Annotated in this window: 26 protein-coding genes and 2 riboswitches (2 of these 28 running past the window's edge); of the genes, 10 read left to right on the top strand and 16 right to left on the bottom strand. The window is 63.2% G+C overall.

The window, feature by feature from the left end; genetic code table 11:
• The 3 genes in view from PSH96_RS12485 to PSH96_RS12475 are tightly spaced (at most 23 nt apart) and all read right to left on the bottom strand, a layout consistent with a single transcriptional unit that may run on beyond the window.
• Nucleotides 1–188: the 5' end (the start) of an FAD-binding oxidoreductase gene (locus PSH96_RS12485; protein ID WP_305459511.1), read on the bottom strand. Its footprint begins 1,105 nt before the window's first position; the window shows 188 of its 1,293 coding nt (coding positions 1–188); it begins with the start codon at nucleotides 186–188; its stop codon lies off the left edge, out of view.
• Nucleotides 185–1,273 (bottom strand): polyamine ABC transporter substrate-binding protein, encoded by a 1,089-nt coding sequence (locus tag PSH96_RS12480; protein WP_305459510.1) that lies wholly within the window; start codon nucleotides 1,271–1,273, stop codon nucleotides 185–187. The genes PSH96_RS12485 and PSH96_RS12480 overlap by 4 nt, the downstream gene beginning before the upstream one ends.
• A 23-nt stretch (nucleotides 1,274–1,296) precedes the next feature.
• Nucleotides 1,297–2,655, bottom strand: a complete 1,359-nt coding sequence (locus tag PSH96_RS12475) for a glutamine synthetase family protein (RefSeq protein WP_056859454.1) — start codon at nucleotides 2,653–2,655, stop codon at nucleotides 1,297–1,299.
• Between the two features lie 138 nt (nucleotides 2,656–2,793).
• On the opposite strand from PSH96_RS12475, the gene PSH96_RS12470 reads away from it, so the two are divergent.
• Both PSH96_RS12470 and PSH96_RS12465 read left to right on the top strand, forming a co-directional pair.
• Nucleotides 2,794–3,690, top strand: a complete 897-nt coding sequence (locus tag PSH96_RS12470; RefSeq protein WP_305459509.1) for a helix-turn-helix domain-containing protein — start codon at nucleotides 2,794–2,796, stop codon at nucleotides 3,688–3,690.
• 368 nt (nucleotides 3,691–4,058) lie between these two features.
• A complete protein-coding gene (locus tag PSH96_RS12465; RefSeq protein ID WP_305459508.1) occupies nucleotides 4,059–6,206 on the top strand; it encodes a TonB-dependent siderophore receptor in 2,148 nt (715 codons plus the stop codon).
• Here the strand turns inward: PSH96_RS12465 and PSH96_RS12460 are convergent.
• Nucleotides 6,196–7,326 (bottom strand): MFS transporter, encoded by a 1,131-nt coding sequence (locus PSH96_RS12460; protein WP_305459507.1) that lies wholly within the window; start codon nucleotides 7,324–7,326, stop codon nucleotides 6,196–6,198. The two genes, PSH96_RS12465 and PSH96_RS12460, sit on opposite strands and share 11 nt — an antisense overlap.
• Before the next feature lie 99 nt (nucleotides 7,327–7,425).
• Between PSH96_RS12460 and PSH96_RS12455 the strand changes: the two genes are divergently transcribed.
• Nucleotides 7,426–8,196 (top strand): helix-turn-helix domain-containing protein, encoded by a 771-nt coding sequence (locus PSH96_RS12455; RefSeq protein ID WP_305459506.1) that lies wholly within the window; start codon nucleotides 7,426–7,428, stop codon nucleotides 8,194–8,196.
• 19 nt (nucleotides 8,197–8,215) lie between these two features.
• Here the strand turns inward: PSH96_RS12455 and PSH96_RS12450 are convergent, their stop codons facing one another.
• Nucleotides 8,216–8,686 carry an Lrp/AsnC family transcriptional regulator gene (locus PSH96_RS12450; RefSeq protein WP_305459505.1) on the bottom strand — a complete coding sequence of 157 codons (471 nt, stop codon included), beginning with the start codon at nucleotides 8,684–8,686 and terminating at the stop codon, nucleotides 8,216–8,218.
• Between the two features lie 123 nt (nucleotides 8,687–8,809).
• Between PSH96_RS12450 and PSH96_RS12445 the strand changes: the two genes are divergently transcribed.
• Both PSH96_RS12445 and PSH96_RS12440 read left to right on the top strand, forming a co-directional pair.
• Nucleotides 8,810–10,054 (top strand): methionine gamma-lyase, encoded by a 1,245-nt coding sequence (locus tag PSH96_RS12445; RefSeq protein ID WP_305459504.1) that lies wholly within the window; start codon nucleotides 8,810–8,812, stop codon nucleotides 10,052–10,054.
• A 232-nt stretch (nucleotides 10,055–10,286) separates the two neighbouring features.
• Nucleotides 10,287–10,961: a helix-turn-helix transcriptional regulator gene (locus PSH96_RS12440; RefSeq protein ID WP_305459503.1), complete on the top strand. Its 675-nt coding sequence runs from the start codon at nucleotides 10,287–10,289 to the stop codon at nucleotides 10,959–10,961.
• 987 nt (nucleotides 10,962–11,948) lie between these two features.
• On the opposite strand, the gene PSH96_RS12435 is transcribed toward PSH96_RS12440, so the two are convergent.
• The 8 genes from PSH96_RS12435 to cobW all read right to left on the bottom strand — a co-directional run bounded on the left by PSH96_RS12435 (nucleotide 11,949) and on the right by cobW (nucleotide 46,148).
• Nucleotides 11,949–13,907, bottom strand: a complete 1,959-nt coding sequence (locus tag PSH96_RS12435) for a MacB family efflux pump subunit (protein ID WP_305459502.1) — start codon at nucleotides 13,905–13,907, stop codon at nucleotides 11,949–11,951.
• 3 nt (nucleotides 13,908–13,910) lie between these two features.
• Complete coding sequence (gene macA, locus PSH96_RS12430) at nucleotides 13,911–15,062, bottom strand: macrolide transporter subunit MacA (RefSeq protein ID WP_305459501.1); 1,152 nt, start codon at nucleotides 15,060–15,062, stop codon at nucleotides 13,911–13,913.
• Nucleotides 15,063–15,133: 71 nt separating this feature from the next.
• The gene (locus tag PSH96_RS12425) at nucleotides 15,134–26,497 is read right to left on the bottom strand and encodes a non-ribosomal peptide synthetase (RefSeq protein ID WP_305459500.1); all 11,364 of its coding nucleotides are present in this window, start codon (nucleotides 26,495–26,497) and stop codon (nucleotides 15,134–15,136) included.
• Nucleotides 26,494–39,399, bottom strand: a complete 12,906-nt coding sequence (locus tag PSH96_RS12420; protein WP_305459499.1) for a non-ribosomal peptide synthetase — start codon at nucleotides 39,397–39,399, stop codon at nucleotides 26,494–26,496. Before PSH96_RS12420 ends, PSH96_RS12425 begins: the two co-directional genes overlap by 4 nt.
• 216 nt (nucleotides 39,400–39,615) lie before the next feature.
• Nucleotides 39,616–40,218: a VWA domain-containing protein gene (locus tag PSH96_RS12415; RefSeq protein WP_305460054.1), complete on the bottom strand. Its 603-nt coding sequence runs from the start codon at nucleotides 40,216–40,218 to the stop codon at nucleotides 39,616–39,618.
• A gap of 53 nt (nucleotides 40,219–40,271) precedes the next feature.
• Entirely contained in the window at nucleotides 40,272–41,270 is a 999-nt protein-coding gene (locus tag PSH96_RS12410; protein WP_305459498.1) for an ATP-binding protein, read from the bottom strand.
• 45 nt (nucleotides 41,271–41,315) lie between these two features.
• Nucleotides 41,316–45,077 (bottom strand): cobaltochelatase subunit CobN, encoded by a 3,762-nt coding sequence (cobN, locus tag PSH96_RS12405; RefSeq protein WP_305459497.1) that lies wholly within the window; start codon nucleotides 45,075–45,077, stop codon nucleotides 41,316–41,318.
• Between the two features lie 3 nt (nucleotides 45,078–45,080).
• Complete coding sequence (gene cobW / locus PSH96_RS12400; RefSeq protein WP_244972707.1) at nucleotides 45,081–46,148, bottom strand: cobalamin biosynthesis protein CobW; 1,068 nt, start codon at nucleotides 46,146–46,148, stop codon at nucleotides 45,081–45,083.
• Nucleotides 46,149–46,239: 91 nt separating this feature from the next.
• Nucleotides 46,240–46,440, bottom strand: a riboswitch (cobalamin riboswitch).
• Nucleotides 46,441–46,482: 42 nt separating this feature from the next.
• Nucleotides 46,483–46,701: riboswitch (cobalamin riboswitch) on the top strand.
• A gap of 96 nt (nucleotides 46,702–46,797) precedes the next feature.
• On the opposite strand from cobW, the gene PSH96_RS12395 reads away from it, so the two are divergent.
• The 4 genes from PSH96_RS12395 (at nucleotide 46,798) to cobM (ending at nucleotide 48,904) form a co-directional block, all read left to right on the top strand.
• On the top strand, nucleotides 46,798–46,986 hold the full coding sequence (locus PSH96_RS12395; protein ID WP_056859468.1) for a CbtB-domain containing protein: 189 nt from the start codon (nucleotides 46,798–46,800) through the stop codon (nucleotides 46,984–46,986).
• Nucleotides 46,987–46,997: 11 nt separating this feature from the next.
• The gene (locus PSH96_RS12390; RefSeq protein WP_065911425.1) at nucleotides 46,998–47,699 is read left to right on the top strand and encodes a CbtA family protein; all 702 of its coding nucleotides are present in this window, start codon (nucleotides 46,998–47,000) and stop codon (nucleotides 47,697–47,699) included.
• Nucleotides 47,696–48,088: a cobalamin biosynthesis protein gene (locus PSH96_RS12385; protein ID WP_305459496.1), complete on the top strand. Its 393-nt coding sequence runs from the start codon at nucleotides 47,696–47,698 to the stop codon at nucleotides 48,086–48,088. Before PSH96_RS12390 ends, PSH96_RS12385 begins: the two co-directional genes overlap by 4 nt.
• Before the next feature lie 69 nt (nucleotides 48,089–48,157).
• A complete protein-coding gene (gene cobM / locus PSH96_RS12380; protein WP_305459495.1) occupies nucleotides 48,158–48,904 on the top strand; it encodes a precorrin-4 C(11)-methyltransferase in 747 nt (248 codons plus the stop codon).
• Between the two features lie 211 nt (nucleotides 48,905–49,115).
• On the opposite strand, the gene nfuA is transcribed toward cobM, so the two are convergent.
• Complete coding sequence (gene nfuA, locus PSH96_RS12375) at nucleotides 49,116–49,700, bottom strand: Fe-S biogenesis protein NfuA (protein ID WP_017136914.1); 585 nt, start codon at nucleotides 49,698–49,700, stop codon at nucleotides 49,116–49,118.
• A 94-nt stretch (nucleotides 49,701–49,794) separates the two neighbouring features.
• Nucleotides 49,795–52,086 carry a fatty acid cis/trans isomerase gene (locus PSH96_RS12370; protein ID WP_305459494.1) on the bottom strand — a complete coding sequence of 764 codons (2,292 nt, stop codon included), beginning with the start codon at nucleotides 52,084–52,086 and terminating at the stop codon, nucleotides 49,795–49,797.
• A gap of 165 nt (nucleotides 52,087–52,251) precedes the next feature.
• On the opposite strand from PSH96_RS12370, the gene metH reads away from it, so the two are divergent.
• Nucleotides 52,252–55,962, top strand: a complete 3,711-nt coding sequence (gene metH, locus PSH96_RS12365; protein ID WP_305459493.1) for a methionine synthase — start codon at nucleotides 52,252–52,254, stop codon at nucleotides 55,960–55,962.
• 27 nt (nucleotides 55,963–55,989) lie between these two features.
• Here the strand turns inward: metH and PSH96_RS12360 are convergent, their stop codons facing one another.
• Nucleotides 55,990–57,671, bottom strand: partial view of an NEL-type E3 ubiquitin ligase domain-containing protein gene (locus PSH96_RS12360; RefSeq protein WP_305459492.1) — the end only. The gene runs 5,551 nt beyond the window's last position; 1,682 of the gene's 7,233 nt are visible here — the last part of the coding sequence; the start codon falls outside the window, past its right edge; its stop codon occupies nucleotides 55,990–55,992.

The raw sequence follows: 57,671 nt of genomic DNA, 5'->3' as shown, positions 1-57,671 counted from the left end.
CGCCGGGCCTCCAGCAGGATCACCGAGAGCCCACGCTGGGCCAGTTCAATCGCGGTGTTGACGCCGGTAAACCCGCCGCCGATCACGCACACATCAGCGCTCAGATCGGCGCCCAGTGACGGGCGCTCCGGCATGGCGTTGGCCGAAGCCCGGTAGTAGGACCGGGCGTGGTCATTGGACTGGATCATTTGTTGGTCTTCACTTTGCTCCAGGCGCGGGTCATCAGGCGCATGGTCGCCGGGCTAGGCGTGGTGGAAATATAGAGTTTGTCGAGCACTTCCTGGGGCGGGTACACCTCAGGGTTGTTCACCAGCTCCGGCGCCATAAAGGGCTTGGCCGCCGGGTTGGCGTTGGCATAACCGACCGCGGCACTGACCTTGGCGATCACCTCTGGGTCGAGCAAATAATTGATAAAAGCGTGGGCCTCTTTCGGGTTGCCGGCGTCGGCAGGAATTGCCAGCAAGTCGAACCACAGGTTGGAGCCTTCCTTGGGAATCGAGTAGGCGATATTCACGCCGTTCCTGGCTTCCTTGGCGCGGTTGGCGGCTTGAAATACGTCGCCTGAATAGCCGAAGGCCACGCAGATATCACCGTTGGCCAGGTCAGAGATGTACTTGGAAGAATGGAAGTAGGTGATGTACGGGCGCAACGTCAGCAGCTTGGCTTCGGCCTGTTTGTAATCCTCGGGGTTTTCGCTGCGCGGGTCTTTGCCCATGTAGTTGAGGATCGCCGGGAACAGCTCATCCGCCGAATCCAGGAAGGCTACGCCGCACTGGTTGAGCTTCTTGATGTTCTCCGGTTCAAACAGCACCGCCCATGAGTCGATGTGGTCGATGCCCAGCACTTGCTTGACCTTGTCGACGTTGTAGCCGATGCCATTGGTGCCCCACAGGTACGGCACCGAGTGCGCGTTGCCGGGGTCGTTTTTCTCCAGCAGTTTGAGCAGTTTGGGGTCGAGGTTCTTGAAGTTGGGCAGCTGCGAGCGGTCGAGTTTCAAGAACGCGCCGGCTTTTACCTGGCGCGCCAGGAAGTGGTTGGACGGCACCACCACGTCATAGCCGGTGCGCCCGGCGAGTAACTTGCCTTCCAGGGTTTCGTTGGAGTCGAACACGTCATAGATCACCTTGATCCCGGTCTTGGCCTGGAAATCGGCCAAGGTGGTCTCGCCTATGTAGTCGGTCCAGTTATAGACGCTGACGGTCTGGGCGGCCTGGCCGGTGCTGCTGAACGCCGCGACAAGAGCCAGCGGGAGAAGCTTTTTCACAAGACGCATATCGACACCCCTTTATTGGTTTTTTAGACGCTCAACAGCAGGAACTCACGCTCCCAGGAACTGATCACCCGCTTGAAATTCTCGTGCTCGGCGCGTTTGACCGCCACATAGCCACGCACGAACTTGTCGCCCAGGTACTGCTTGACCGTGTCGCAGTCCTCCATGCGCGCCAGGGCATCTTCGAGGGTGAACGGCAGGCGCAGGTTGCGGCGTTCGTAGGCACGGCCTTCCACCGGCGCGCTCGGCTCAATCTGTTCGATCATGCCCAGATAGCCGCACAGCAAGCTCGCGGCAATCGCCAGGTAGGGGTTGGCATCCGCGCCCGGCAGGCGGTTTTCCACGCGCATCGCGTCGGGGCTGGAGGTCGGTACACGCAGGCCGACGGTGCGGTTTTCTTCGCCCCACTCCACGTTGACCGGCGCCGAGGTGTCCGGCAGAAAGCGGCGGAACGAGTTCACGTTGGGCGCAAACATCGGCAGCAGCTTGGGGATGTACTTTTGCAAGCCGCCGATGTGATGCAAGAACAGCTGGCTCATCTTGCCGTCGGCGTCGACGAACACCGGCTTACCAGTGGCAATATCCACCACGCTCTGGTGCAGGTGCATGGCGCTGCCCGGCTCGTCGGCCACCGGTTTGGCCATAAAGGTCGCGGCCACATTGTGCTTGAGCGCAGCTTCACGCAGGGTGCGTTTGAACACGGTGATCTGGTCGGCCAGGTCGAGGGCGTCGCCATGGCGGAAGTTGATTTCCATCTGCGCCGGGCCGTCTTCGTGGATCAGTGTGTCGAGGTCCAGACCCTGCAGTTCACACCAGTCATAGACGTCTTCGAACAGCGGGTCGAATTCGTTGGCGGCGTCGATGGAAAACGACTGGCGCCCGGTTTCTGCACGGCCCGAACGGCCCACCGGGGTTTTCAGCGGCAGGTCCGGGTCTTCGCAGCGCTGGGTCAGGTAAAACTCCATTTCCGGCGCGACAATCGGCTGCCAGCCTTTGTCGGTGTACAGCTGCAAGACTTTTTTCAGCACGTTGCGCGGCGACAACTCGATGGGGTTGCCCTGCTTGTCGAAGGTGTCGTGGATCACGATGGCAGTGGGCTCGATCGCCCACGGCACCACGTAAGTGGCGTTGGACACCGGGCGGCAGATCATGTCGATGTCGGCAGGGTCGAGCAGGTCGTAATAGATATCGTCGTCGACAAAGTCCCCGGTCACCGTTTGCAGCAACACACTTTCCGGCAGGCGCATGCCTCGCTCATGCAGGAACTTGTTGGTGGGCGCAATCTTGCCGCGTGCGATGCCAGTCAAGTCACTGATCACGCATTCGACTTCGGTAATCTTGTGTTCTTTCAGCCAGGCGGACAGCTGATCGAAGGGGGCGTTCATAAGGACCTCGTCATGGGTTGGATGCTGCGCCGACTTGTACTCCCGGCGCATTGAGGTCTATCTTGGGCCAGCCTTCAAACGGCATCTATCCACTTTGCACGAACCACAACGCACCAATAGAGTGCGCCCAGGTCACTCATGACACAGGCAACAGCTTTGCGCGTACAGGCCTTCACCACCGGTGATGTGGCCGCTCAATGCAGTGCGACACCCGGTTGGGTGCAGCAGTACCAGCAGATGTCCCCGGGGCATTTTGCCGGGCAGATCCGCTACCTCGACCTGCACGGTGTCGAGGTCTACGAAGAGTGCATGAACACGCGCGTCGAACAGCATTTCAACGCGCCACCGGGCTCGCTGGCGTTCTGTTTCGATGGCAGCGACAACGCGCTATACATGCTCAATGGCGAAAGCCGCAACACCTGGATCACCCCGGAAAACTACCGCGAAGTGGCGGTGGTATTCGGCCCGCAGTTTGTGCAGCGCCATGGCCTGGATGTGGCGAAACTCGAGGGGTTGTTCATGGCGCCGCTGACCTGCCAGCAGAACGCGCTGTTCAGCCGTTGGCTCAGTGGCACGCTGACGCGGCTGTCCGCGCTGACTGACCCTATCAGCCGTGATGCCCTCACCCAGCAACTGCTCGATGACTGCCTGTTTATTCTCGACAACGCCTGTGTGTGCCTGGACCGCAGCTCGTTGCAGCGGCGCAGCGACGAGCGCCGGCTGATGGCGCGTATCGGCGAATGGGCGGCAGACGCACCGGATGAAACCGTCAACCTGCTGGAACTGGCACAGATTGCCGGTGTGCCGTTACGCCAATTGCAGCAGGGATTCAAGACCTACACCGGGATGAGCCCGGCGCAGTGGTTGCGCTTGCGCCGGTTGAACGGGGCGCGCCGTGAGTTGTTGAGCTCGACTCGGGCCACGGTGGCTGAGGTGGCGATGAACTGGTCGTTCTGGCATTTGGGGCGGTTTTCGCAGAGTTATCGGGCGTTGTTTCGGGAGTTGCCCAGTGAGACGCTCAGGCGCTTGGGTTGACGTGTGTTTTTGGTACTGACCTGGGGGGCCGCCGAATTCGTCAGCGAAAAGGATGTAAGGACCGGAGCAACAGCAACAGCAGAGCCATACTCGGTCAAAGGTGGGAGCTGGCTTGTCGAATCGTCGCACCGCTGCAATGGCATCAACCGGTTGTTCCTGATGTACCGAGGTGTCTGCATCGCAGGCAAGCCAGCTCCCACAGAAAAGCGGATCTCGGGTGTATGCGGATCCGCTGTGGCTCATGATTCAACCACTCAGGTCGGCTTTACACAAAACAACCCAACACAACCCTTCTCAATAGCTTGTAAATCCCGGCACATCCCCCTAGCTTATGCGCCCCCCGCCCCGCGCATTAAGGCCCTACACCCATGGTTGTGCGTTTTCGTCCCGTCGTTACCTCACGTTTCGCCCTCGGCCTGTTACTCAGCGGCAGCCTCGGCAACAGCATGGCCGCCGACATCGAACTACCGGCGGTAAACGTCCAGGGCCAGGACGAATCCGGCTATCGCACCAACAGCGCCTCGGTCGGCGGCTTCAACGAAGCGCCGTTGCTGGACACTCCGGCATCAATCACCGTGATCAACGCCGAACTGATCAAAGACCAGCAAGCGCGCCTGCTCAGCGAAGTGCTGCGCAACGACGCCTCGGTTGGCGACAGTTATGCGCCCATCGGTTACTACGAAAACTTCGTGGTGCGCGGCTTCTCGCTGAACGCAGCGAGCAGCTACAAGATCAACGGCCGCACCATCACCGGCGAGCAAAACGTCGCCCTCGAAAACAAGCAGCAGGTCGAAGTGCTCAAGGGCCTGGCCGGTTTGCAAAGCGGCATTTCCGAACCCAGCGGCGTGATCAACTACGTGACCAAGCGTCCGGAGGATGTGCGTTCGGTCACCGTGTCCACTGACGACCGTGGCAGCGGTTATGTCGCCACCGATGTGGGTGGCTGGTTTGGCAGCGAGCAACAGTTCGGCCTGCGCGCCAACGTTGCCCACGAAGACCTCAACTCGTATGTCGAGCACGCCAACGGCCAGCGCGACTTTGTGTCCCTGGCCTTCGACTGGAACATCAGCCCCGACGCGGTGCTGCAACTGGACGCGGAATACCAGAACAAGCAACAGCGCTCCGTGCCGGGTTATCAACTGCTGGGCGGCACTGAAGTGCCCCATGACGCGTCACCGAAGAAGTTGCTGGGCCACCAGAGTGGTTCCCATCAGGTGGGCATCGATTCGCTGAACCTCAATGGCAAGTTCGAATACCGCTTCAGTGACCAGTGGAAAGGCAGCCTCAGTGCCGCCCACAGCAAAGTGGTGATTGATGATTACAGCGCGTTTGCCTGGGGAGGCGCCACGACCGGCGTAGGCAACTACTTCACGCCGGACGGCAACTACGACATTTACGATTACCGCAGCCCGGACGACACGCGCCGTGATGATGAAGTGCAAGCTGCAATGACCGGGCTGTTCGACACTGGCGGGCTGGGCCATGAACTGACTTTCGGCACCAGCGCGTTTCGCCGGGTGATCGACAAGCGCAAGTCCGTCAACGAGTGGATCGGCAGCGGCAACATCAACCAGGACGCACCGACCTTCGAGCCTACCGACAAGCCGCTGAACCCCAGCCATCGCAACCTCGACAGCCGCCAGTACGGCCTGTTCGTCACCGACCGCATCCGCTTCAACGAGCAATGGCAAACCATCATTGGCGGGCGCGAAGTGCGTCTGGATGAAAAAGCGTTCGATGAAGCAACCGGCAACGAAAATCGCCACACCCAGCAATATGTGTTCCTGCCCCAGGCCTCATTGGTCTACAAACCGGTGGAAAACATTTCGCTGTACACTAGTTACAGCAAAGGCCTGTCCCTGGGCGGCACGGCGCCGTGGTTCGCGAGTAACGCCGGTGACACCCTGGCCCCAACCGTGTCCCGGCAAATCGAAGCCGGCGTGAAATACGACTGGCGCCGCATCAGCTTCGCCGCCGCCGTGTTCCAGACCCGCCAGGCCTACCAGTATTCCAAGCCCGATGGCACCGGTTTATTCACCTACGTCCAACAAGGCCAGCAGCAAAACACCGGCCTGGAACTCTCCGCCAACGGCTGGGCCACCGACCGCCTGCAGATCGCCACCAGCGTCGCGGCGATTCGCGCCCGGGTGACCAACAGCGGCACGCCGGACTACGAAGGCCACCAGGCCATCAACGTACCCAAACTGCGCGCCAGCCTGTACGCCGATTACGCCCTGCCGTGGATGAATGGGCTGGCCGTGCTGGGCGGCGTGCAATACAGCGCCAAGAAGTACGCCGACCGCACCGGCAATGTGCAGGTGGGCGACTACGCCGTGGTGAATGTCGGCAGCCGCTATACCACCAAAATCGACGGCTATGAAACCGTGTTCCGCCTCAGCGTCGACAACCTGTTCGACAAACGCTACTGGCGCGATGCGGGTGAATACCTGGGCGACGACTACCTGTTCCAGGGCGCGCCCTTGACCGCGCGCCTGAGTGCTTCGGTCAACTTCTGAGCCCGCACGGCGCTGCCAGCCACAGCGCCGCCAAACCACAGACCAACAGGCTCCAACCCAGGTCCTGGGCCCAGGCGACCAGGGTCAACCCGGCGCCGATCACCAGGTAATACAACAAGCCAAACAGCGCGGCGGCAGTGCCCAGGCGATCCTGATAAGCCACCAGCGCGGCCCCCAGCACATTGGGAATGGCCATGCCGAACGCCAGCACCACCAGCAGCATCGGCCATACAAACATCCAGCTGTGTTGCAGCAGCACGACCAGCAAGCCGCCCAGCACCGCGACACCGGCGGCGATCAGCACTAATTGCCCGCCATTTATTCCACGCTTGAGCAGCCGCTTGTTCAGCCACGCACCAAACCCCGAGCCCAGCGCCAGCAACACGCCGCTGTAGCCGAAGTCGGCGGCAGACAAACCCAGCCGCGAAAAGATGAAGGGCCCCACGCTGCAATAGCTGAACAGCGCAATATTGAACGCCGCCACCAACCCCACCGAACGCCAAATCCCGGCATCCCTGAGCAGCAACCGCAACGTCTCGCCCAGCGCGGCGGTCGGCATCGAGGCTGCACGTGTCTCCGGAAAAGCCCAGAAGCACACGGCCCACAAGGCCAGCGAGAGCAGCAACAAGCCACTGAGCACACCGCGATAACCGAAGGACTGCACCAGGCTGGCGCCCGTGAACAAACCCACGGCCGGGCTGGCGGCCAGGGCAATGCCCATCAGCGAAAATACCTGGGCCAATTGCACGCCTTGGAAACGGTCACGCAGCACGGTCTGCGTCACTACCGAGCCGACCGCCGCGCCAAACGCCGCCAACGCCTGGGCCAGCAGCAAACCGTTGAAGGTGGTCATGCCCAGGGCCAGTACCGTGGCCGCCACATACAGGGCCAATCCGGCCAGCATCACCGGCCGCCGCCCCCAACGATCACACAGTCGGCCCCACACCACCACGCCAAAAGCGAACGCCAGGAAGTACACCGACAAGGTCTGCCCGGCCCGCTCGGGCCCCACCGCAAAGGCCCGGCCGATATCTCCCAGCGCTGGGCTGTAAAGCGTTTGGGCCAGTTGCGGGAACATCAGCAAGGCCACGGTCAGTGGCAAAAAAATTCTAACCTTCATTCCCCAACTCCTTTGCTTGAAACAGCGCAAGAAGTGTAAGGACTGTGGATTGGGGTATTATCCAGACTTTGACAATTTACCCATCAAATCGGACAACCTATGGCCTGGCTCACCGCCGACGCCCCTTTCGATCCCGACCACCTGACAGCGCCGGTCATCGGCATCGCCGCCCTGCTCGGTGATCACGACTCCGGCTTGCACCGCCACCAGCGCGGGCAACTGCTGTTCACCCGCCGAGGGTGCACCCGTATCACCCTCGACAACCAACTGTGCCTGCTGCCGCCTTCGCGCGCCGCGTGGATCCCGTGTGGCGTGCCGCATCGCGCGGTGATGCACAAAACCGTGGACTATCGCTCGGTGTATCTGAGCCCGGCACTGGCCGATCAATTGCCCCCGCAGGTTGGGGTGATCGAGGTCAGCCCATTGCTGCGCGCGGTGCTGGAACCCATAGCGATGGCGCCCTTCGATACCGATTGGCAAACGGGCCGCTACGCGCATTTGCTCGCGCTGTGCCTGGATGAAATCCAGGCGGCCACCGCACAACCGATGCTCCTGCCCTTACCCCATGACAAACGCCTGGCGCCCTTGCTCGCGGATCTGCAAAGGTTACCGCCGACCCTGCAAGCGCTGGAACAACAGATAGGCGCCAGCACCAAGACCATCGGCCGGATATTCCTGCGGGAAACCGGCCTTGGTTATCAGCAATGGCGCCAGAAGTGGCGCTTGATGCGGGCCATTGAACTGCTCGCCATCGGGCGTAACCTCGGCTACTGCGCGTTCGAGTTGGGCTTTGCCAGTGACAGCGCGTTGATCGCCTTCTTCAAAAGCATGACCGGGTGCACACCACGCGGGTATTTGAAGGTCGACTGAGGGCGTGCATGAGGCCGCTTCAGCCCGGTAGCGGAATCACCCGCAAAGGCCGCACCGACTTATAGGAAAAACTCGAGTAGATTTCTTTAACACAGGGCAACGTCTGCAACACCTCACGCGCAAACTCGCCGAACGACTCCAGGTCTTTGGCCACCACCTCGAGCAAAAAATCATAGCGCCCCGACACGTTGTGACAGGCGACCACTTCGGGAATCTCCAGCAGCCGCTGCTCGAACGCCCGCGCGATTTCTTGAGTGTGGCTTTCCATCATGATGCTGACAAATGCCGTCACGCCATACCCCAGCGCCTTGGGCGACAGGATCGCCTGGTAGCCACTGATCACCCCGCTCTCCTCCAGGTTGCGCACCCGTCGCCAGCACGGCGAAGTGGTCAGGGCCACGCGGTCGGCAAGCTCGGCCACGGTCAAGCGGGCATTGCCTTGCAAGGCGTTTAAAATGGTTTTGTCGGTGCGGTCCAGACTCACGGGCATAACGTGCCTCTATTTGTTGTTTTTGTCGCTGATTCGCCCCGTAATCCGGGATTTTCCTGGGTTTTTTGCAATGTTCAGCTTTGGTTATGAGCATAGCATTGTAGGAAACAAGGAGCGTCCGACATGAAAAACAAACACAATACATTCGGCTTTTCTACCCGCGCCATTCACCACGGTTACGACCCCAAGGACCATCACGGCGCCCTCGTACCGCCGATCTATTTATCGGCCACCTTCGCGTTCCCGACTGCCGAATATGGCGCTGCCTGTTTTGCCGGGGACGCCAGCGGCCACTTCTATACCCGTATCTCAAACCCGACCCTTGCGCTGCTGGAATCACGCATGGCCACCCTAGAAAACGGCGAAGCCGCCGTGGCCTTCAGCTCCGGCATGGGTGCAATTGCCGCGACGTTCTGGACATTGCTGCGCCCGGGCGATGAGGTGATCGTCAGCCAGACCCTGTATGGCTGCACCTTTGCCCTGCTGCACCATGGCCTTGCCGAGTTCGGCATCCGGGTGCGACACGTCGACCTCACCGACCTGGCCGCCCTGCGCGCGGCGTTGTCCCCCGCCACCCGCATGGTCTACTGCGAAACCCCGGCCAACCCCAACCTGCGTCTGGTGGACATCGCCGCCGTGGCCGAGCTGGCGCACCAGCAGCCGAATATCACCGTGGTGGTCGACAACACCTACTGCACACCCTACCTGCAACGGCCGCTGGAACTGGGAGCCGATGTGGTGGTGCACTCGGCCACCAAGTACCTCAGCGGCCATGGCGATATCACCGCCGGTATCGCCGTGAGCAACCAGGCCCTGGCGCAACGTATTCGCCTGCAAGGCCTCAAGGACCTGACCGGCGCGGTGATGTCACCGCAGGACGCATCCTTGCTGATGCGCGGCCTCAAGACCCTGGCCCTGCGCATGGACCGCCATTGCAGCAACGCCCAAGCGGTGGCCGAAGCCTTGCAGGCCCACCCTGCCGTGCAGTGGGTGACTTACCCGGGCCTGCGCTCTTTCCCTCAATACGCCCTGGCGGCGCGGCAGATGAAGCAGTCCGGCGGCATGATCGCGTTTGAACTCAAAGGCGGCATCGACACCGGCCGGCGCTTCATGAATGCCCTCAACCTGTTCACCCGCGCCGTCAGCCTGGGTGACGCCGAGTCGCTCGCCCAGCACCCGGCGAGCATGACCCACTCCACCTACACCCCCGAAGAACGCGCACAACACGGTATCAGCGAAGGCCTGGTGCGCTTGTCGGTCGGGCTTGAAGACATCGCGGACCTGCTGGCCGATATCCACCAGGCCCTGGCCAAATGCACACGTGCGGCACCGGGCCGCGCCGTGGTGGAAGAACACGCTGTGAAATAAGGCCTACGGTTGAGGTAATCCTTTCCCACAGACGGTGGTCGGACTGGTCCGACCGCCGTTATGCGTTTTAATCTGGTTTTTTTGCCGATTGGATCCCCCTGCTTGTCCCAGGCTGTACTAGCATAGGTGCTCGGCGGGTGGATTATCACTGTAGGTTATTCACTTTGGTTACCTTGTTAAACCCCGTCGGTATAAGGATGAATACCCGCACTCGACATTCATGGACGAACTGATGAACCCACACCTGTTCCCCCATATAGGCAAAGTCATCGCCAGCACCGGCAGCCGCCATTTCCCGCGCATGCTGCATGACTTGATCCTGACCCAACTGGCAGTGGACGCCACCCATATCACCCAACTGCAGGTCAGCGCCGAAGGGCACACCCGGCGCCGGATCAGCCCGGTCTACACCGACTCGGCGGCGGCGCTGGGCGAAGAACAACCCGCCGCCCAATTGCACCTTACGCGCCGCAAGGACGATGTGCGGTATGTGCTGTCGGTGTATCGCTCGCATCAATCGGAAAGTTTTTCGCCGCAGGAACGCAGCATGCTGCAGGATTTTTCTACGCTGCTTCTGCCTATGGTCGAGAAGCACATCACTGCGATCCAGCCGTGCAGCCAGGACGGGTCACCTGTGGTGGCAAATCAGGGGCTTGAAACCTTGCGTCGGCGTATTGAAGAGCGTTTGGTGCAATCGGGGTTGACCTTGTCCAACCGTGAGCTGGAAGTGTGTGTGGGCTTGCTGGCCGGGCGGACTGCACCGGAGTTGGCGGAGCAGTTGGCGTTGAAGGTCAACACTATTGAAAGCTACCTCAAACGGGCGGCGATCAAGCTGGGGATCAGCGGGCGGCATTCGTTGTTGCGGTGGATGTATGCGGGTGACGAGGGCGTCGCCACGGATCTCTAGATTACGGCAGAGTTTTATGGGGTGGTTTGTCGGAGTACATATCCGTTATTTAGGTAACGGCGGCCTATGGTTCCGCTCTTACAGCGGCTCACTTTTTGAAGGACCAAAAAGTAAGCAAAAAGTCCTCGCCCCAACACTCGGTGCCTCGCTGTGGCTCGGCATGCCCGCAATCCGACACTGATTTGGGGGGCCGCCGCCACGCGCCATCCATGGCGCGGGGCGGCTAAACCGGCATCCCTGCCGGTTTACCCCCCAAATCACTGTCGAATTGCGGCCATCGTGTTTGACGGGGCGATTTCAGATCAAGATCACAAGCGCAGATCAAAAGACCGCTGACTTCGTCATCGAAAAGGATGTAAGGGCCACTGCAACAGCAACAGCAACAGCAGAGCCATACTCGGTCAAAGGTGGGAGCTGGCTTGCCTGCGATGACATCAACTCGGTGTGCCTGATGTACCGAGGTGTCTGCATCGCAGGCAAGCCAGCTCCCACAGAAAAGCAGCTCTTCAGTGCATGCAAATCTGCAGTCGACCTCATATTCAAAACTGTATGGGGTCAACTGTGGGAGCGTTGCATCAGTTAGATAAGCTTTTGCTTTGCACTTGATCTGGCTTTTGCTTCAACCACTCAGGTCGGCTTTCAGGCCGCCGTGCTCTGCTTTTGATCTTGCTTTTGATCTGAGGCGCCCCGTCAACCACGCTGGCCGAACGCAGGCTTGAATCCGTGGGTAACCCGGCAGGACGCCGGGTTAGCCGCGCTGGGCCAAGGATGGCCCATCGCGGCGGCCCACGGATTCAAGCCGGAGTGAGGGCATGCCGAGCCACAGCGAGGCACCGAGTGGTGGGGCGAAGACCTTTTGGTTACTTTTGGGGCGTTTGCCAAAAGTGACCCGCCGTAAGGGCGGAACCATAGGCCGCCGTTACCGCAGCAACGGATATGTACACCAGCAAACCACCCCCCACCCCAATCAAACGCTACCAGCAAAAATCAATCCCGCGCCAACGCCTCAATCGGGTCCAACCGCGCCGCATTACGTGCCGGCACAAAACCAAACACAATCCCGATCAACGTCGAACACGCAAACGCCGTCACAATCGACCCCACCGAAAACACCATCTCCCACTCCTTCACAAACAGCGAAAACAGATAACCAATGGCGTAAGACAACGAAATCCCGATAACCCCGCCGATCAAACACACCATCACCGCCTCCACCAGAAACTGCTGACGAATATCCGACTGCCGCGCCCCCACCGCCATGCGAATCCCGATCTCACGGGTGCGCTCAGTGACCGACACCAGCATGATATTCATCACCCCAATCCCACCCACCAACAACGAAATCACCGCAATCAGCGACAACAACAGCGCCAGGGAGCGGCTGGTTTTCTGCACCGTCTGCATAATGCTATCGAGGTTATTGGTGAAAAAATCCTTGGCCCCATGCCGCTGCAGCATCAGCTTGTTAACGTTGTCTTCCACCACCTTGCTCGGCTGCCCATCCTTGATACGCACGGTAATGCTGTCCAGATGCCGCTGCCCCAACAGCCGCCCCGCCGCCGTTTCATAAGGCACCCACACGTTCAACGCCTTGCTGGCGGCGAACATGTTTTTATTGTCAGCCGTCACCCCGATCACCGTACACGGCAGGTTGCCGACCAGGATCACCTGCCCCAGCGGGTCCACATTCGGCCCGAACAGGCGATGCCGCGTGTTGTGGTCAATCACCACCACCTGCGCCTGACGCCGCGCATCACTTTCACTGAAGGCAATCCCGGCTTCGAGCTTGAGCCCCTTCACCTTGAAATACCGATCACTGACGCCGTTCACCTGCGCATCCAGGTCGATATTGCCAAAACGCAGCAACAGGTTGCGCCCCACCACCGGCGTGGCGCTGTCGACGTAATACAGCTGGTTCAACGCCTCCACATCCGACGGCATCAATGTCTCGATGGCCGACGCCCGACTGTCGCCGAAACTGGTGCCGGAAAAGATATCGATGGTGTTGCTGCCAATCGCCTGGATGTCCTTGAGCACATAACGCTTGGCCCCCTCGCCGATCGCCGAAATCGACACCACCGAGGTGATGCCGATCACGATACCCAGCATGGTCAGCAAGGTGCGCATGCGATGGGAAATCAGCGCGACCCAGGCCATATTGAAGGCCTCCTTGAACAACCCCAGGCTCGCCACCAGACGCCGGGCGCCGCTGCGCTTGGGTTCGATCGGCGCCTCGCTGGGCAACTCCAGACCCACACTGTCATTGGCCTTGTCGCTGACTATTTCACCATCGCACACCTCGACAATACGCTGGGCGTTCGCCGCCACCTTGGGGTCGTGGGTGACGATGATCACCGTGTGCCCGGCCGCGTGCAGCTCGGCGAGGATGCGCATCACCTCTTTGCCGCTGTGAGTGTCGAGGGCGCCGGTGGGCTCGTCGGCGAGGATCACTTCACCGCCGTTCATCAAGGCCCGGGCGATACTCACGCGCTGTTGCTGGCCACCGGAGAGCTGGCTCGGGCGATGGGTGGTGTGCCCCGCCAGGCCCAGGCGCGTGAGCAGGTCGTGTGCGCGGCTGTGCCGTTGGTTCTCGGGCGTGCCGGCGTAGATCGCCGGCATTTCCACGTTGTGCAAGGCGCTCAAGTGCGCGAGCAAATGGTAGCGCTGGAAGATAAACCCGAAGTAATCCCGGCGCAGTTCCGCCAACTGTTCATCGCCCAGCGAGCGGGTCTCGATGCCGTTGATCTTGTAGCTGCCGGCGGTGGCGTAGTCCAGGCCACCGAGGATATTCATCAGGGTGGATTTGCCCGAGCCCGAGGCGCCGATGATCGCGACCATTTCGCCGGCATGAATCGTCAGGTCGATGCCCTTGAGTGCGATGAACTCGCGTTCGCCAGCCATGAAACTGCGGGTAATGCCCTTGAGCTCCAACAGGGGTTGGGTCATGGCTCAGTTCCCCGCCACGGCTGGGGTGGCATCGCCGATCACGACCTTGTCGCCCTCGGCCAGGCCTTCCAGGATCTGCACCTTGACGTTGTTATTGATGCCGGTCTTCACATCCCGCGACAGCGCCTTGCCCTTGGCGTCCAGCACCCGCAACGGGTAAGTACCGTCGTTATTGCGCGCGCCGAGCGCCGCCACCGGCACCATCAACGCCGCCTGGGCGGTGTCGAGCACGATGCGCACCTGGGCGGTCATCGCGATGCGCAGGCGATGGTCCGGGTTGGGCACGTCGAACAGCGCGTTGTAAAACACCGCGGTGTTCTGCTTGGGCGTGCCGGCGGTCTGGGTTTCGAGGAAGTTCTGCGGCGCCGGCTCCGTGCCGCGCAGCTTGGCGTAGTAGCGCTTGTCGGCTTCACCCAGAATGGTGAAATACACCTGCTGGCCAGGGCTGATATGAATCACATCGGCCTCCGACACCTGGGCCTTGACGGTCATGGTGTCCAGGTCGGCCAGCTTGAGCAGCACCGGCGCCAACTGGTTGGCGATCACGGTCTGGCCTTCCTGCGTGACGATGCCGACCACATCCCCGTCGATGGGCGCGATGATGCGCGTATACGCCAGGTTGACCTTGGCGGTGTCGATCTGGATATGCGCGCTTTTGATCTGCGCATCCAGGGACAACAGGTTGGCCTGTTGCACCTGGAAGGTCGACTCGGCGTCTTCAAAATCCTGGCGCGATACCGACTCATCCACCTGCAAACCCTTATAACGCTCATACACCGACTTGGCCTGCTTGAGCTGCGCCGCCGTGGCGCGGCGCTGGGCCTGCAGGTTTTCCTCATCCACCTGGGCTTTACGCAAGGTGTTTTGCAGAATCAGCGGGTCGATCTCCGCCAACCACTGGCCCTTCTTCACCTTGTCGCCGACCTTGACCTTGAGCGACTTCAACTGCCCCGACACCTGCGCGCCAACATCAACCTGCTTGATGCCCTCGAGCAACCCGGTGGCCAACACCGCATTCTCGATATCACCGCGCTCAGCCGTGGCAGTGAGGTACTGCGGCGCATCGGCGGGTGCCTGCACCATGTACACCACCAGGCCAATGGCAACAGCCAACACCGCGAGCATTCCAATTTTGCGAAACTTTGACTTTTCCATAAATGACCATAAAAAGATGAAGAGGGCCTACAACGAGCACGGGTCAACAATGTGGGAGCGGTGTACCGTCTTCACGACACCACCTCCCCAACCACCACCCCTTCCAGCCACCACCGCGCCAACCCCAAAACATTCGGCGCCTTAAGCAACGTAAAGTGGTTCCCCGCGCCATACCAAACCTGCAACCCGTTCCCCTGGCGCCGCCACCCTTCCACCATCAACCCCTGCTCACGCTGATTACCCGCCGCATCCAACGCTGGATCCTGCGCCAGCACCAAGCGCACCACCCCGTTGAACCGCTGCGTCGGCCGATACACCGTGCGCAACGCCGCCGCATAAGTACGCGCCGGCCCCGCCATCGCATCCACACTGGCACGCCCCGGCAACAACCCCACGCTCACCATCCCCGCATGCAGCCATTGCTGCTGCGCCACCTCATCGCGCCCGGCAAAATCCACCCGGTCAATGCCCAGCGACTTGCCCGCCGACAACTGCATGGCCTCGATCAAGCGCAACAGCGCTGCAGTGGTCGAATACGGCTTGCCCGCACCACCCGGCGATTCACTGTCGATCACCGTCAACGACGCCACCTCGCGGCCCATCGCCTGCAAGCGCAGCGCCATCTCCAGTGCGACCCAGCCACCAAATGAATGCCCGACCAGATGCACCGGCCCACGCGGGCACTCCTGCGCCAGCGCCGCCAGGTAACACTGCGCCGCCGCTTCCACCTGGCTATGGGGCACCGCCTCGCCATCCAGCCCGCGCGGCTGCAAGCCGAACAGCGGCCAGTCCCGCCCGAGTGCCTCGCTCAACCCCACAAACCCGGTGACACTGTCCCCCGCTCCCGGCACGCAGAACACCGGCGCAAACCCCGCACGCCCACTCTGAATGCGCAGCACCGGTTGATGCAGCGCTTGCGTCACCGGCGCACTCACGGCCAGGGCCTGCGCCATCGCCGCGCCCAAGCCTTGAATATGGGGCGCCTGCATCATGCTCTGGTGATCGCCCGGGACCTCGACCCGGCGCAATTGCCCAGGCGCCAAGGCGTCTTCCCAACCCAGCGATTCACTGCGCCGCGACAGCTCGGTCGGCCGCTCGCGGGCACTGAACAGATGCACCGGCACCGGCAACGGGAACAGGCTGTAGTGCGCCAGCGCATGCCCGTGGCCGACTTCCCGCTCGATAAAGCTCAAGAGGTCCGCGTCCGTAGCCGCTGCCATTTGCGCGTATAGCAGACCTTGATCGCGACAGCGTTGCAGCAGACCCGCAAAGTCCAGCTGTCCAATGCCCGCCTCAAGCTGTTCAAGGCTCGCCAGTTCATCCACACCTCCCTGTGCTTTCCAATACGCCGTGCACTGCAACAGCAGATGCCGTTTAAGGGCATCCGGCCCACTCCAGCGCGCCTTGCCCTGATCGGTCATGCGCGGCACATAGCTGTCGATCAAACCGAGGAACGCCACCGGCTCATCCAGCCCCAGCAATTGCATCGCCACTTCATAGGCCAGCACGCCGCCAAACGACCAGCCCGCCACGCGGTAAGGCCCGTGCGGCTGAACCTGGCGGATCAGGCCGACCATGCGCGCCGCCAAGCCTTCCATGGTGTTCAGGTGCGCCTCGCCCAGTGCCGCGCCCGGCAGGCCGTAGATCGGATAGTCACCGGGCAAATGCTGGCCCAACGCCGGGAAATACACGTCCATGCCGCTGAACTCGTGCACCAGGAACAACGGCGGCTGCGCGCCGCTGCTGCGCACGGTAATCAGCGAGGTGTCGCGCACCGGCTCGCCAGTACGCTGACGCAGCATCGCCGCCACCGAGGCCACGCTGACGTGCTGGAACAGCTCGGCCAGCGACACCTGCAACCCCGCCGCCTCCATCAGGTTGACCAGTCGAATCGCCAGCAACGAGTGGCCGCCCAGTTCAAAGAAACTGTCATGTCGACCCACTTGCTCAAGTTTCAACACCTCGGCCCACAGGCCTGCAAGTGACTGCTCCAAGGCATCGGCCGGCGCCTCGAAGTCACGGCTGAGCAAGGCCTCCAATGCCGGAACCGGCAAGGCTTTGCGATCGATCTTGCCATTGGCCGTCAGCGGCAACTGCGCCAGCGGCACATAGGCCGACGGCACCATGTAGTCCGGCAATTGGCTGTGCAGGTGCGCACGCACACTCTCGACGTCGCCAGGCTCGCCGGCCCAGGTGAAATACGCCACCAGGCGCTTGTCACCCGGCACGTCTTCACGGGCCAGCACCACCACGTCCTGGATACTCGCGAAGGTTGCCAGACGAGCTTCAATCTCGCCCAGTTCAATGCGGAAACCGCGGATCTTCACTTGGTCGTCGTTACGCCCGATGCACTCCAGCAGACCGTCCGCCGTCCAGCGGCCAAGGTCGCCGGTGCGGTACATCAAGGCGCCTGGGTTGAACGGGTCGTCGACAAACTTTTCGGCGGTCAGCTCCGGCCGGTTCAAATAACCCTTGGCCACGCCGTCGCCACCGATGCAGATTTCGCCCGTCACGCCCACCGGCAGCGCCTGCAAGTACGCGTCCAGCACGTGGATTTGCGTGTTGGAAATCGGTCGACCCACTGGCACGCTGTCAGCGTCGGCAGCAATCGCCTGCACCTCGTAAGTGGTGGCGTAGGTGGTGGTTTCGGTCGGCCCGTAGCAATGCACCAGGCGCAAGCCCGGCGCCTGCGCCAGCAGGCTGCGAAACGCCGCCGGGTCGGCACGCTCGCCGCCGCAGAGCAACAGGCGCAAGCCGGCCAGGGCTTCGGGGATCATCTGCACGTACTGGTTGAACAACGCGGTGGTCACGAACAGCACCGTCGCACCGTGCAGCGCACGGCCGAATGCAGCGGGGTCGAGCAACGTGGAATGGTCGATCACCTGCACCTGGCCGCCGTTGAGCAGCGCGCCCCACACGTCCATGGTGCTGGCGTCGAACGCCGGGTTGGAGGCAAACGCCACGCAGTCGGCGGCGTTGAAGTCGGCGTAACCGTTGTTGAGCACCAGCCGCGTGATGCCGCGATGGGGCACCAATACGCCCTTCGGCGTCCCCGTGGAGCCGGAGGTGTACATGATGTACGCCACGCTGTCCGAGGACTGCGACAGGTCGGGGTTGTGGCTCGGTTGCGGGTCCAGGTTCAGGGTGTCCAGGTTCAGGGTATGCAGGTCCAGGCGCCGCGCCGGGTGCTCCAGCGCCGCGTCGCTGCGGGTCAACAGCCAGCTCGCACCGCTGTCCTGCAACATAAAGCCCTGGCGCTCGGCGGGCGCGTTGATGTCCAGCGGTACATAGGCCGCCGCGCACTTGAGGATCGCCAGTTGGCTGACCAGCAGGTCCAGGGAACGCGGCAGCAGGATCGCGACGTTATCGGCCGGGCGCACGCCCAGGCTCATCAGGTGATGGGCCAAGCAGTTGGCGCGGGTGTTGAGTTCGCCATAGCTCAGCACCGCGTCAGCGTGCAACGCCGCTATCGCGTTAGGCCGTGCCTGGGCCTGGGCTTCAAACAAGCGCTGCACCGTGTGCTCGCGGGGGAACACACGGGTGGTGGCATTGAAATCCGCCAGCTGTTGGCGCTCGGCTGTCGGCAGGATCGGCAGACCGCTGATGGCCGTCTCGCTGTGCTGCTCCAGCGCTCCAACCAGCTGTTCCAGTGCGATAGTCAGGTAATCACACAAACGCCGGGCGCCCTGCCCCATGGCGGTGAGGCTGAAACCCTCACCAAGGTCATCGACACTCATCGACACCCCGTAATTGGTCTGCTCCTCGGCGCCGAGCAGCGCAATCCCCTGCCATGCCTCGGCCACGCCACCCGTGTGCGGCGCGCTGTGGCGGTAGTTGAACAGCACGTTGAACAACGGCGTACCCACTGGCACGCCGCTGCAGCGCTGGGCCAACGCGAGCGGCGCGTGTTCATGGCTGAGCAATTGGGTCAGGCGCGCATGGGTGGCGCGCAGTGCGGCGCGTACCGAGTGTTCGCCCAGGTCGACGCGCAGCGGCAAGGTGTTGATAAACACGCCCATGGCCCGCTCGGCGCCTTCGCCGCCTTGCAGGCGCCCGAGCATTACAGTGCCGAACACCACCTGTTCGCGGCCACTGACCTTGCCCAGCACCTGCGCCCAGGCCAGGTGCATCAGGCTGGCGGCACTCACGCCTGCCTGACGGGCCTGTGTACGCAGACGTTGGCTCAACTGAGGGTCGACGGCCAGATGCGCGTGTTCATCAACGCCCAGGTAGTGGACGTCGGTTGGTTCTTCGACTTCACCGAGCATTTCGCGGAAGAAAACCTCGTGATCGTCAACGCCCATACGGGTCTGGGCCGACGTCTGGGCCACCGTCTGGGCCACATAGTTGCGATACGGTACGGCCGCGTCCAGCGTGTGCTGAGTGCCGAGCAGAAACGCCTGCATTTCATGCTGCAGGATGTCCAGCGCGATGTGATCCATCACCAAATGATGGAACAGCAACGTGGCCACCACACGCTGCGGTTCCTCGGTATAGATCAGGCGCATCAACGGCGCTTGCGAAAGATCCACGCGTTGTGGCACAGCACCGGTTTCAATGCTTAACGAGGCCTCACGCCACACCACCTGCACCGGCTCTTCCAGGCCCTCCCAATGGAAGGAGGAACGCAGGATGTCGTGCCGCTGGATCACCGCCTGCAATGCATGGGCAAAGGCGTCCAGGCGCAGACGGTTGTCGAAGGCAAACTGCGCCCGCAACAGGTAGGCATCGCCTTCAAGCACCGCCCGATGGTGATACAAGATGCCGGCCTGCAACGGCGCCAGCGGGTAGATATCCTGCACATTCGCCGTACCGCCGGGGATGCACGCAACGATGCGGTCGATGGCGGCCTGGTCCATCTGGATCAAGGGCAGCATAGCCGGGGTGATCCGGGGGCAACCTTCGACAATGCCATTGGCCGGCACCGCCACTTCGCGCCCACTGCCCAGCGCCGCCGCCAAGGCCGAGAGCGTCGGCTGGCCGAACAGCACCTTCACATCCGCCGACAAGCCCAGGCGACGCATGCGCCCCATCAAACTGACGGCCAGCAGCGAATGCCCGCCCAGTTCGAAGAAGTTGTCGTGACGGCCCACGCGCTCAACATTGAGCAGTTCGGCCCACAGGCTGGCCAAGGCGATTTCGGTATCGCCTTGGGGCGCCTCGTACGCGCGCACCACCACCGAGTCCAGGCCCGGCGCCGGCAGCGCCTTGCGGTCGAGCTTGCCGTTGGGGCTGAGCGGCAACGCCTGCAGATGCACGAATATCGCCGGCACCATGAACTCCGGCAGATGCCGCAGCAGGTGGCCGCGCAGCACGTCGATGTCGCTCGGCGTGCCGGTGTAGTACGCCACCAGCCGCTCTTCACGGGCGACCACGGCGGCTTCGTTGACCTGCGGATGCTCGAGCAGCCGCGCCTGGATTTCACCCAGTTCGATGCGCAAACCACGGATCTTCACCTGGTCATCATTGCGCCCCAGGTACTCGATATTGCCGTCCGGCAAGAAACGCCCGACATCACCGGTGCGGTACATGCGCCCGGGCATGAAAGGGTCGTCAAGGAAACGCTCGGCAGTCAGTTCCGGCCGGTTCAAGTAGCCGCGCGCGACTTGTACGCCCGCGATAAACAATTCGCCCACCACGCCCAGCGGCACCGGTTGCAATTGGCTGTCGAGCAGGTACATGCGCGTGTTGGCGATGGGCTTGCCGATCGGCGTATTGTCCGGGGTGACCGGGCCTGCACAGTTCCAGGCGGTGACGTCGACGGCCGCTTCGGTCGGACCGTACAGGTTATGCAACTCGCTGCCCGGCAGTTGCTGCTTGAAGCGCCGCACCAGGCTGCCCGGCAAGGCTTCGCCACTGCACATCACCCGCACCAGCCCGGCAGCCTGGCGGATATCGCCATGGGCCAGGAACACGTCGAGCATCGACGGCACAAAGTGCAAGGTGGTGATCTGTTCGGCCTCGATGACTTCGCACAGGTATTCGGGCTCTTTGTGCCCGCCTGGGCGCGCCATCACCAGACGCGCGCCGGTAAACAGCGGCCAGAAGAATTCCCACACGGAGACGTCAAAGCTGAACGGGGTTTTCTGCAGCACCGAATCCTGCGCGTTCAGGCCGTATTCGTCCTGCATCCACAGCAGGCGGTTGACCACCCCGGCGTGGTCGTTGATCACGCCTTTGGGCTGGCCGGTGGAGCCGGAGGTGTAGATCACATAGGCGCTCACGCCCTGTACATGAGGGTTGCCTGCGGGCAGATGCTGCCAGGTCGGCTGGTCCAGATCGACTATCGCCACCTCACCGAGCAACCCACGTGTTGCGCCTTGGGCCAGCACCACCCGCGGCGCACTGTCTTGCAGCATGTACGCCAGGCGCTCCTGCGGATAGGCCGGGTCCAGCGGCACATACGCCGCGCCGGCCTTAAGGATCGCATACAGGCCAACGACCATTGAAAGGCCGCGCTCCACGCATATCGCCACCCGCGAACCCGGCTGTACGCCCAGCGCCAGCAAGTGATGGGCCAGCTGATTTGCCTGCGCATTCAGTTCGGCGTAGGTCAGTTGCTGTTCGCCCGCCTTCACTGCAATCGCGTTCGGCGTGCGCGTCACCTGCGCTTCAAACATCCCGTGCAGGGTCTGGTCGAGGTTGTAGGCCACTGCAGTAGCGTTGAAATCGACCAGCAGGTGCTGACGCTCACGCTCATCCACCAACGGCGCATGTTCCAGCACCGCCTGGTCGTTATCGACCATGGCCTGCAAGGTGCGGGTGAAATAACCGGCGTAACGCTGTACGGTCGACTGATCAAACAGCGCCACGGCAAATTCCAGTGCGCCGAGAATACTGCCCTGCACTTCACTCAGGTTCAGCGACAGGTCGAACTTGGCAAAGTGGCTGTTCTCGACGATGCCTTCCAGGGCCAGGTCGCCCAAGGCCAGGGTCGGCGCGCTGCTGTCCTGCCAGCTCAGCAAGGTCTGGAACACTGGGCTGTGGGCCAGGCTGCGCACCGGCCGGGTGATTTCCACCACCTGTTCGAACGGCAAGTCCTGATGCGCCTGGGCCGCCAGCGTCAGCGCCTTGACCCGCGCCAGCAAGGCCTCGGTGCTCAGCTCGCCCGAGGTGTCGATGCGCACCGCCAGGGTGTTGACGAACAGGCCGATCAGCCCTTCCACCTCGCTGCGGGTACGGTTGGCCACCGGCGTGCCGATTACCAGGTCCTGCTGCCCGGACAGCCGTGCCAGCAGTGAGGCCCAGGCCGTCATCAAGGTCATGTACAGCGTGGTGCCATGGCGTTGGCTCAAGGCCTTGAGCCCGGCGGTCAGGCGTTCGTCCAGGCGCACTTCGACGCTGCTGCCGGCGTAGTCCTGCTGCACAGGGCGTGGGCGGTCGGTGGGCAGCGTGAGCAAGGCCGGCGCACCGGCCAGGGCCTGTTGCCAATAGGTGCTTTGGCGCTGCAGCACTTCGCCGCTGAGCCACAAACGCTGCCACACGGCGAAGTCGCCGTACTGGATCGGCAGGCTTGGCAACGGGTCAGGCATGCCGTGGCTGAAGGCTTGATACAGCGCCATCAGCTCGCGGGTGAGCACGCCCATCGACCAGCCATCGGAAACGATATGGTGCAAGGTCAACAGCAGCACATGGTGATAGTCGGCCATCACCACCAGACGCCCGCGCAGCAGAGGGCCGCGCTCCAGATCGAACGGCGCCGAGGCTTCGCCCTGAATCAAGGCATCCAGCGCCTGCTGCGGTTGCGGGTGGCGGCGCAAATCCTGCACTTGCAGGGGCAGCCTGTCTTCGGCCGGTACGATCAGTACCTGGGCTTCGTCGCCCTGTTGGGCAAAGCGGCTGCGCAGCGTTTCGTGGCGCGCAACAATGCGCGCCAAAGCGCGTTGCAGCGCCTCGACATGCAACTGGCCACGCAGGCGCAGGCCGATGGGAATGTTGTAGGCGGTGTTGGCGCCTTCCATCAGCGCCAGGAACCACAGGCGCTGCTGGGCAAACGACAGCGGCACGTGTTCATCACGATTGGCCGGCAGGATATCCGGCAAGGTGCTGCGCGCCGACTTCGCCAGCACTTCAGCGACTGCCGCCAGCTCTGCATTGGCAAACAAGTCGCCCAGCACCAGTTCCACCCCCAGGCGCTGGCGCACTTGCGACACCATGCGCATCGCCAGCAACGAGTGCCCGCCCAGCTCGAAGAAATGGTCGTGGCGCCCGACACGCTGCACCTGCAGCACATCGGCCCAGATCTGCGCGAGCACGCTTTCGATCTCGCCCTCGGGCGCGGCGTATTCGCGGGTAAACACGGCAGCCATGTCCGGCGCCGGCAAGGCCTTGCGGTCAAGCTTGCCGTTGGCGGTGAGTGGCAACGCCGCGAGCTTCACATAGGCCACCGGGACCATGTAGTCCGGCAGATGCGCGACCAGGTGGGCGCGGATATCACCGACAGCCAGCGGGTCGAGTTGCGAATTTTCGGTGAAATAAGCGATCAGCCGTTCCTCGCGCACCAGCACCACCGCTTCCTGAATCCCGGGCAGTTGCCCGAGCTGGGTTTCAATCTCGCCCAGCTCGATGCGCATGCCCCGGATCTTCACCTGATCATCGTTGCGCCCCAGGTATTCAAGCGTACCGTCCGGCAACCAGCGCGCCAGGTCGCCGGTGCGGTACATGCGCCCCGGGTTGAACGGGTCTTGCAGGAAGCGCTCGGTGGTCAGCTCCGGGCGGTTGAGGTAACCACGCGCCACGCCCTTGCCACCCACGTACAGCTCACCGGTCACACCCAATGGAACAGGCCGCTGTTGTTCATCGAGCAGGTACACCGTGGCATTGGCCACCGGTTTGCCGATATGCAACGGCTGGCCTGCTTCGACCTTGCCGGAGGTGGCGACCACCGTGGCTTCGGTGGGGCCGTAGTTGTTGATCAGTTCAAATCGCTGGGCCCGCGCAAACTGGCGCAGGCGGTCACCGCCGATGAGCAAGGTGCGCAATGTAGGGTGTTCGATTTGCTGGCTGAACGCGTATTCGGCCACCGGCGTAGGCAGGAAGCACACGTCCAGCGGCTGCGCGCACCACCAGCTCAGCAGCGCGTCGATATCTTCGGCGCCGTCCGTGGCCGGCGGCAGGTGCAGGGTCGCGCCGACACACAGCGCCGGCCAGACTTCCCAGGCCATCGCATCAAAACCAAAGCCGGCCACACTGGCCGTATGGCGCCCGGCGCACAGGTCGAAGGCGCGGCAATGCCAGTCCACCAGGTTGGCCACCGTGTGGTGTTCGACCATCACACCTTTGGGCAGGCCGGTGGAGCCGGAGGTATAGATCACGTAAGCGAGGTTCGATGGGTTGGCGCCAGCGTTGGGATTGCCGGCTGAATGGTGCTGCCAGGTGTAGCGGTCCAGCTGGATCACCGGCACGTCCAGCACCGGCAGGCGCTCAAGCAGCGCCTGCTGGGTCAGCACGGCCACCGGGGCGCTGTCGCTCAACAGGTAGCTCAGGCGCTCGGCCGGGTGCGACGGGTCGACCGGCACATAGCAGGCGCCGGCCTTGAGGATGGCCAGCAACCCGGCCAGGGTGTCCAGGCCACGCCGCGCGACGATGGCCACGCGGTCGTCGGGTTTGACCCCCAGCGCCAACAGGTGATGGGCCAGCAGGTTGGCTTGCTGGTTGAGTTCGGCGTAGGTCAGTTGGCGGCCCTGCTGCACGGCGGCGATCGCGTCCGGCGTGAGCGCGGCCTGGGCTTCGACGCGCCCGTGCAAGGTGTTGCCGTGAGGGAAATCGGCCTGGGTGGCGTTGAACTGCTCAAGCAGCAACTGCCGCTCGGCGGCGGGCACCACCGACAGCTGATTGAGCGCGGTGTGCGGTGCTTGCTCCAGCGCCGTCACCAGGTTTTCCAGGGCGGTTTGCAGGTAGCCGCACACCCGCTGTGGGTCGACCCGCTGGCTGGCCAGCAGGCTCAGGCCAAAGCCGTCACCCAGGTCATCCACACTCAGGGTCAGCGGGTAGTTGGTGCGCTCTTCGGCGCTGAGCGCGGCGATCCCGTGCCAGGCCGACACGGCTTCGGCGCTCGCGGCCGGGGCGCTGTGGCGATAGTTGAGCAAGGCGCTGAACAGCGGCGTCGGCGCCACCACCCCGCTGCAGCGTTGGGCCAGGGCCAGCGGCGCGTGTTCATGGCGCAACAAGGTGGTGAGCCGCGCGTGAGTGGCCTTGACCCCGGCGCGCACGTCCTGGGCGTCTACGTCGACGCGAAAGGGCAAGGTGTTGATGAAAATACCCAGCGCTCGATCCGTGGCATGGCTGCCTTGCATGCGGCCCATCAATACGGTGCCGAACACCACCTGCTCTTTACCGGCCAGCACCGCCAACACCTGCGCCCAGCCCATATGGAACAGGCTGGCGGCACTCACTCCCAATTGCCGGGCTTGCGCGCGCAATCGCCGGCTGAGTGCTGCGGGCAGAGGCAGGCTGACTTCGCTGATGCCACGGGCATCGCCCTGCACGTCCTGCAAGCCGTATGGCAAGGTCGGTTCGCTGATATCGCCGAGCATCTGGCGGAAGAAACCTTCGTGCTCCGGCTCGCTGATGCCCAGGCGTGCCTGCGCCACATAGTTGCGAAACGGCACGGCCTGGCCAAGCGCCGCGCCCTGGCCCAGCAGGCACGCCTGCATTTCATGGCACACCACTTCGAGGGCGCTGTGGTCGAGGGCCATATGGTGGAACAGCAAGGTGGCGACAATGCGCTGGTTCAGCGGGTCGTCGGCCCGTACCAGGCGCAGCAGCGGTGCCCGGGTCACGTCGAGACGATAATGGCGAGCGTCGAACAGCCCATGCAGTTGGGCGGCGATATCGCCGTCGGCCGGGTTCAACTGCAGCGCCTGCACCGGCAGGCGTGCCTGGCGCCACACCACTTGCGAGGGTTGTTGCAAGCCGTCCCAGACCACGCCGGTGCGCAGGATATCGTGGCGGTCCATTACGCTTTGCAAGGCTTGGGCGAAGGCCTCGAAACGCTCCAGGCTGTCGAACGCAAACTGCGACTGCATCACGTAGGGGTCGCCCTGTTCGGCGCTGACGTGGTGGAACAGGATGCCTTCCTGCAACGGCGCCAGCGGGTAAATGTCCTGGATATTCGCCACACCGCCATCGACCGTGGCCACGATGCGCTCGACCTCGTCCTGGCTCAACGTCGACAGGGTCAGCATGGCCGGGGTGATGTGCTCGGCCCCCGTCGGGATGCCATTGGCCGGCACCTGCACTTCACCGGCCTTGGAGGCCGAGTATTCACCGGCCTTGATCAATTCGATCAAGGCGGCTTTGTGCTCACGCAACGCCGCCAGGATCAAAGGGTCGCTCAGCGCTTGTTTGTTGCCTTGCACCGACAACTGCTCGCCCTTGAGCGCCAGTTGCACGTCCTTGGTTTTCAGCGTGGTCAATAACTCAAAAATGCTCACAGGACGATCTCCATTCGTTCGGTAATGGCGGCGTAGCCGGCCAGGCTCGGCTGTTCGAACAGCGCCCGCACATCGGCTTCCAGGCCTTCCTGGCGCAGGCGTCCGATCAAGCTCACGGCCAGCAGCGAGTGCCCGCCCAGCTCAAAGAAGTTGTCATGGCGCCCAACGCGCTCAACGTTAAGCAGCTCGGCCCACAGCGCTGCCATGAGAGTTTCGGTGTCGCCTTCGGGCGCCGCGTATTCGCGCACACTCAGTGCGTCCATGCCCGGCACCGGCAGCGCCTTGCGGTCGAGCTTGCCGTTGGGGCTCAGTGGCAATGCGTCGAGGTGCACAAATACCGCGGGCACCATAAAGTCCGGCAAGTGCTGCAACAGGTGGGCACGCAAGCGGTCGATGTCGATGTGTGCGCCGGTGTAGTACGCCACCAGGCGCTCTTCACGGGCGACCACGGCGGCCTCGTTGACCTGCGGATGCTCCAGCAAGCGCGCCTGGATTTCGCCCAGCTCGATGCGCAGGCCACGGATCTTGACCTGATCATCGTTGCGCCCCAGGTACTCGATATTGCCGTCGGGCAGGTAACGGCCGACGTCGCCGGTGCGGTACATGCGCCCTTCGGTGAACGGGTCCTTGAGGAAGCGTTCGGCGGTCAGCTCCGGGCGGTTCAGATACCCGCGTGCCACTTGCACGCCGCCGATGTACAACTCCCCCACTACACCCAATGGCACCGGCTGCAACTGGGCGTCCAGCACGTACATGCGTGTATTGGCAATCGGCTTGCCGATCGGTGTGTTGTCCGGCACGTCGGGCCGCGCGCAGTTCCACGCGGTAACGTCGACCGCCGCTTCCGTCGGGCCGTACAGGTTGTACAGGCCAACCCCCGGCAGTTGCGCCTTGAAGCGCCGCACCAGGCTGCCCGGCAAGGCTTCGCCGCTGCACATCACCCGCACCAGCCCTATGGCCTGGCTGACATCGCCATGGGCCAGGAACACATCGAGCATCGACGGCACAAAGTGCAAGGTGGTGATCTGCTCGGCCTCGATTACCTCGCACAGATACGCCGGCTCTTTATGCCCGCCGGGGCGCGCCATTACCAGCCGTGCGCCGGTAAACAGCGGCCAGAAGAATTCCCACACCGACACGTCGAAGCTGAACGGGGTTTTCTGCAACACCGCGTCATGGGCCTTGAGGCCATAGGCGTCCTGCATCCACAGCAAGCGGTTGACCACGCCGGCGTGTTCGTTGATCACGCCTTTGGGCTGGCCGGTGGAGCCGGAGGTGTAGATCACATAGGCCTGGTGCCGGGCGGTCAGGCCTGGCACCTGCGGGTTGCGCGCGCTCTGCTGTTGCCAGGTGACGTGATCCAGGTCCAGCACCGGCACGTCGCCCAACAACTGGCGGGTCGCGCCTTGCGCCAACACCACCACCGGCGCGCTGTCTTGCAGCATGTAAGCGATGCGTTCGAGGGGATACGCCGGGTCCAGCGGCACATAACCGCCGCCGGCCTTGAGGATCGCAAACAGGCCGACCACCATGTCCAGCCCACGCTCCACGCAGATACCCACGCGCGAATCCGGCCGCACGCCGAGTTCGCGCAAGTGATGGGCCATGCGGTTGGCACGCTCGTTGAGTGCCCGGTAGGTCAACTGCTGGTCACCGGCCTTGACCGCCAGCGCATCCGGCGTGCGTTCGACCTGGGCCTCGAACAGGCCGTGCAGGGTCTGGTCGAGGTTGTAATCGACCTCGGTGGCGTTGAACGCTACCAGCAGTTTCTGGCGTTCCTCGGCGCCCACGATCGGCAGGCGATTGAGCGCCTGGTGCGGCGCCTGTTCCAAGGCCTGAACCAGCCCGGCCAAGGCGTTCTGCAGGTAACCACACACCCGTTGCGCGTCAACCTGCGCCAGGGCGGTGATATCGTAACCATCGCCCAAGTCATCCACGTTGAGGGTCAACGGGTAGTTGGTGCGGCCATCGTTGGCCAGCGTCTGCATGCCTTCCCAGGCGTGTTGCGCCTCGGCAGAGCGCGTGGCGGCGCCGCGATGGCGATAGTTGAGCATCGAGCTGAACAACGGCGCCGGGGCCGCCACCCCACTGCAACGCTGGGCCAGGGCCAGGGACGCGTGTTCATGGCCGAGCAATGCAGTGAGCCGCGTGTGGGTGGCACGCACGGCATCGCGTGCGCCTTGCGCGTCGATATCCAGGCGCAGCGGCAAGGTATTGATAAACACCCCAAGGGCGCGGTCGGCGCCCTCGCCGCCTTGCAGACGGCCGACCAGCACGGTGCCGAACACCACGCTGTGGCGCCCCGAAGTGGCCGCCAGCACTTGGCCCCAGGCCAGGTGGAACAGGCTCGCCGTGCTCACGCCGAGTAAACGTGCCTGGGCCCGCAGGCGGCGGTTGAGGTCGCTGTCCAGGTGCAGGCTGTATTCCTCAATCGCGCTGCCGTCACCGCGCACGTCCTGCAAGCCGAACGGCAAGGTCGGCTCATCCACATCGGCGAGCATCTCGCGAAAGAACGCCTCGTGCTCCTGCTCACTGACGCCCAATCGCGCCTGGGCCACGTAGTTGCGGTATGGCATCGGCGGCGCTGTCGGGGCGGCATGCCCCAACAAGTGCCCTTGCATCTCACGCAGCACCACGTCGAACGCGGTGTGGTCCAGCGCAATATGGTGATAGAGCAACACCACCACCACGCGCTGGTTGGCCGGGTCCCTGGCGTATTTGAGGCAGATCAGCGGCGCCTGGCTGATGTCCAGGCGATAACGCCGCGCATCAAAACGCTCATGCAGGCCGGCGAGTACATCACCCTGCAACTGCAGCTCTTCCAGCGGCAATTGAGCCTGGCGCCACACCACTTGCAGCGGTTGCCCGAGGCCTTCCCAGACCACGCCGGTGCGCAGGATGTCGTGGCGGTTGATCACCTGTTGCAGCGCCTGGGCGAAGGCCTGCAGGCGCTCGAAGCTGTCGAAGGCCAGGTGCGATTGCAGCAGGTACGGGTCGCCCTGCTCGGCGGTGAGGTAGTGGTAAAGAATGCCCTCCTGCAACGGCGCCAGCGGGTAGATATCCTGCACATTGGCGGCGCCGCCGGGGATGCGGCTGACGACTTGATCGAGGGTTGACTGGTCGATATCAACCAAGGGCAGCATGTCAGCGGTGATGCGCAGGCAATCCGCTGCGATCCGGTTGGCCGGCACCTGCACTTCGCGGCCACTGCCCACGGCAGCCGCCAGCGCGGCCAGGGTTGGCTGGCTGAACAACACACGGACATCCGCGCTGAGGTCCGCTTGACGCATGCGTTCGATCAGGCTCACGGCCAACAACGAATGGCCACCGAGTTCGAAGAAGTGGTCATGACGGCCGACCTGTTCGACCTGCAACACCTCGGCCCAGATCCGCGCCAGAGTGGTTTCCACTGCGCCCTGGGGCGCTTCGTAGTCGCGGGAGAGCAACGCCGCGTGATCGGGTTCCGGCAGCGCCTTGCGGTCCAACTTGCCGTTGGCGGTCAGGGGTAACGCGTCGAGCCTCACGTAAGCGACGGGCACCAGGGCGTCGGGCAGCTGCGCCTGCAATTGCGCACGCAGGGTTTCGATCGCCAGCGGGTGGTGTTCAGTGAACCAGGCAATCAGGCGCCCTTCGCGCACCAGCACCACGGCCTCACCAACGCCTTCCACTGCGGTCAGGCGGCTTTCGATCTCGCCCAGCTCCACGCGCACGCCACGCACTTTGACCTGATCGTCATTACGGCCCAGGTACTCGATATTACCGTCGGGCAACCAACGCGCCAGGTCGCCGGTGCGGTACATGCGCCCTGGGTTGAACGGGTCTTGCAGGAAGCGTTCGGCGGTCAGGTCCGCACGGTTCAGGTAACCGCGCGCCACGCCGCTGCCGCCCACATACAGCTCACCGGCCACGCCCACCGGCACCGGGCGCAGCTGTGCATCGAGCAAGTAGGTGCTGGCGTTCGCCACCGGCCGGCCGATATGCAGCGCCTGCCCGGCGCGGACACGACCCGAGGTGGCAACCACCGTGGCCTCGGTCGGCCCGTAGTTGTTGATCAGCGCAAAACGCCGCTCCTGGGTGAACTGGCGCAGACGGTCGCCGCCAATCAGCAGGATGCGCAACGTCGGGTGATGCAGGTGCTGGCTGAAGGCGTATTCGGCCACTGGCGTGGGCAGGAAGCTGACGTCCAGCGGCTGCGCCAGCCACCAGGCGAGCAGTTCGTCGATGTTTTCATTGCCCACCGTGGCAGGCGGCAAGTGCAGGGTCGCACCGGCACACAGCGCCGGCCAGACTTCCCAGGCCATGGCATCAAAGCCAAAACCGGCGACACTGCTGGTATGGCTGCGTGCGTCCAGGCCGAAGGCTTCGCAGTGCCAGTGCACCAGGTTTTCCACGTTGCGGTGTTCCACCATCACGCCTTTGGGTTGGCCGGTGGAGCCGGAGGTGTAGATGACGTAGGCCAGGTGCGCCGGGGTCAGCGCTGCGAGCTGGGGATTGCTGACGGCGTGGTGCTGCCAGCTTTCGCCCAGCAGGTCCACCGTGGCGGACGTGCCCAGCAACGCTTGAGTGCTGGACTCGGCCAGCACGGCCACCGGTGCACTGTCCTGCAACAGATAAGCAATGCGCTCGGCAGGGTAAGCAGGGTCGACTGGCACATAACCGGCGCCGGCCTTGAGAATGCCCAGCAGCCCGATCAGCATCTGCGGGCCACGACGGCAGCAGATCGCCACGCGGTCGTCTGGCTGTACGCCGAGCGCGAGCAGGTGATGGGCGAGTTGGTTGGCGCGCTGATTAAGCTGCTGGTAGGTCAGCGAAAGCGCGCCCTGCTGCAGCGCAATCGCGTGGGGCTGGCGCTCGACCTGGGCTTCAAAGGCACCGTGCAGGGTGTGCCCGGTGGGGAAATCCGCAGCCGTTGCGTTGAATTCGCGCAGCAGGGTGTCGCGTTCGGCCGACGGCAGTATCGGCAGGCGGTTGAGCGCGGTATCGGCGGCGTTTTCCAAGGCCGCGACCAGTTGCTCCACGGCGTTATGCATATAGCCGCACAGGCGCTGGGCGCCAATCTGCGGCAGCGCCAGCACGCTGAGGCCAAAGCCTGCGCCAAAATCATCCACGCTCAAGGTCAGCGGATAGTTACTGCGCTCTTCACCGCCCAGCAGTTGCACGCCTTCCCAGATACCGTGGCCATCGCGGGCCATTGCGTCGGGGCGGCTGTGGCGAAAATTGAGCAAGGCACTGAACAGCGGCACGCTGGTGGGCACGCCGCTGCAACGCTGGGCCAGCGCCAGGGACGCGTGTTCGTGCCCCAGCAAGGCGCTCAACCGTGAATGGGTGGCCTTGACCGCCACGGCGGCACCCGCCGCGACATTCACCCGCAGCGGCAAGGTGTTGATAAACATGCCCAGCGCCCGGTCGGCGCCCTCACCCGCTTGCATACGGCCCATCAATACAGTGCCGAACACCACATCATTGCGCCCGGACACCAGCCCCAGCACCTGCGCCCAGGCCAGGTGCATCAGGCTCGCCGCACTCACGCCCAGTTGCCGCGCCTGCTCACGCACGCGCATGGCCAGCGCCGCGTCCAGGTGTTGCTCGGCCTCTTCGATATCGCGGCCATCGCCCTGCACGTCCTGCACGCCGAACGGCAAGGTCGGCTCGTCCACATCGGCGAGCATCGCGCTGAAGAACTGCTCATGCTCGGCCACGCTCACGCCCAGGCGTGCCTGGGCCACGTAGTTACGAAACGGCGCCGCCACGGGCAGCGCATCCGCCTGGTTGAACAGGAACGCACGCATCTCCTGGCCCACCACTTCCATGGCCGTGTGGTCCAGCGCCAGGTGGTGGAACAGCAGGATCGCCGCCACCCGGTTATTCGCCGAGTCCTGGGCGTAAACCATGCGCAGCAGCGGCGCCTGGGTAATGTCCAGGCGGTAATGACGGGCATCGAAGCGTGCATGCAACTGCTCGATGATGCCGCCCTCGGCTGGGTCCAGGATCACCTCCTGCACACTCAGTTGCGCGTCGCGCCAGACCACTTGCACCGGGCTGTCCAAACCTTCCCAGACCACGCCCGTGCGCAGGATGTCGTGACGCGCTACCACCTGTTGCAGCGCGCCCATAAAGGCGTGCAAACGCGCCAGGCTGTCGAACGCCATGCGCGATTGCAGCAGGTACGGGTCGCCCTGTTCGGCGCTGATATGGTGATAGAGAATGCCTTCCTGCAACGGCGCCAGCGGGTAGATATCCTGCACATTGGCCGCACCGCCGGGCACATGGGCGACGATGCGCTCGATGGCCGTTTGGTCAAGCTGCACCAGGGTCAGCATCGACGGCGTGATCTGCGTGCAGCCCGGCGCAATGCCATTGGCCGGCACCACAATTTCACGCCCGCTGCCGACTGCCGCCGCGAGTGCCGCCAGGCTTGGCTGGCTGAACAGCACACGTACATCCGCGCTCAGGCCGACCTGACGCATGCGCTCGATCAGGCTGACCGCCAGCAACGAATGCCCGCCCAATTCGAAGAAATGATCATGGCGCCCGACGCGTTCGAGCTTGAGCACGTCCTGCCAGATTTGCGCCAGCAGGGTTTCCACTTCACCCTCCGGGGCTTCGTAGCCACGGCTGAGCAGCGCACTTTGATCCGGGGCCGGCAAGCCTTTGCGGTCCAGCTTGCCATTGGCGGTAAGCGGCAACAGCTCCAGCCACACATAGGCCGACGGCACCATGTAATCCGGCAACTGGCCTTGCAGATGGGCGCGCAGGGCTTCGAGGGGCAAGGGTGCCGGGGCGGTGTAGTACGCCACCAGACGCTTGTCGCCGGGCTCGTCTTCGCGGGCCAGTACCACAACGTCGCGCACGCCCGGGAAGGCCGCCAGGCAGGTTTCGATTTCGCCGGGCTCGATGCGGAAACCACGGATCTTCACCTGCAAGTCATTGCGCCCCTGGTACAGCAAGGTACCGTCGGCCTGCCAACTGGCGAGGTCGCCGGTGCGGTACAACAGGCCTTCGCCGAACGGGTTGGGAATGAATTTTTCGGCCGTCAGTTGCGGCTGGTTCAAGTAACCCTTGGCCACGCCTGCACCGCCGATGTACAGCTCGCCGACCACACCCAGCGGCAGCGGCTGCTGGCGCGCATCCAGCACGTAGGCCTGGGCATTCGCGATGGGCCGGCCAATCGGCACCGCGCCCGCGCCCGGTGTGGTGATCTCAAAGGTGGTCGAGAAGGTGGTGGCTTCGGTCGGCCCGTAGCCGTTCAACAGGTGTTGCGGCTTGCCGTGCTTGAGCACCCGGCCGATCACCAGCGGGTCGAGCACGTCGCCGCCGACGATCAGGTAGCGCAACTGGCGCAGCACCGGCAGCAATGCGTCGGCGTATTGATGAAACAAGCCCGCCGTCATCCACAACACGCTGACGGCCTGTGCCTGCAACAGCTCGGCAAAAGCGGCCTGGGACAGCAGCACCGCGTGCTCGACCACCACCACGCAACCGCCATTGAGCAACGGTGCCCACACATCGAGGGTGCTGGCGTCGAACGCCGGGTTGGAGGCGAAGGCCACGCGGTCGCGCTCGTTGAAGTCGGCATACCCGTTGTTGAGCACCAGCCGCGAGACAGCGCGGTGCGGCACTTGCACACCTTTGGGCGCGCCGGTGGAGCCGGAGGTGTACATGATGTACGCCACTTCGTCCGAAGACTGCGCAAGCTCCGGGTTGCGCGGCGACAGGCTGTCCAGGTTGAGGTCGGCCAGGGTATGGAGCACATGCCGCGCCCCGCTGTCCTGCACCATAAAGGCCTGGCGTTCGAGCGGCGCGTTGACGTCCAGCGGCACATACGCCGCCGCGCACTTGAGGATCGCCAGCTGGCTCACCAGTAGATCCAGAGAGCGCGGCAGCGCAATCGCCACGCTGTCACCCGGTTGCACGCCCTGGTTGATCAGGTGATGGGCCAGGCGGTTGGCGCGGCGGTTGAGGTCGCGGTAGCTCAAGGACAACCCGCCATGCACCGCCGCCACCGCTTCGGGACGCGCCAGTGCCTGGGCTTCGAACAGCTGGTGCACCGTGAGCTGCGACGGGTATTGGCGGGCGGTGGCGTTGAACTCGACCAACAGCTGGTGGCGCTCGGCCGCCGGCAAAATCGACACCGCCTGCAACGCGGTAGTCGGCGCTTGTTGCAGCGCGGTCACCAGGTGGCTGAGCGCGGTGAGCATGTAGTCGCCCACGCGCTGCACATCCACGCTGGCCACGCCTTGTACGGTCAGCGCAAAACCTGTGCCGAGGTCATCGACGTTGAGCACCAAGGGGTAGTTGCTGCGTTCCTGGGAACTGAGAATCTCGATACCGTGCGCGGCAAACGGGCTGTCTCCCGGCGCCTCGTCCGCGGCGCTGTGGCGATAGTTGAGCAAGGTGCTGAACAGCGGCAACGAACCCGGCACACCACTGCAACGCTGGGCCAGGGACAGCGAAGCGTGCTCGTGCCCCAGCAACTGCGCCAAGCGCGCATGGGTGGCGCGTACGCCGGCCTGCACGCTGGTGGCGCCCAGACTGACGCGCAGCGGCAAGGTGTTGATGAACATGCCCAGCGCCCGGTCAGCGCCCTCGCCGCCTTGCATGCGCCCCAGCAGCACGGTGCCGAACACCACATCCTGCTGGCCGGAGACCTGGGCCAGCACCTGCGCCCAGGCCAGGTGCACCAGGCTGGCGCTGCTGACGCCCAGTTGCCGCGCTTGCTCGCGCAGGCCTTGGCCGAGTGCCGGGGCCAGCGGCAAATGCGCCTCGACGATGCCGCTGCCGTCACCATTCACATCCTGCAAACCGAACGCCAGCGTGGGTTCGTCGATATCGCCGAGCATGTCGCTGAAGAAGGCTTCGTGTTGCGCCTGGGTCACGCCCAGACGCGCCTGGGCCACGTAATTGCGGTATTGCACCGCCGGCGGCAGTTGTGAGCTGTGGCCGGCCAGGCTGGCGCTCATCTCTTCCACCAACACCTGCAGGGCGGTGTGGTCGAGCAGGATATGGTGCAGCAGCAGGATGCCGACGAAACCATCCTGTTGTTGCGCGTAACCGAAATGCATCAGCGACGCACGGCTCAGGTCGAGGCGGAAATGGCGCGGGTCAAAGCGTTGCTGCAACTGTGCCAGCGCAGCATCGGCCGGCACGTCGAGGCGCTCAATCTGCAGCTGCGCCTTGCGCAACACCACTTGCACCGGCTCATCCAGGCCTTCCCACAGAATACCGGTGCGCAGGATGTCATTGCGCTCGATCACACTGTGCAAGGCGTGGGTAAACGCGTCCACCGCCGCTTGGTCGGCAAAACTCAATTGCACCTGCAACACGTAGGGGTCGCCCTCGGTGGTTGCCAGGTGGTGATACAGAATGCCGGCCTGCAACGGCGCCAGGCCGTAGATGTCCTGCAGGTTGGCAATGCCACCGGGCACGTGCTGGAGGATGTGGTCGATGGCCGCCTGGTCCAGCGCCACCAGCGGCAGCATGTCGGGGCTGATGTGTTCGCTCGTCGCCGTGATCTGATTGGCCGGCACTTGGACTTCCTGCTGCCCGCCCACCGCCGCAGCGAGTGCGCGCAAGGTGGGTTGGCCGAACAGCACACGCACGTCGCAGCTCAACTCCACTTGCCGCATGCGTTCGATCAGCTTGACCGCCAGCAGCGAGTGGCCGCCCAGCTCGAAGAAGTTGTCGTCGCGCCCCACCTTGTCGACCTTCAACAGCGACTGCCAGATACCGGCGAGGGTGCTTTCCACAGCGCCTTGCGGGGCGGCGTAGTCTCGCCGCGCCAAAGCGTCGGCATCCGGCGCGGGCAAGGCTTTGCGGTCGAGCTTGCCGTTGGTGGTCAGCGGGAATTGATCCAGCCGCACGAAGGCGCTGGGCACCATGTATTCGGCCAGGCTCAGCAGCAGATGGTCGCGCAGTTCGGCGGCGCCGAGTTCGCGCTCGGCGATCACGTAGGCCACCAGGCGTTTGTCACCGGGTTCGTCTTCACGGGCGATAACCACCGCGTCGCGCACGCCGTCGGCGCTGGCCAGAGTGGCTTCGATTTCGCCCAACTCAATGCGGAAACCACGGATCTTCACCTGGTCATCGTTACGGCCCAGGTAGTCGACGCTGCCATCGGCCAGCAGGCGGCCGAGGTCACCGGTCTTGTACATGCGCAGGCCAGTGGCCGGGTCGGCCAGGAAACGTTCGGCATTCAGTTGGTCACGGTTGAGGTAACCGCGCGCCACACCCGCGCCGCCGACATACAACTCGCCGACCACACCGATCGGCAACGGCTCACGACGCGCATCCAGCACGTACAGTTGCAGGTCGGGAATGCGCACGCCAATCGGGCTTACGCCAACCAACTGCGCATCTGCCGCTTCCAGGGCGCGGTAGGTCACGTGCACGGTGGTTTCGGTGATGCCATACATGTTGACCAATTGGGTGCCGGCGTTGATGGCGCGGGCGTACCACGGCTTGAGCATGCCCGGCTCCAGGGCTTCGCCGCCGAAAATCACCTGGCGCAGTGAATGCGCCTGGGCGCTCTGGGCGGCGATCAACTGGCGAAACGCACTGGGCGTCTGGTTGAGAATGCTCACACCCGCGTCGCAGATCAGCGCGTAGCACTCATCCGGCGAGCGGCTGACCAGTTGCGGCACGATCAGCAACTGGCCGCCGTGCATCAGCGCGCCCCAGATTTCCCAGACCGAGAAGTCGAACGCGAAGGAATGGAACAGCGCCCACACATCGTTGGCGTTAAAGCCAAACCAATGCTCGGTGGCGGTGAACAGCCGCGCCACCTGGCGGTGTTCGATCATCACGCCCTTGGGCAGGCCGGTGGAGCCGGAGGTGTAGATCACATAGGCGAGGTGGGCCGGGCTGAGCGCAACGCGCGGGTTGACGATGGATTCTGCGCGCAGGTTGTTGAGGTCGATGCGGGTCAAATCACCGATCAGATGCTGCGTGTCGGCTTGCACCAACACCGCCACTGGCGCGCTATCGGCCAGGGTATAGGCGATGCGCTCCAGCGGGTAAGCCGGGTCGATGGGCACATAACCGGCGCCGGCCTTGAGGATGCCAAGCAGGCCGATGATCATTTCCGGGCCACGCTCTACGCAAATGGCCACGCGGTCATCGGGACGTATGCCCTGGGCCAGCAGGCGGTGGGCGACCTGGTTGGCGCGTTCGTTGAGTTGGCGGTAGGTGATGCGCTGGGTGTCGAAACGCAGAGCGATGGCATTGGGTTGAGCGGCGGCGTGGGCTTCGACTTGCGCGTGGATCAGGGCCGTGTCGTTGTAGTGTGCGGGGCTTTGATTGAGGCGGTGCAGCAGATGGTGACGCTCGGTGTCAGGCAGGATATTCAGGCCGCAGAGCGGCATATCCGGTCGCTGTTCCAGGGCCTCGGCCAGGCTGTGCAGGGCCGTGTGCAGGTAGCCGGCGACGCGTTGCGCGCCGATGGACGCATCGACCATTACCGTCAGCGCAAAGTCTTCACCCAGGTCGTCGACGTTGACCGTCAGCGGGTAGTTGGTGCGCTCTTCGGCGCCCAATACCTGGATGCCTTCGGCCACGTCGATCACTGCGGCCATGTCGGTGGCGGCGCTGTGGCGATAATTGAGCATGGCGCTGAACAGCGGCGTGGGTGCCGCTACACCGCTGCAACGCTGGGCCAGCGCCAGGGACGCGTGCTCGTGATTGAGCAAGGCGGTCAACCGCTCGTGGGTAGCCTTGACCCCGGCGCGCACGCCCTGCTCGCCCACGTCCACGCGCAACGGCAAGGTGTTGATAAACATACCCAGCGCGCGTTCACCGCCCTCGCCGGCGCCCATGCGGCCAAGCATCACGGTGCCGAACACCACGGCATCGCGCCCGGACACCACGCCCAGCACGCGCGCCAGGGCCAGGTGCATGATGCTTGCCACGCTGACGCCCAACGGCCGTGCCAGGCTGCGCAGGCGGCGGCTCAGGCTGCTGTCGACGGGCACCCGCACTTCATCGATGCCGTGCCCGTCGCCTTGCACATCCTGCAGGCCGAAGGGCAAGGTCGGCGCATCGATATCCGCCAGCATGTCGCGAAAGAACGCCTCATGCGCCTGTTCGCTGACGCCATGGCGCACCTGGGCGATGTAGCTGCGAAACGCCACTGGCTCGGCCGCCCGGGCTTGCTCACCGGCCAGGTAGAGCTGGATTTCATGGCGCACCACATCGAGGGCGGTGTGGTCGAGGATGGTGTGGTGGAACAGCAGCATCGCCACCACGCGCTGGTTGGCCGGGTCGTCGGTAAACACCAGGCGCAGCAGCGGCGCCTGGCCCAGGTGCATGCGGTAGGTGCGGGCGTCGTAGCGCGCCAGCAGTTGGGCCAGGGCGTCGCCGCCGTTGAAGTGGGCTTCTTCGCAGGCCAGGACTGCCTTGCGCCACACCACTTGCAACGGCTCGTCGAGGCGCTCCCAGACCATGGACGTACGCAGGATGTCGTGGCGGTCGATCACCCATTGCAGCGCTTGCGCGAAGGCGTCGAGACGCGCGCGGCTGTCGAACACAAATTGCGCATGCAGCACGTAGGGGTCGCCCTGCTGCGCCGAAAGATGGTGGTAAAGCATGCCTTCCTGCAACGGTGCCAGCGGGTAGATGTCCTGCACGTTCGCCGCGCCGCCGGGGATGGCGGCGACGATACGGTCGATGGCCGCCTGGTCGAGCGTGACCAGCGCCAGCATGTCCGGGGTAATGCGGTAGGCCGGGCTTAGCCAGTCACCGCCGTGTTCAGCCACAAAGGCAAGCAGTTGGGGTTTGTGCGCGATCAGTTGATCCCATAGCGCGTCATCCAGGGCTTGGTCATCGCCGAGGATAATCAGGTCGCCTTCTTCCAGTTGCAGACGGATCGCATGGGTGGAAATCGCTGCCAATAATTCACTGAACTGCATGGGGGTAACCTGCCTGGTAAGTCACGGTTGAGGAGAACGTCCGTATTCAGCTGCCGTTTGAATCGGGTGTGCTGGGCGCCAGGAAAAAATCGCGGGCGCAGCCGGGGGCCTGGAGAGGCTTCCGGCAGGCTTGAAAAATTAAGGGATTTGGCAGGCAGGGGGTGACATGGGAAGCGGGGACAAGCGGGAATCAGGCAAGGTTCAGTTTTATTAAGCCTACAGGCTATCGATAGGCCGATAATCCAGTTGCAGCTCAAGCGCCAGCTGCTTCGCGCGGCCCAGCCTGATCGGGCCGCGCTCGATATCCACCAGCAATCCAGGGCAATCGAGCACAGGCAACCCAGCGATATCCTTGAGCCGCCCATCGGTGATCACCAGCAGCCGTTGCTGCTCGGCCGGGTAACGCTGGCGGCGTGCGTGCAGCCATTGGCCGGCTTCGGACAACGCCGCCAGCAACGGTGTGCCGCCACCGGCACCCAACTGTGCCAACCAGCCGCTCAAGCTTTGGGCGGCCTTGAGCCCCTGCACCTGCCACTTGGGCGATTGCCCGCTGGCGGTCAATAACGCCAGGCGCGCCCGCTGCCGGTAGGCGTCATCAAACAGTTGGGCGAGCAAGCCTTTGGCGTCACTCAGCGCGCCATGGCGGCGGGTGGACGCCGAGGCATCGACAATCACCAGCCACAGCTCATGGGCCGCGCGGCTGCGCAGGTGATAGAGCAGATCCTCACGCGATTGCGGGCGACCACCGAGCAAAGTGCCCGGCCAATTGATCGCGCCACGCTGGGCGCTGCGCGCCTTGCCGTGCCTGCCGTGTTCCAGTCGTCCTGCCTTGGGCCGGGCATCCGCCCCCGCGTCAGGTCGAGGGCGAATGCCTAGGGCTTTTTTGGCCAGGCGGGTACTTCGCGGCGGGCGCCCGTGGGCAATGCGGGCGCGGGCATATCGCCCCACTGGCCCTGGCCGGGTGACGGGTCAGACGGTTTTGCTGCCGGGCCTTGATCGGGCGGGCTTGGCGGCGGGGTTTGCGCTTGGCGGCGATGGCGCAAGGCAAATTCGGCCACGGCTTCGATGTCTTCTTCGCCGATGGCGCCGGCACCACGCCAGGCCGCATGGGCGCGGGCGCCGCGCAACCAGACGAGGTCAGCGCGCAAGCCATCGACACCGGCGGCAAAACAACGCTCGGTGATCTGCGCCAAGGCCTGGTCATCCAGTTCGATGCTGTCAAGCCGCGCCCGCGCCTGGGTGCAGCGTTCGCGCAAGGCGGCTTGCTGCTCGGCCCACTGCGTGCAGAACGCGGCGGGGTCGCTGTCGAAATCCAGGCGGCGCCGGATGATTTGCCCACGCTCGCTGGGCAAGGTCTGCCCGCTCAGCGCCACATTGAAGCCGAAGCGGTCGAGCAGTTGCGGGCGCAACTCACCCTCCTCCGGGTTCATGGTGCCGATCAGCACAAAACGCGCCGAATGGCGATGGGAGATACCGTCGCGCTCGATCAGGTTGGTGCCGCTGGCGGCCACATCCAGCAGCAGGTCCACGAGGTGGTCGGGGAGCAAGTTGACTTCATCGACGTACAGCACGCCACCATCGGCCTTGGCCAATACACCGGGAGAAAACTGCGCCCGGCCCTCGCCCAGCGCGGCGTCCAGGTCCAGGGTGCCGACCAGGCGCTCTTCGGTGGCGCCCAGCGGCAAGGTGACGAATTGACCACTGGCGAGCAGGTCCGCCAGGCCACGCGCCAGGGTCGACTTGGCCATGCCGCGTGGGCCTTCGATCAGCACGCCGCCGATTTTCGGGTCGATGGCGGTCAGGCACAGCGCCAGTTTCAGCTCATCGGCGCCGACCACGGCGGACAGCGGGAAGTGGGGGATATCGGTCATACCTGCTCTCTTTAAATTCTGCTATTTCTTGTGGCGAGCGATCGGTCAGCTGTCTTCTTCTATGTCCAGCAACAGGTTTTCCAACGCCTCGCGGTACGCGCCCGGCTCCTGCCACATACCGCGCTGCTGGGCTTCGAGCATGCGCTCGGTCATGTCGCGCAGTGCCGCCGGGTTGTGCTGCTGCACAAAGGCGCGGGTGTCGACGTCGAGCAGGTAAGCGTCGGCAAGCAAGGCGTATTGGTGATCGTCGATCAGCGCAGTGGTGGCGTCGAATGCGAACAAATTGTCTACCGTGGCCGCCATCTCGAATGCGCCTTTATAACCGTGGCGTTTCACTCCGTCGATCCACTTGGGGTTGGCGGCACGGGAGCGGATCACCCGGTTGAGCTCTTCCTTCAAGGTGCGGATCTTCGGCAAGTCCGGCTGGCTGTGGTCGCCATGGTAGCTGGCGGCCTTGTCGCCACTCAGGGTTTCCACGGCGGCGAGCATGCCACCCTGGAATTGGTAGTAATCGTTGGAATCGAGCAGGTCGTGTTCGCGGTTGTCCTGGTTGTGCAAAACCGCCTGTACCTGGCTCAAGCGCTGGGCGAATTGTTCGCGGGCAGCGGTGCCTTCATCGGCCCCACCATAGGCGTAGCCGCCCCAGTTCAGGTAGACCTCGGCCAAGTCTTCGCGGCTTTGCCACAGGCGACCGTCAATCGCGCCCTGCACGCCCGCGCCATAGGCACCGGGTTTGGCGCCAAAGATGCGCCAGCCCGCCTGCTTCGCAGCCGCCGCTTCGTCCAGGCCCGACTTGAGCAACGCTTCACGCTCACTGCGCACCTTGGCCGCCAGCGGGTTCATGTCGTCCGGCTCATCCAGCGCCGCCACCGCCTGCACCGCTGCGTCGAACAGGCGGATCAGGTTGGCAAAGGCATCGCGGAAGAACCCGGACACGCGCAACGTCACATCCACCCGTGGGCGATCCAACAGGCTGATCGGCAGGATTTCAAAGTCATCCACACGCTGGCTGCCCGTGGCCCATACCGGGCGCACGCCCATCAGCGCCATGGCCTGGGCGATATCGTCGCCGCCGGTGCGCATGGTGGCGGTGCCCCAGACAGAGAGACCGAGCTGGCGCAAATGGTCGCCATGGTCTTGCAAGTGCCGCTCAAGGATCAGGTTGGCGGATTGAAAACCGATGCGCCAGGCCGTGGTGGTGGGCAGGTTGCGCACATCAACGCTGAAGAAATTACGCCCGGTGGGCAGCACGTCGAGGCGCCCGCGACTTGGCGCGCCGCTGGGGCCAGCGGGTACGAAACGACCACTGAGCGCATCCAGCAAGCCGCGCATTTCGGCAGGGCCGCAGGCGTCCAGGCGCGGCGCGACAACAATGCGCAGGCTCTCGATGACTGACTTGACGTCCTCCCAGCCGGGCTCTTCAAGCTGTTCCAGCGGCCCTTCCAGTGCTTGCTCGATCAGCCGCGCGGCAAACAGCTCCAGACGTTCACGGGTGTCACCGGCGGTGCGCCACAGCTGCGCGTCGATCTTCTGCAACACCTCGGGACGACGCCCGGTCCAGGGCTCGGACAGGGCACAATCGAGTGGGTCGAAACCCAGGTCGAAGGCTTTGGCCAACACCCGCAGCAGGCTCGATTGGGGGCCACGCCCATCGCCACGGGGAATACGCAACAAGGCCAGCAAGGTGTCGATGCGCAGGCGGCCTTCGGGCGACTCGCCAAAGATATGCAGGCCGTCGCGGATCTGCGACTCCTTCAAGTCGCACAGGTAGGTGTCCAGGCGCGGCAGCCAGACTGCCGCGTCGGCGTCGTTGTCCAGCTCAAGTTCCTGGTCGATACGGGTTTCGCGCACCAGCTTGAGAATGTCTTTTTGCAGCTCGAGGGCGCGGCGTGGGTCGAGCAACTGCGCTTCGTAATATTCGTCTGCCAACAGCTCCAGGTTACGCAGCGGGCCGTAGGTTTCGGCGCGAGTCAGCGGCGGCATCAAGTGGTCGATGATCACCGCCTGGGTGCGGCGCTTGGCCTGGGCGCCCTCGCCTGGGTCATTGACAATAAACGGGTAGATATTCGGCAATGGCCCGAGCAGCGCATCCGGCCAGCAATGTTGCGACAGCCCGACACCCTTGCCCGGCAGCCATTCAAGGTTGCCGTGCTTGCCCACATGGATCACGGCATGGGCGCCGTAGGTGTGGCGCAACCAGAAGTAGAACGCCAGGTAGCCATGGGGCGGCACCAGGTCGGGGTCGTGGTACACCGCGCTGTGGTCCACCTGATAACCGCGTGCCGGCTGAATGCCGACAAAGGTCAGGCCCAGGCGCAGTCCGGCGATCATCATGCGCCCGTCGCGGCACATCGGGTCGGTGTGCGGCGCGCCCCAGCGTTCCAGCACCGCCTGGCGATTGGCTTCGGGCAAGCGCTGGAACATCGCCTCGTAGTCGTCCAGGCCCAGGCTTTGATGGCACGGGCGCAGGTCGAGGCTGTCGAGGTCGTTGGTGACGCCGCCAAGCAGTTCATGGATCAAGGCAGTGCCGCTGGCGGGCAACTCACTGGGCACCGGGTAACCTTCGGCTTGCAGCGCACGCAGGATATTCAGTGCCGCCGCTGGCGTATCCAGACCGACGCCATTGCCGATGCGGCCGTCGCGGGTCGGGTAATTGGCCAGGATCAGCGCGATGCGTTTATCGGCATTCGGCACTCGCGCCAGTTCGACCCAGCGCCGCGCCAGTTCAGCGACAAAATCCATGCGCTCCGGCGCTGCGCGGTAGCACACCACGTCGGATTGGCTGCGCTCGCTGCGCCAGGCTAAATCTTTAAAGCTGATGGGCCGGCTGATAATGCGCCCGTCCAGCTCCGGCAAGGCGATGTGCATGGCCAGGTCACGCGGGCCAAGGCCTTGTTCACTGGCCTCCCAGCCGGGCTGATTGTCCTGGGCGCAGATCGCCTGGATCACCGGGATGTTGCGGCGAAACGGGCGCAGGTGCGGGGCTTCCGGGCTGGATTGGGCAAAGCCGGTGGTGTTTAAAATCATCGCCGCCTGCACTTCATCCAGCAGGTCCTCGACCACCGTCAGGCAGCCGGGCTCTTTTAAACTGGCCACCGCCATCGGCAACGGGTTAAGACCCGCCGCCTGCAAGCGTTGGCAGAACACGTCGATAAAACCGGTATTGGCCGCCTGCAAGTGCGAGCGGTAGAACAACACCGCCGCCACCGGCCAGTCGGTGTGCCAATCGGCCTGCCAGTCGTTCAGCCGTGGGTGGGGTTTATGCGGGTGATAAATCGCCGTGCGCGCCAGGGTTTGCGGCTCGGCCCAGGCGTAGTCGCGGCCCAAGTGGCTGCTGGCCAGGCAACGATAAAAATCCAGCGCATTGCCCAAACCGCCCTGGCGCAGGAAGTGCCAGAGGCGGTCGCGCTCAGCCATGCCAACGGTGCTTAAGCCGCTGAGTTCCGGGTCGGGGCGATCATCGCCCGGCACCAGAATCAACTGCACGCCGCGCTCGGCCAACTCCACCAGACGCTCAATGCCGTAACGCCAATAACCGATGCCGCCGTGCAGCGAAATCAGGATGACCTTGGCATGGCGCAGCACCTCGTCGACGTAGAGGTCGACCGAGGCGTGGTTTTGCACCTGCATGGGGTTGGCCAGGCGAAAGCTGGGGTAGTCGTCGGGCAACTGCTGGCCGGCCTCGGCCAACAGTGCCAGGCTGGAATCACCGCTGCACAGGATCACCAGCTCGGCGGGGGTTTGGCCCAAGTCGGCAATATTGTCGTCCGAAACGAAACCACCCGGCTGAGTCCTGAGCAGGTGCATGGGTTAAACGCTGAGCGCTGCGCGCAATTGCGCTTCGAGGCCCGCCGCGTCCAGCGCCTGGCCGATCAGCACCAGGCGTGTGATGCGTGCTTCGTCGGCGCCCCAGGCGCGGTCGAAATGCTTGTCGAAGCGCGTGCCCACACCCTGGATCAGCAGGCGCATCGGCTTGTTCGGGATCGCCGCAAAGCCTTTGACGCGCAGGATGCCGTGCTGCACCACCAACTGGGTCAGGGCGTCGAGCAGCAGCGCTTCGTCGGCTTGCGGCAGGTCGATGGAGATGGAGTCGAACGCATCGTGGTCGTGGTCGTGATCGTCTTCACCGTCGTGGTGATGATCGTGGTGGCTGTGGCGGCCGTCGATGTGTTCTTCGGAACCGGCGCCCAGGCCGATCAGCACGTCCAACGGCAAGCGACCGCTGCTGGCTTCGATGATCTTCACGGCCGGTGGCAGTTCCTCGGCGACTTCCAGGCGCACGCGGGCCAGGTCTTCGGCGCTGATCAGGTCGGATTTGTTGAGGATCACCAGGTCGGCGCTGGCCAGTTGGTCGGCGAACAGCTCGTGCAGCGGCGATTCGTGGTCCAGGTTCGGGTCGAGTTTGCGCTGAGCGTCAACCTGGTCCGGGAAAGCGGCGAAGGTGCCGGCGGCCACGGCCGGGCTGTCGACCACGGTGATTACTGCGTCAACCGTGCAGGCGCTGCGGATTTCCGGCCACTGGAAGGCTTGCACCAGCGGTTTTGGCAGGGCCAGGCCCGAGGTTTCGATAAGGATATGGTCGAGGTCGCCGCGACGAGCCACCAGCTCGCGCATCACCGGGAAGAATTCTTCCTGCACGGTGCAGCACAGGCAGCCGTTGGCCAGTTCGTAAACGCGGCCGTTGGCCTCTTCTTCGGTGCAACCGATGGAGCACTGCTTGAGGATTTCACCGTCGATGCCCAGCTCGCCGAACTCGTTGACGATCACCGCAATGCGACGGCCTTGGGCGTTGTCGAGCATATGGCGCAGCAAGGTGGTTTTACCCGAGCCGAGGAAGCCGGTAACGATGGTGACGGGAAGTTTGGCCAGTGTTTTCATCGGATGCCCTTTGGGGCGGGCATACGGGACGATAGGCCCTGCGACGGCGCGCAGCAGCGGATTTCGTCACCGGATCACCCCGCCCGGTTAAGTAGAAAATCAGTTACGAGGCAGGTCTCCTGGCTTGGGGCTTGCGAGTCGGGTGACTCGCGCTGGCTGCGCCTTCCCGCCGTTATGGCAGTGGCGTGGCAGTCAGCTGAACCCTTCACAGTTGCGGGGGCAGCCGCGGCTTGGACCGCGTTCCCTTCTTAGCTTCGGCGTGGGCCGAAGAACCTCGAAGGTGCAAGGCTACAGGGGCTCGCGCCATTTGACTACCGTCGCCCGCCCATGCTTTCCTACACATCTTGTTTCGGGTGCCCTTCACAGGGTGAAACGGGAAACCGGTGAGTCATCGCGTGATGACGAGTCCGGTGCTGCCCCCGCAACGGTAAGCGAGCGAAGTGTCAAATCCACTGTGCCTGTGCATGGGAAGGAGACACTTGATACGGCCCAGCTCTTTTCCCAAGAGCGCCCCTCGCAAGCCCGGAGACCGGCCCGAAAAAATCAGATAACAAACCCGCGGTGGGCGGGCGCTGTTCAGAACCCTGCGTGCCTGCCTCGCGGGGTTTTCATGCGCCTGCGTCACCCTGAACCCCTGAAGGGACGCGCCATGTCGATCATCAGCAGCACTTCGCACACCGCCAGCAGCACCGCCACCTTGAGCCAACGCCTGGGCGCCGCCATCGGCGCGTCGATCCTCGGCGCATGCCTGGTGTACTTCGCCGGTTTCTCGCATATCGAAGCGGTGCACAACGCCGCCCACGATACCCGCCACAGCGCCGCGTTCCCGTGCCACTGAGACCTGCCGACATGATCAAGCGTATTGCGCAAACCGCAGGTTTCACCGGCCTGCTGGCCGCCCTGTTGCTGACCCTGCTGCAAAGTTTCTGGGTCGCCCCGCTGATTTTGCAGGCGGAAACCTTTGAAAAGGCCCCGGTTGCCGAAGTCGCGCACGAACACGCCGCCGGGGCCGCAGCCCACACCCACGACGCCGAAGCCTGGGAGCCGGAAAATGGCTGGCAGCGTGTGCTGTCGACCACCGGTGGCAACCTGGTGGTAGCGGTGGGTTTCGCGCTGATGCTCGCCGGTCTCTACACCTTGCGCGCGCCGACCCGCACGGCTCAAGGGTTGCTCTGGGGCTTGGCCGGTTACGCGACGTTTGTACTGGCGCCGACCCTGGGGCTGCCGCCGGAGTTGCCGGGCACGGCTGCCGCCGACCTGGCGCAACGGCAGATCTGGTGGATCGGCACCGCGGCCTCTACCGCTGCGGGTATCGCACTGCTGGTGTTTGGTCGTAGCTGGCTGCTCAAGGTGCTGGGCGTGGCGATCCTGGCCGTGCCCCACGTGATCGGCGCACCACAACCGCAAGTGCATTCGATGCTGGCACCCGAAGCCCTGGAAGCGCAGTTCAAGATCGCCTCGCAATTGACCAACGTCGCCTTCTGGCTGGCCTTGGGCTGGATCAGCGCGTGGCTGTTTCGCCGCAACCGCGACGGCCAATATTCGGCATGACGCTGGTGGTCGGCCTGGGTTGCCAGCGTGGTTGTGATGTTCACACCCTGCTTGGCCTGCTTGACGCAGCCCTCGCCGACGGCGGCATTGATCGCCAACGCATCACCGCGTTGGCGAGCATTGATCACAAACAGGCTGAACCCGGCCTGCTGGCCCTGGCCCGGTTGCTGGAACTGCCCTTGCAGTGTTTCAGTGCAGAACAATTGGCGGGTTATGAAGACCGCTTGAGCCACAAGTCAGCCGTCGCATTTGCGCATACCGGTTGCTACGGCATCGCCGAAAGCGCGGCCCTGGCCCTGGCTGAACAGCTGTCCCAACGCCCTGCCCGCCTGTTGATCACGCGCAAAAAAACCGCCCAGGCGACGTTTGCATTGGCGTGCGCCGACTAAAATCCCGATAATTGCGCTCCTCGATCATGAGCAACTTTCATGCTCGCCCGTTTTTCAACAGGAACTCCCATGACCGTCTACTTTATCGGCGCAGGCCCCGGCGACCCGGAATTGATCACCGTCAAGGGCCAGCGGCTGATCCGCAGTTGCCCGGTGATCATCTACGCCGGCTCCCTGGTGCCGGCGGCGGTATTGCAAGGTCATCAGGCCGAACAGGTGGTCAACAGCGCCCAATTGCACCTGGAGCAGATCATTGAGCTGATCAAGACAGCCCACGCCAACGGCCAGGATGTGGCGCGCGTACACTCCGGCGACCCAAGCCTGTATGGCGCGATTGGCGAGCAGATCCGTTATTTGCGTGAGTTGGGCATCCCCTTCCAGATCATCCCTGGGGTGACGGCGGTGTCGGCGTGCGCAGCGTTGCTGGAAACAGAGCTGACGTTGCCGGACATCGCCCAGAGTGTGATCCTGACCCGTTATGCCGATAAAACCAGCATGCCGGCCGGTGAGGCGTTCGACAGCTTGGCGCAACACGGCACAACGATGGCGATTCACCTGGGGGTCAACCATCTGGAGAAGATCGTCGCCGAACTGCTGCCGCACTACGGCGCGGACTGCCCGATTGCCGTGGTGCACCGCGCCACATGGCCGGATCAGGATTGGGTGGTGGGCACGTTGGCGGATATTGCCGCGAAGGTAGCGGCCAAAGGGTTTCGGCGCACGGCGTTGATTGTGGTGGGCCGGGTGTTGGCCAATGATGGTTTCAGCGAGTCTTCGCTGTATCGGGCGGGGCATGCTCACCTATATCGCCCCTGAATTCACAGAACCAAAATGTGGGAGCTGGCTTGCCTGCGATAGCGGTGTGTCAGCTACCGGACTTGTTGACTCATAGGCCGGCATCGCAGGCAAGCCAGCTCCCACAGTTGATCTGTTTTGTTAAGTAGATTGCGTAATACATTGAATTTTAAGCATAAAAAAAACGGCGCTCACGGGGCGCCGTTTTTTTTATTCGCAGTGAACACCTTACTCAGTAGTAGGCGTTTTCTTTCTGCGTGTGGTCGGTCACGTCACGTACGCCCTTGAGCTCCGGGATACGTTCGAGCAAGGTGCGCTCGATGCCTTCACGCAAGGTCACGTCCGCCTGGCCGCAGCCTTGGCAGCCGCCGCCGAACTTGAGCACGGCAATACCGTCTTCGACCACATCGATCAAGCTGACCTGACCGCCGTGGCTGGCAAGCCCCGGGTTGATCTCGGTTTGCAGGTAGTAGTTGATGCGCTCGTTGACCGGGCTGTCGGCGTTGACGTTCGGCACCTTGGCGTTGGGCGCCTTGATGGTCAACTGGCCGCCCATGCGATCGGTGGCGTAGTCGACCACGGCGTCGTCGAGGAAGGCTTCACTGAAGTTGTCGATGTACGCGGTGAAGCTTTTAAGCCCCAGGGCGGTGTCTTCAGGTTTTTCTTCCCCAGGCTTGCAGTAGGCGATGCAAGTCTCGGCGTACTGGGTGCCGGGTTGGGTAATAAAGACGCGGATGCCAATGCCTGGGGTGTTCTGCTTGGACAGCAGGTCAGCCAGGTAATCGTGGGCGGCGTCGGTAATGGTTATGGCAGTCATGGAAACTCCTCACAGGCTTGCCGGCAGTTTACGCCAAAATATTACGCAGGTACAAAGTCCGAGTAATTTTGTCGGAAAAGACCAATCCACCTCATCAAAGGTTTTCATAGCGATTCATATCCAGCACACCCTCTTCCACCGGCGTCGTCTCGCGAATGTACTGCGACAGGTCGTGAAAGTAGTGCCAGAACAGCGGATGACTGCGCCGCACACCCCACCGATCAACAATCTTCTCGAACCGCTTGGCGTCCTTGGCGTTTTCCATGGCCGCCACAAACGCCGGCACTTCCTGCGCAGGGATGTTGAAGATGAAGTTCGGATAGCTGCTAAGCACACCCGGATAGATCGTCACCGTATCCAACCCCGGCTGATAGCGATAAGCCTCGCCCAGCAGGAACGCCACATTGCTGTGCGCGCGGTTACGCAGCAGGCTGTAAACCACGCGCTTGCCGCTGGCGGTCTCGATACGCAGCATGGTTGCCTCAGGCAACTGATCAATCACTTTGAGCCCCGCCGCCGGGCGCGATGTCAGCCGGCTCAACGCCTGCTCCGCGTCCTGCAACGCCGGGACGATACCATCGCGCGAGCAGTAAGCGCCCGTGCAGCGGTTGATCGGATCCGGGCTGGCATTCAAATCGCCGTAACGCGTCAGTAACTGGTTGGCAAAGTCACGTTTCGGGTCTTTTTCATCCAGATGCAAGCCGCTTGGCTTGTCGTCGTCAATCGCCTCGTAGTCCAGCCACAGCTTGAGCTTGCCGCTGTTCTGGTACCAATCATCCATAAAGTCATCGCGGGTATCGGCCGGCATCAGGCGCAGGAAGTTCTGCTCGGCGCCGTTGCGGATCAGGTCGAAATACAGCCGGGTCTGGGCCTGGTGCGACACATTGCCGAACACATCGAAATTCACCGCCAACTGGTAATAGGTGCGCTCCAGCAGCGGATAGTCGAACAACCACATCGTCTGCGGTACATCGCCAATCAAGCCTTTGGTCACCGCAGCACTGTCGAAATGCCGGAAAATCGTCAGCAAGGCATTGTCATTCCCCGCCCACAAGGTCGACCAGCTCGGCGGCGGCACGTCCGCGTAGCTGTCTCGGCGCAAGGCTTCGTACTGGTTGCGCTTGTCGCGATAGGCCAGCCACAGGCTCAGCACGCTGCCCACGTCATCGTTCTGCCCCGGCATCGCCAGCAGCGGCGTGGCTTGGCCGCGATAACGTGCATCGGTGATGTACAGATCATGGTCCGGGTCCTGGAACAGGGTCCAGAAGTTGTCGCGGATCACGTCCGTGGCGATCTGCCCACGGCAGACCGGCCCGCGTATAAAGGTGCGCACAAAATACTCGGCGTTATCGAGCATGAACTGGTAGCGCGCCTTGGCCGGGATGGCTTCGAAGGTCTCGAACGGGTTGGCACGACGACCAGGGCCATAGCCCGGCAAGGCACTCACCTGCCAGTCGCCGGAATAGAACAGGTCTTTGATACGCAGCAACTTCGCCGCGCTGAACGGGTAAGTGATGTGGGTTTTATGCACGATCACGCCCTGCACCGGCCACAGCCGGTAATACACCTGGGTGCCGGGATCATCATTGGGGCGACGGGTGGCGATCAGGTCGATGGGCTGGCCACTTGGCGTGCGCGAACGCACCCACTGGAAGAAATGCCCCGGCTCGCCGTTTTCAAAGTAGATATGCGCCAGGTACAAATGCTCGTACAACCAGCGCGCCACCAGGCTTTCACGGGCGCCGGGCTGGTTGAACAGGTTTTCCCACTGCTGTACTTGCAAGGCCTCCCTGGCACTTGGCGCCAGGCCTTGTTCATCAATCGGCGCACCGGAGGCGAGCCAGCGCTGCAAGGTTTGGTATTGCTGGTCGGTCAGGCCGGTGACCGCCAAGGGCATGCCTTCCTTGGGATGGCTGCCGGCGTAGGCATTGAACTCGCCGGGCATGGCGCACATGTTTTGGCGGTTGAGGCCCAACACAATCTCATCGGGCAACTTGGCATTGGGTTGCAGCGGCGCGTTTTGCCCCAGCTCCAGCATGCGCGCCATCAACGCGGCCTGGCTGCCTTGGGCGTCGAGTACCGAATAGAAGCCTTTTTGTTGCCAGGCCTGTTTGCCGAATGCGTCGTAGAACAAACGCGTGGTCGGTGTGGCCTGGCTGCGCTCGCCGTCATACACCGGGGTTTTGCTCGCGCCACGGGCCGCACCCTCGGCGCTGCCCAGGTTCAATTGGCACGCGGAGTCGTAGCAGGCATGGCAGGCCACGCACTTTTCGGTGAAGATCGGTTGAATGTCGCGGGTATAGGAAATCGCCGGGGCGGGTCCGTTGGCCTGTGCAACGCAGGCGACCAGTGCCAGGACGGCGCTGGTGAGTAGACGAAGTGACATGTATCCGGTCCCGATTCAATGCGTGCGCTAATAAGTGCCGGCGAGTCTACCGGGCCAAGGCCCACCCCAACATGAACGATATTCATGCAAAACCACGACATGCTCTAAATCGGCACAGGTTTGTTATGATTCACGCCCTCCGAAATGCCTGACCAGAGTAGCCCCATGTCCGACCGTAGCGTTCGTCTGCAAGCCCTTCATCAAGCCCTCAAGGACCGAATCCTGATCCTCGACGGCGGTATGGGCACGATGATCCAGAGCTACAAGCTCGAAGAGCAGGATTATCGCGGCAAACGCTTTGCTGACTGGCCCAGTGACGTCAAAGGCAACAACGACCTGCTGGTACTCACCCGCCCGGACGTGATCGGCGGTATCGAAAAGGCCTACCTGGATGCCGGCGCCGACATTCTGGAAACCAACACCTTCAACGCCACGCGTATTTCCATGGCCGATTACGGCATGGAAGAACTGGCCTATGAACTCAACGTCGAAGGCGCCCGCCTGGCGCGCAAGATCGCCGATGCCAAGACCCTGGAGAACCCGGACAAGCAGCGTTTTGTCGCCGGCGTGCTTGGCCCGACCAGCCGCACCTGCTCGCTGTCGCCGGATGTGAACAACCCCGGCTACCGCAACGTGACCTTCGATGAACTGGTGGAAAACTACACCGAGGCCACCAAAGGCCTGATCGAAGGCGGCGCCGACCTGATCCTGATCGAGACCATCTTTGACACGCTCAACGCCAAGGCCGCGATCTTCGCCGTGCAAGGCGTATTTGAAGAACTGAATATCGAACTGCCGATCATGATTTCCGGCACCATCACCGACGCCTCCGGCCGTACCCTGTCGGGCCAGACCACCGAAGCGTTCTGGAACTCGGTGGCACACGCCAAGCCGATCTCGGTGGGCCTCAACTGCGCCTTGGGCGCCAGCGAACTGCGCCCGTACCTGGAAGAACTGTCGAACAAGGCCAACACCCACGTTTCGGCGCACCCCAACGCCGGCCTGCCCAACGAGTTCGGCGAGTACGACGAGCTGCCGTCACAAACCGCCCAGGTCATCGAAGAGTTCGCCCAGAGCGGTTTCCTCAACATCGTCGGCGGTTGCTGCGGCACCACGCCGGGCCACATTGAGGCCATCGCCAAGGCCGTGGCCGGTTACGCGCCACGCGTAATCCCGGACATTCCCAAGGCTTGCCGCCTGTCGGGCCTGGAGCCGTTCACCATTGATCGCAGCTCGTTGTTCGTCAACGTCGGCGAGCGTACTAACATCACCGGTTCCGCCAAGTTCGCCCGTCTGATCCGTGAAGACAACTACACCGAAGCCCTGGAAGTCGCCCTGCAGCAGGTGGAAGCCGGCGCGCAGGTGATCGACATCAACATGGACGAGGGCATGCTCGATTCGAAGAAGGCCATGGTCACCTTCCTCAATCTGATTGCCGGCGAGCCGGACATCTCCCGCGTACCGATCATGATCGACTCCTCCAAGTGGGAAGTGATCGAGGCCGGCCTCAAGTGCATCCAGGGCAAGGGCATCGTCAACTCCATCAGCATGAAGGAAGGCGTCGAGCAGTTCATTCATCACGCCAAGTTGTGCAAGCGCTACGGCGCGGCGGTGGTGGTGATGGCTTTCGACGAAGCCGGCCAGGCCGACACCGAAGCGCGTAAAAAAGAGATCTGCAAACGCTCCTACGACATCCTCGTGAATGAAGTCGGCTTCCCGCCGGAAGACATCATTTTCGACCCGAACATCTTCGCGGTCGCCACCGGTATCGAAGAGCACAACAACTACGCTGTCGATTTTATCAACGCCTGCGCCTATATCCGCGACGAACTGCCGTATGCGCTGACCTCCGGCGGCGTGTCCAACGTGTCGTTCTCCTTCCGTGGCAACAATCCGGTACGCGAGGCGATCCACTCGGTATTCCTGCTGTACGCGATCCGCAGCGGCCTGACCATGGGTATCGTCAACGCCGGCCAACTGGAGATCTACGACCAGATCCCGGCTGAACTACGCGATGCCGTGGAAGATGTGGTGCTCAACCGCACCCCGGAGGGCACCGACGCCCTCCTCGCCATCGCCGACAAGTACAAGGGCGACGGCAGCGTCAAGGAAGCCGAGACCGAAGAATGGCGTGGCTGGGAGGTCAACAAGCGTCTGGAACACGCGCTGGTCAAGGGCATCACCACGCACATCGTCGAAGACACTGAAGAGTCGCGCCTGTCGTTCGCACGTCCGATCGAAGTGATCGAAGGCCCGCTGATGTCGGGCATGAACATCGTTGGCGACCTGTTTGGCGCCGGCAAGATGTTCCTGCCCCAGGTGGTCAAATCCGCCCGTGTAATGAAGCAGGCCGTGGCCCACTTGATCCCGTTCATCGAACTGGAAAAAGGCGACAAACCGGAGGCCAAGGGCAAGATCCTGATGGCCACGGTAAAAGGCGACGTGCACGACATCGGCAAGAACATCGTCGGTGTGGTGCTTGGTTGCAACGGCTATGACATCGTGGACCTGGGCGTGATGGTGCCTGCGGAAAAAATCCTGCAAGTGGCCAAGGAACAGAAGTGCGACATTATCGGCCTCTCCGGTCTGATCACACCGTCATTGGATGAAATGGTGCACGTGGCCCGCGAGATGCAGCGCCAGGACTTCCACCTGCCGCTGATGATCGGTGGCGCCACCACCTCCAAGGCGCACACGGCGGTGAAGATCGAGCCCAAGTACAGCAATGACGCGGTGATCTACGTCACCGACGCCTCGCGCGCGGTGGGTGTGGCCACGCAGCTGCTGTCCAAGGAGTTGAAGGCCGGATTCGTCGAAAAGACCCGCCTGGAATACATCGACGTGCGCGAGCGCACCTCTAACCGCAGTGCCCGCACTGAGCGTCTGAGCTACCCGGCCGCCATCGCCAAGAAGCCGCAGTTCGACTGGGCTACTTACACGCCGGTGGTCCCGACCTTTACCGGTGCCAAGGTGCTGGACAATATCGACCTCAGGGTGCTGGCTGAATACATCGACTGGACGCCGTTCTTTATCTCCTGGGACCTGGCCGGTAAATTCCCGCGCATCCTTGAAGACGAAGTGGTCGGCGAAGCGGCGACCGCGCTATACGCCGATGCCCAGGAAATGCTCAACAAGCTGATCGACGAAAAGCTCATCAGCGCCCGCGCGGTGTTCGGTTTCTGGCCGACCAACCAGGTGCAGGACGATGACCTGGAAGTCTACGGTGACGACGGCCAGCCGATTGCCAAGCTGCATCACCTGCGCCAGCAGATCATCAAGACCGACGGCAAGCCCAACTTCTCCCTGGCCGACTTCGTGGCGCCCAAGGACAGCGGCATAACCGACTACATCGGCGGTTTCATCACCACCGCAGGTATCGGCGCCGAAGAAGTCGCCAAGGCGTATCAGGACGCTGGCGACGACTACAACTCGATCATGGTCAAGGCCCTGGCCGACCGTTTGGCCGAAGCCTGCGCCGAATGGCTGCACCAGCAGGTGCGTAAGGAACACTGGGGTTACGCCAAGGACGAGCAACTGGACAACGAGGCGCTGATCAAGGAGCAATACAGCGGCATCCGCCCTGCCCCGGGCTACCCGGCGTGCCCGGATCACACCGAGAAAGCCCAGCTGTTCCAGTTGCTCGACCCCGAGGCGCGGGAAATGCACGCCGGGCGCAGCGGTGTGTTCCTCACCGAGCACTACGCGATGTTCCCGGCGGCGGCGGTCAGCGGCTGGTACTTCGCCCATCCCCAGGCGCAGTATTTTGCCGTCGGCAAGGTCGACAAGGATCAGGTTGCCAGCTACACCGCCCGCAAAGGCCAGGACCTGGCCGTGACCGAACGGTGGCTGGCACCGAACCTGGGCTATGACCACTGAGGTCGATCAGGCCAGGTCAGGGGCGACTTACGTGCGCCATGACGGGCCGGGCTGAGGCGACGGCGGAGCGGGCACTGGCGCATTTCGACCAATACTCGCCAGCCGTTGCATCTCCGTGCGCGACAGCTCCATCAGTTTCTGGGTGCGGGCAGTGAGGCGCTCAACCTCAAGTTGCCCCAGCGCAACCTCATAACGTTGGAGGCTGGCGGCATCCGATCGATCGATGTGCTCATCCTCCAAGGTGCCAAGCCTTTGATCGAACTCATCGGTAAGTGCCGCCAGCGGCCCGGCGTAGCGCTGCTCCAGGTAGCCAACCCAAGAGGGCTGGCCAACCAGATATTCAATAAACGCAGTGGAGTTTTCCGCCGCGAGAACTCCTGCCCTGGCCCTCGCCAACACCGTCCCTTCAATTGGCCTGCCATAGAGCATGCTCAACGGCTGCCCCGGCAGTTCCAGTCCGTCAGGCCACCCGCTGGTCAAGCCGATGCGGTATTCCAAGCGGACCTCGGCACGGTCGGCGTGGAACGCCGCCGCCTCGGCCAATTCCTCGGTTCTTTGCAAACGGAATAACTGCCGCGCCAGGTCCAGCAGAGCACGGCCTCGCAGGTCGGAGTTTCCTGGCGGAAGGCCCCGCAAGGCACGGTACTCATAGGCCCGTACGCTCATCTCGCTGAACGTCAGAATGCGTCCATCACCGCAGGCGGCGTGGGTTTCCGCTTCGGCGAAGACCAAGGCGCGCAACTCGGCATTTTCTGCGATATTCGCCATCAGGTCCCATAGACGCTGGATGAGAACCGATCGACGCAGGGTAAATTCCGAGGTGTTACGCAAGGTAGAAATCAAATGGAAAAACCGCTCGTGCCCGGGCGTCTGTGCCAGTTGGTTCCACAGTGTCGTTCGTTGCGCGACTTCGTCCCGGCCAGACGTGCTCAACCATGGCTCCAATGCCGCCGGCGCAACATCCGCGTGCGGATTGACAAGCACCTCAGGCGCTTGCACCTGCCCCATCGCATCATTGCTATCGCCGTCGGAATCCGAATCGCTGCTATCGTTATCAGAACCTTGTGAGTCGGAGCCGGGCTCGTAGTCAGAATCGAGCCGGCGCGCCGCGCGGTCCATGTCGCCTCGCGAAATCCCCATCACCTCCTGGGTGCGACCACGGGCAATACCGTAATCGCGCATGGCCCGAAGATCAGAAGGATTGAGTTCATTCTCGGACAAGTCCGTTGCGAGAACCAAGCCATCATGTTGACCATCGAGAAGCACATCGTCCGGAATTTCCGTCAAACTATTGCCACTCAGGTCCAGTGTGGTCACGTGCTGTGCGTCCAAGAGGCCGTCAGGCCATTGAGCGATGCGGTTATAACCCAGGTTCAATGTTTCCAGGCGCGTGAACGGTCGAGCGTCAAACGCTTGCAGGTCATTGTGGCTCAGATCCAGCCAACGCAGACGCTCGCCGGCCAGCCCCGACAAAGAGGACGCATTCTGGAACTGATTGGCATACAAGGCCAGGTGCTCAAGCTGCCCCATGTGCTGCACCGCTTCGGGCAGTACCGTCAACTCATTGCCGCTGAGAACCAGCCGGGTCAATTGCGGGAATCTTCCCAGAAATCCGTTGCTGCCTTGGTTCGTCAACTGAACCGCTGTGAGGTCCAGGCTGCGAACGTGCGGAAGCTGCACCGCAAGCTCTGGGAGATCACCGGTTTGCA

Source organism: Pseudomonas sp. FP2338, assembly GCF_030687515.1.
In the GTDB taxonomy this organism is placed as follows: domain Bacteria; phylum Pseudomonadota; class Gammaproteobacteria; order Pseudomonadales; family Pseudomonadaceae; genus Aquipseudomonas; species Aquipseudomonas salomonii.
This window is presented reverse-complemented; position numbering and strand designations above follow the sequence as displayed.

Bases quoted from the DNA above. Each gene is read 5' to 3' on its own strand.
- cobM (WP_305459495.1), top strand. From the start codon at position 48,158: ATGACCGTCTACTTTATCGGCGCAGGCCCCGGCGACCCGGAATTGATC.
- PSH96_RS12435 (WP_305459502.1), bottom strand. From the start codon at position 13,907: ATGACCCAACCCCTGTTGGAGCTCAAGGGCATTACCCGCAGTTTCATG.
- cobW (WP_244972707.1), bottom strand. From the start codon at position 46,148: ATGAAAACACTGGCCAAACTTCCCGTCACCATCGTTACCGGCTTCCTC.
- PSH96_RS12465 (WP_305459508.1), top strand. From the start codon at position 4,059: ATGGTTGTGCGTTTTCGTCCCGTCGTTACCTCACGTTTCGCCCTCGGC.
- PSH96_RS12390 (WP_065911425.1), top strand. From the start codon at position 46,998: ATGATCAAGCGTATTGCGCAAACCGCAGGTTTCACCGGCCTGCTGGCC.
- PSH96_RS12395 (WP_056859468.1), top strand. From the start codon at position 46,798: ATGTCGATCATCAGCAGCACTTCGCACACCGCCAGCAGCACCGCCACC.
- PSH96_RS12480 (WP_305459510.1), bottom strand. From the start codon at position 1,273: ATGCGTCTTGTGAAAAAGCTTCTCCCGCTGGCTCTTGTCGCGGCGTTC.
- PSH96_RS12370 (WP_305459494.1), bottom strand. From the start codon at position 52,086: ATGTCACTTCGTCTACTCACCAGCGCCGTCCTGGCACTGGTCGCCTGC.
- PSH96_RS12450 (WP_305459505.1), bottom strand. From the start codon at position 8,686: ATGCCCGTGAGTCTGGACCGCACCGACAAAACCATTTTAAACGCCTTG.
- PSH96_RS12460 (WP_305459507.1), bottom strand. From the start codon at position 7,326: ATGAAGGTTAGAATTTTTTTGCCACTGACCGTGGCCTTGCTGATGTTC.
- PSH96_RS12455 (WP_305459506.1), top strand. From the start codon at position 7,426: ATGGCCTGGCTCACCGCCGACGCCCCTTTCGATCCCGACCACCTGACA.
- PSH96_RS12470 (WP_305459509.1), top strand. From the start codon at position 2,794: ATGACACAGGCAACAGCTTTGCGCGTACAGGCCTTCACCACCGGTGAT.
- macA (WP_305459501.1), bottom strand. From the start codon at position 15,062: ATGGAAAAGTCAAAGTTTCGCAAAATTGGAATGCTCGCGGTGTTGGCT.
- PSH96_RS12445 (WP_305459504.1), top strand. From the start codon at position 8,810: ATGAAAAACAAACACAATACATTCGGCTTTTCTACCCGCGCCATTCAC.
- metH (WP_305459493.1), top strand. From the start codon at position 52,252: ATGTCCGACCGTAGCGTTCGTCTGCAAGCCCTTCATCAAGCCCTCAAG.
- PSH96_RS12440 (WP_305459503.1), top strand. From the start codon at position 10,287: ATGAACCCACACCTGTTCCCCCATATAGGCAAAGTCATCGCCAGCACC.
- PSH96_RS12475 (WP_056859454.1), bottom strand. From the start codon at position 2,655: ATGAACGCCCCCTTCGATCAGCTGTCCGCCTGGCTGAAAGAACACAAG.
- nfuA (WP_017136914.1), bottom strand. From the start codon at position 49,700: ATGACTGCCATAACCATTACCGACGCCGCCCACGATTACCTGGCTGAC.
- PSH96_RS12410 (WP_305459498.1), bottom strand. From the start codon at position 41,270: ATGACCGATATCCCCCACTTCCCGCTGTCCGCCGTGGTCGGCGCCGAT.
- cobN (WP_305459497.1), bottom strand. From the start codon at position 45,077: ATGCACCTGCTCAGGACTCAGCCGGGTGGTTTCGTTTCGGACGACAAT.
- PSH96_RS12420 (WP_305459499.1), bottom strand. From the start codon at position 39,399: ATGCAGTTCAGTGAATTATTGGCAGCGATTTCCACCCATGCGATCCGT.
- PSH96_RS12385 (WP_305459496.1), top strand. From the start codon at position 47,696: ATGACGCTGGTGGTCGGCCTGGGTTGCCAGCGTGGTTGTGATGTTCAC.